This window comes from Sporosarcina limicola, from assembly GCF_014873855.1.
Classification (GTDB): Bacteria; Bacillota; Bacilli; order Bacillales_A; family Planococcaceae; genus Sporosarcina; species Sporosarcina limicola.
In genome coordinates, this window is sequence record NZ_JADBEL010000002.1 from 1 (window position 1) to 57671 (window position 57671).

At 41.6% G+C, this 57671-nt stretch carries 55 protein-coding genes and 1 pseudogene (1 of these 56 running past the window's edge); 13 read left to right on the top strand and 43 right to left on the bottom strand.

Features of this window, described 5'->3' with window-relative positions; genetic code table 11:
• Positions 1-199: 199 nt before the first annotated feature.
• From H4683_RS02100 to glmS, 5 genes are all read right to left on the bottom strand, one after another.
• Positions 200-892 carry a hypothetical protein gene (locus H4683_RS02100; RefSeq protein WP_192597183.1) on the bottom strand — a complete coding sequence of 231 codons (693 nt, stop codon included), beginning with the start codon at positions 890-892 and terminating at the stop codon, positions 200-202.
• A 582-nt stretch (positions 893-1474) separates the two neighbouring features.
• On the bottom strand, positions 1475-2320 hold the full coding sequence (locus tag H4683_RS02105; protein WP_192597184.1) for a DUF2785 domain-containing protein: 846 nt from the start codon (positions 2318-2320) through the stop codon (positions 1475-1477).
• A 357-nt stretch (positions 2321-2677) separates the two neighbouring features.
• Positions 2678-4693 carry a S9 family peptidase gene (locus H4683_RS02110; RefSeq protein WP_192597185.1) on the bottom strand — a complete coding sequence of 672 codons (2016 nt, stop codon included), beginning with the start codon at positions 4691-4693 and terminating at the stop codon, positions 2678-2680.
• Positions 4680-4922: a hypothetical protein gene (locus H4683_RS02115; RefSeq protein ID WP_192597475.1), complete on the bottom strand. Its 243-nt coding sequence runs from the start codon at positions 4920-4922 to the stop codon at positions 4680-4682. The genes H4683_RS02110 and H4683_RS02115 overlap by 14 nt, the downstream gene beginning before the upstream one ends.
• 182 nt (positions 4923-5104) lie before the next feature.
• The gene (gene glmS, locus H4683_RS02120; RefSeq protein ID WP_192597186.1) at positions 5105-6907 is read right to left on the bottom strand and encodes a glutamine--fructose-6-phosphate transaminase (isomerizing); all 1803 of its coding nucleotides are present in this window, start codon (positions 6905-6907) and stop codon (positions 5105-5107) included.
• Between the two features lie 69 nt (positions 6908-6976).
• On the opposite strand from glmS, the gene H4683_RS02125 reads away from it, so the two are divergent.
• A complete protein-coding gene (locus H4683_RS02125; RefSeq protein ID WP_192597187.1) occupies positions 6977-7183 on the top strand; it encodes a hypothetical protein in 207 nt (68 codons plus the stop codon).
• Positions 7184-7402: 219 nt separating this feature from the next.
• On the opposite strand, the gene H4683_RS02130 is transcribed toward H4683_RS02125, so the two are convergent.
• From H4683_RS02130 to H4683_RS02140, 3 genes are all read right to left on the bottom strand, one after another.
• A complete protein-coding gene (locus H4683_RS02130; protein WP_192597188.1) occupies positions 7403-7588 on the bottom strand; it encodes a hypothetical protein in 186 nt (61 codons plus the stop codon).
• Positions 7589-8312: 724 nt separating this feature from the next.
• A complete protein-coding gene (locus tag H4683_RS02135) occupies positions 8313-8471 on the bottom strand; it encodes a monothiol bacilliredoxin BrxC family protein (protein ID WP_192597452.1) in 159 nt (52 codons plus the stop codon).
• A gap of 24 nt (positions 8472-8495) precedes the next feature.
• On the bottom strand, positions 8496-9038 hold the full coding sequence (locus H4683_RS02140) for a hypothetical protein (protein ID WP_192597189.1): 543 nt from the start codon (positions 9036-9038) through the stop codon (positions 8496-8498).
• Between the two features lie 389 nt (positions 9039-9427).
• Between H4683_RS02140 and H4683_RS02145 the strand changes: the two genes are divergently transcribed.
• The 3 genes and pseudogenes from H4683_RS02145 to H4683_RS21215 form a co-directional block, all read left to right on the top strand.
• Entirely contained in the window at positions 9428-10885 is a 1458-nt protein-coding gene (locus H4683_RS02145; protein ID WP_192597190.1) for an aldehyde dehydrogenase family protein, read from the top strand.
• Between the two features lie 29 nt (positions 10886-10914).
• Positions 10915-11763 carry a methyl-accepting chemotaxis protein gene (locus H4683_RS02150; protein WP_192597453.1) on the top strand — a complete coding sequence of 283 codons (849 nt, stop codon included), beginning with the start codon at positions 10915-10917 and terminating at the stop codon, positions 11761-11763.
• 84 nt (positions 11764-11847) lie between these two features.
• A pseudogene (locus tag H4683_RS21215) lies at positions 11848-12048 on the top strand (peptidase M20); the annotation flags it as partial.
• 100 nt (positions 12049-12148) lie between these two features.
• Here the strand turns inward: H4683_RS21215 and H4683_RS02155 are convergent.
• Positions 12149-13831, bottom strand: a complete 1683-nt coding sequence (locus tag H4683_RS02155; protein ID WP_192597191.1) for a methyl-accepting chemotaxis protein — start codon at positions 13829-13831, stop codon at positions 12149-12151.
• Between the two features lie 286 nt (positions 13832-14117).
• Here H4683_RS02155 and H4683_RS02160 point away from each other — a divergent pair, with 286 nt between their 5' ends.
• From H4683_RS02160 to H4683_RS02175, 4 genes are all read left to right on the top strand, one after another.
• Positions 14118-16427 (top strand): 5'-nucleotidase C-terminal domain-containing protein, encoded by a 2310-nt coding sequence (locus tag H4683_RS02160; RefSeq protein WP_192597192.1) that lies wholly within the window; start codon positions 14118-14120, stop codon positions 16425-16427.
• A 261-nt stretch (positions 16428-16688) separates the two neighbouring features.
• Positions 16689-16937, top strand: a complete 249-nt coding sequence (locus H4683_RS02165; protein WP_192597193.1) for a hypothetical protein — start codon at positions 16689-16691, stop codon at positions 16935-16937.
• Positions 16934-17314, top strand: coding sequence for a pepsin/retropepsin-like aspartic protease family protein (locus tag H4683_RS02170; protein WP_192597194.1), 381 nt, complete (start codon positions 16934-16936; stop codon positions 17312-17314). The genes H4683_RS02165 and H4683_RS02170 overlap by 4 nt, the downstream gene beginning before the upstream one ends.
• Positions 17315-17397: 83 nt before the next feature.
• Positions 17398-17670, top strand: coding sequence for an alpha/beta-type small acid-soluble spore protein (locus H4683_RS02175; RefSeq protein ID WP_192597195.1), 273 nt, complete (start codon positions 17398-17400; stop codon positions 17668-17670).
• A gap of 155 nt (positions 17671-17825) precedes the next feature.
• Here the strand turns inward: H4683_RS02175 and H4683_RS02180 are convergent, their stop codons facing one another.
• A complete protein-coding gene (locus tag H4683_RS02180) occupies positions 17826-18077 on the bottom strand; it encodes a DUF3886 domain-containing protein (RefSeq protein WP_192597196.1) in 252 nt (83 codons plus the stop codon).
• Positions 18078-18096: 19 nt separating this feature from the next.
• On the bottom strand, positions 18097-19281 hold the full coding sequence (locus H4683_RS02185; protein WP_192597197.1) for an acetyl-CoA C-acetyltransferase: 1185 nt from the start codon (positions 19279-19281) through the stop codon (positions 18097-18099).
• 79 nt (positions 19282-19360) lie between these two features.
• Here H4683_RS02185 and H4683_RS02190 point away from each other — a divergent pair, with 79 nt between their 5' ends.
• The gene (locus tag H4683_RS02190) at positions 19361-20263 is read left to right on the top strand and encodes a hydroxymethylglutaryl-CoA lyase (protein ID WP_192597198.1); all 903 of its coding nucleotides are present in this window, start codon (positions 19361-19363) and stop codon (positions 20261-20263) included.
• A 24-nt stretch (positions 20264-20287) separates the two neighbouring features.
• Complete coding sequence (locus tag H4683_RS02195) at positions 20288-21214, top strand: alpha/beta fold hydrolase (protein ID WP_192597199.1); 927 nt, start codon at positions 20288-20290, stop codon at positions 21212-21214.
• 41 nt (positions 21215-21255) lie between these two features.
• On the opposite strand, the gene H4683_RS02200 is transcribed toward H4683_RS02195, so the two are convergent.
• Positions 21256-21501, bottom strand: coding sequence for a YneF family protein (locus H4683_RS02200; RefSeq protein ID WP_192597200.1), 246 nt, complete (start codon positions 21499-21501; stop codon positions 21256-21258).
• 158 nt (positions 21502-21659) lie between these two features.
• Here H4683_RS02200 and H4683_RS02205 point away from each other — a divergent pair, with 158 nt between their 5' ends.
• The gene (locus tag H4683_RS02205) at positions 21660-22022 is read left to right on the top strand and encodes a hypothetical protein (RefSeq protein WP_192597201.1); all 363 of its coding nucleotides are present in this window, start codon (positions 21660-21662) and stop codon (positions 22020-22022) included.
• A gap of 59 nt (positions 22023-22081) precedes the next feature.
• On the opposite strand, the gene sirA is transcribed toward H4683_RS02205, so the two are convergent.
• The 5 genes from sirA to H4683_RS02230 all read right to left on the bottom strand — a co-directional run bounded on the left by sirA (position 22082) and on the right by H4683_RS02230 (position 26080).
• Positions 22082-22531 (bottom strand): sporulation inhibitor of replication protein SirA, encoded by a 450-nt coding sequence (sirA, locus tag H4683_RS02210; protein WP_192597202.1) that lies wholly within the window; start codon positions 22529-22531, stop codon positions 22082-22084.
• Between the two features lie 168 nt (positions 22532-22699).
• Positions 22700-24706 (bottom strand): transketolase, encoded by a 2007-nt coding sequence (tkt, locus tag H4683_RS02215; protein WP_192597203.1) that lies wholly within the window; start codon positions 24704-24706, stop codon positions 22700-22702.
• Positions 24707-24799: 93 nt separating this feature from the next.
• On the bottom strand, positions 24800-25033 hold the full coding sequence (locus H4683_RS02220) for a DUF896 domain-containing protein (RefSeq protein ID WP_192597204.1): 234 nt from the start codon (positions 25031-25033) through the stop codon (positions 24800-24802).
• 67 nt (positions 25034-25100) lie between these two features.
• Positions 25101-25763, bottom strand: coding sequence for a YneB family resolvase-like protein (locus tag H4683_RS02225; RefSeq protein ID WP_192597205.1), 663 nt, complete (start codon positions 25761-25763; stop codon positions 25101-25103).
• A complete protein-coding gene (locus tag H4683_RS02230; protein WP_192597206.1) occupies positions 25760-26080 on the bottom strand; it encodes a hypothetical protein in 321 nt (106 codons plus the stop codon). The genes H4683_RS02225 and H4683_RS02230 overlap by 4 nt, the downstream gene beginning before the upstream one ends.
• A 203-nt stretch (positions 26081-26283) precedes the next feature.
• Between H4683_RS02230 and lexA the strand changes: the two genes are divergently transcribed.
• Positions 26284-26904 (top strand): transcriptional repressor LexA, encoded by a 621-nt coding sequence (gene lexA, locus H4683_RS02235; RefSeq protein ID WP_192597207.1) that lies wholly within the window; start codon positions 26284-26286, stop codon positions 26902-26904.
• Positions 26905-27525: 621 nt separating this feature from the next.
• Here lexA and H4683_RS02240 read toward each other — a convergent pair.
• The gene (locus tag H4683_RS02240) at positions 27526-28791 is read right to left on the bottom strand and encodes a methionine gamma-lyase family protein (protein WP_192597208.1); all 1266 of its coding nucleotides are present in this window, start codon (positions 28789-28791) and stop codon (positions 27526-27528) included.
• 143 nt (positions 28792-28934) lie between these two features.
• Between H4683_RS02240 and H4683_RS02245 the strand changes: the two genes are divergently transcribed.
• Entirely contained in the window at positions 28935-29558 is a 624-nt protein-coding gene (locus H4683_RS02245; RefSeq protein ID WP_192597209.1) for a trimeric intracellular cation channel family protein, read from the top strand.
• Between the two features lie 262 nt (positions 29559-29820).
• Here H4683_RS02245 and hfq read toward each other — a convergent pair whose 3' ends face one another.
• The 25 genes from hfq to H4683_RS02370 all read right to left on the bottom strand — a co-directional run.
• Positions 29821-30048, bottom strand: a complete 228-nt coding sequence (gene hfq / locus H4683_RS02250; RefSeq protein ID WP_192597210.1) for an RNA chaperone Hfq — start codon at positions 30046-30048, stop codon at positions 29821-29823.
• 45 nt (positions 30049-30093) lie between these two features.
• Positions 30094-31041: a tRNA (adenosine(37)-N6)-dimethylallyltransferase MiaA gene (miaA, locus tag H4683_RS02255; RefSeq protein WP_192597211.1), complete on the bottom strand. Its 948-nt coding sequence runs from the start codon at positions 31039-31041 to the stop codon at positions 30094-30096.
• Positions 31038-31955, bottom strand: coding sequence for an alpha/beta hydrolase (locus H4683_RS02260; RefSeq protein WP_338062377.1), 918 nt, complete (start codon positions 31953-31955; stop codon positions 31038-31040). The genes miaA and H4683_RS02260 overlap by 4 nt, the downstream gene beginning before the upstream one ends.
• Before the next feature lie 63 nt (positions 31956-32018).
• The gene (gene mutL, locus H4683_RS02265; protein WP_192597212.1) at positions 32019-33827 is read right to left on the bottom strand and encodes a DNA mismatch repair endonuclease MutL; all 1809 of its coding nucleotides are present in this window, start codon (positions 33825-33827) and stop codon (positions 32019-32021) included.
• Between the two features lie 5 nt (positions 33828-33832).
• Positions 33833-36400, bottom strand: a complete 2568-nt coding sequence (mutS, locus tag H4683_RS02270; RefSeq protein WP_192597213.1) for a DNA mismatch repair protein MutS — start codon at positions 36398-36400, stop codon at positions 33833-33835.
• A 106-nt stretch (positions 36401-36506) separates the two neighbouring features.
• Complete coding sequence (gene cotE, locus H4683_RS02275; RefSeq protein ID WP_420826535.1) at positions 36507-37202, bottom strand: outer spore coat protein CotE; 696 nt, start codon at positions 37200-37202, stop codon at positions 36507-36509.
• 6 nt (positions 37203-37208) lie between these two features.
• A complete protein-coding gene (locus tag H4683_RS02280) occupies positions 37209-37640 on the bottom strand; it encodes a YlbF/YmcA family competence regulator (RefSeq protein WP_192597214.1) in 432 nt (143 codons plus the stop codon).
• Positions 37640-39181, bottom strand: a complete 1542-nt coding sequence (gene miaB, locus H4683_RS02285; RefSeq protein WP_192597215.1) for a tRNA (N6-isopentenyl adenosine(37)-C2)-methylthiotransferase MiaB — start codon at positions 39179-39181, stop codon at positions 37640-37642. Before miaB ends, H4683_RS02280 begins: the two co-directional genes overlap by 1 nt.
• A gap of 248 nt (positions 39182-39429) precedes the next feature.
• Positions 39430-39696 carry a stage V sporulation protein S gene (locus H4683_RS02290; protein ID WP_192597216.1) on the bottom strand — a complete coding sequence of 89 codons (267 nt, stop codon included), beginning with the start codon at positions 39694-39696 and terminating at the stop codon, positions 39430-39432.
• Between the two features lie 86 nt (positions 39697-39782).
• Positions 39783-40580, bottom strand: coding sequence for a TIGR00282 family metallophosphoesterase (locus H4683_RS02295; RefSeq protein WP_192597217.1), 798 nt, complete (start codon positions 40578-40580; stop codon positions 39783-39785).
• 62 nt (positions 40581-40642) lie between these two features.
• On the bottom strand, positions 40643-42199 hold the full coding sequence (rny, locus tag H4683_RS02300; RefSeq protein WP_192597218.1) for a ribonuclease Y: 1557 nt from the start codon (positions 42197-42199) through the stop codon (positions 40643-40645).
• Between the two features lie 290 nt (positions 42200-42489).
• Positions 42490-43548: a recombinase RecA gene (gene recA / locus H4683_RS02305; protein ID WP_192597219.1), complete on the bottom strand. Its 1059-nt coding sequence runs from the start codon at positions 43546-43548 to the stop codon at positions 42490-42492.
• Positions 43549-43735: 187 nt separating this feature from the next.
• The gene (locus tag H4683_RS02310) at positions 43736-44977 is read right to left on the bottom strand and encodes a competence/damage-inducible protein A (RefSeq protein ID WP_192597220.1); all 1242 of its coding nucleotides are present in this window, start codon (positions 44975-44977) and stop codon (positions 43736-43738) included.
• Between the two features lie 14 nt (positions 44978-44991).
• Positions 44992-45570 (bottom strand): CDP-diacylglycerol--glycerol-3-phosphate 3-phosphatidyltransferase, encoded by a 579-nt coding sequence (gene pgsA, locus H4683_RS02315; protein WP_192597221.1) that lies wholly within the window; start codon positions 45568-45570, stop codon positions 44992-44994.
• 52 nt (positions 45571-45622) lie between these two features.
• Positions 45623-46489 (bottom strand): helix-turn-helix domain-containing protein, encoded by an 867-nt coding sequence (locus H4683_RS02320; protein ID WP_192597222.1) that lies wholly within the window; start codon positions 46487-46489, stop codon positions 45623-45625.
• 16 nt (positions 46490-46505) lie between these two features.
• Positions 46506-47303, bottom strand: a complete 798-nt coding sequence (locus H4683_RS02325) for a DUF3388 domain-containing protein (RefSeq protein ID WP_192597223.1) — start codon at positions 47301-47303, stop codon at positions 46506-46508.
• Positions 47304-47443: 140 nt separating this feature from the next.
• Positions 47444-48178 (bottom strand): elongation factor P 5-aminopentanone reductase, encoded by a 735-nt coding sequence (ymfI, locus tag H4683_RS02330; RefSeq protein WP_192597224.1) that lies wholly within the window; start codon positions 48176-48178, stop codon positions 47444-47446.
• On the bottom strand, positions 48175-49473 hold the full coding sequence (gene yfmH, locus H4683_RS02335) for an EF-P 5-aminopentanol modification-associated protein YfmH (protein WP_192597225.1): 1299 nt from the start codon (positions 49471-49473) through the stop codon (positions 48175-48177). The genes ymfI and yfmH overlap by 4 nt, the downstream gene beginning before the upstream one ends.
• A 1-nt stretch (position 49474) precedes the next feature.
• On the bottom strand, positions 49475-50749 hold the full coding sequence (yfmF, locus tag H4683_RS02340) for an EF-P 5-aminopentanol modification-associated protein YfmF (RefSeq protein ID WP_192597226.1): 1275 nt from the start codon (positions 50747-50749) through the stop codon (positions 49475-49477).
• Positions 50750-50888: 139 nt separating this feature from the next.
• Positions 50889-51848, bottom strand: coding sequence for an ABC transporter permease (locus H4683_RS02345; RefSeq protein ID WP_192597227.1), 960 nt, complete (start codon positions 51846-51848; stop codon positions 50889-50891).
• 1 nt (position 51849) lies between these two features.
• The gene (locus tag H4683_RS02350) at positions 51850-52896 is read right to left on the bottom strand and encodes an ABC transporter permease (RefSeq protein ID WP_192597228.1); all 1047 of its coding nucleotides are present in this window, start codon (positions 52894-52896) and stop codon (positions 51850-51852) included.
• A complete protein-coding gene (locus tag H4683_RS02355) occupies positions 52886-54460 on the bottom strand; it encodes an ABC transporter ATP-binding protein (RefSeq protein ID WP_192597229.1) in 1575 nt (524 codons plus the stop codon). The genes H4683_RS02350 and H4683_RS02355 overlap by 11 nt, the downstream gene beginning before the upstream one ends.
• 163 nt (positions 54461-54623) lie before the next feature.
• Positions 54624-55700 carry a BMP family lipoprotein gene (locus H4683_RS02360; protein ID WP_192597230.1) on the bottom strand — a complete coding sequence of 359 codons (1077 nt, stop codon included), beginning with the start codon at positions 55698-55700 and terminating at the stop codon, positions 54624-54626.
• A 47-nt stretch (positions 55701-55747) separates the two neighbouring features.
• Positions 55748-56476 (bottom strand): GntR family transcriptional regulator, encoded by a 729-nt coding sequence (locus tag H4683_RS02365; RefSeq protein WP_192597456.1) that lies wholly within the window; start codon positions 56474-56476, stop codon positions 55748-55750.
• Between the two features lie 158 nt (positions 56477-56634).
• Positions 56635-57671 carry the final stretch of a DNA translocase FtsK gene (locus H4683_RS02370; protein WP_192597231.1) on the bottom strand. The gene runs 1300 nt beyond the window's last position, so only the last 1037 of its 2337 coding nucleotides appear in the window; its start codon lies beyond the right edge, outside the window — the gene reads right to left on this strand; it ends in the stop codon at positions 56635-56637.

Here is a 57671-nt window from a genome sequence, read left to right on the forward strand (position 1 = left end):
CCGTGGAATGGCTAAGTGAGGTTGTCGATTTCCTATGTCGTTTGAGGGAATTCAGCGAAAGAGGTTTACCTATATTTGGTTAATCAACAGACGTGTAGTGATAATAAAGTTGTTTAATTTCAGAAGGCAAATTGTACATAGCTCCATTTTTTTATCACGTTTCTTTGAAATTAAGTTTGATTAAAAGGTGAAGAGTAGCTCATACTACAACATCAATTTTTTTAATGAAAAATTCATGTTCTTCATCTACACCTATGACCAATTGTTTAGCAAGTGTTATTTTCATTGGGAAAATTTCAGATTTCTTTTCCGAAAATAGCCATCTTCTACCTCTGCTAGTTAAAATAATGAACACGCCATTTTTATTTTCTTGCATGAAATTTAAAGAAGAATCAGTAATTGGATCATTATCACTTTCAATAATATTTATTTCTTTGAATTGCTCGACGACCCTTGGTGCATCTTTTACAATTAAACCAATTTCACTGATATTCAAAATATTATTTACTGAAAATGGCGATTCGCTAGTTGGATTTACATTATATCGAGCAATGAATTCTACTATATTTCCTGCTGGATCTTCAAAATAGCAAGCATGTGCAGGCCAAAATGAAAAATCGGCCTCGTCTTCTCCGTCTTCTACTAAAAGCGTTGTTTTCCCTTTCAACCATGCTTTTGCTTCTTGAAATTGATTGGATGGAATATTAAATGCAAAATGATAATATGGTTCCTCTACTACATTTTCATTAGTAAATTCTAAAATGCTTGTTCCTACTTGTATTTGAAAATTACTTGGACTTTCACCACATAGAGAAAAACCTAAATATTGCGTATAAAATTCTTTCATTATTTCTAATTTATCCGTTTGTAATGTAAGTAATTTTATTTCCATAAACAATATCCTCCTCATATATAAAGTTCTAGTAGAATCTCACATCATTAAAGTGACGTGATTCCTGCGAATTTTCAAACTGCTTTCTTGTAAATAATACTCTTTATTTGTGATTAAACAACTTTATTGTCTCTCAACACCACATGTAGCTTTAGATTAAAGATTGATCAAATTAATACTAATAGCCTTGATAAACAAGCAAGAAGAAAGAGCGTGTTTTGAAAAAAAATTAATCAAAACACGCTCTTAATATATTTTATTGAATCATTATTTCATAAAAAAATTTGATCATTTCTATGATATTTCCCCCATTAATTAAATACGATTCAAGCTTAGCAAAGTCAGTTTTACCGTAAATTAATTTGCTGTTTTTTATTGGTTCAATCTCTACTACCTAGTAATCAATGTTGTTCAAACCCTCAGCGGAATTTTTGTAAATCTGGAATACTTGCCTCTCCTTTTGTGCGTGGTGGGTGGTACTCCCATTTTACCAAAGGATGGTTTCTTTTTGTTTTTCTTGACATAAAAAGGGACAATCCTTCAGCCAATTTTCATAGCTTTTGGGACAGCCCCTCTACTCCTTTAACTGATAGAAAACCTGTTCAATTTTGCCTCAGTACCAAGCATGACAGTGTTAAGCTCATTCCCTCGGCTATCTTGTCCCCTTCTGAAATAGAGACTGCGTAAAAAATTCTTGCTGTTCACGCGAGCAATCACCTGACTGCGACTTCTCGGAAAATTGCAGCATTGCGCTAAGCCGCTAATCCAATCAGCGATTTCTTGATGTGGAAGTAACTCTTTGTCAATCATCGTATCCACGATGTTGACGAACCGCTCATCATCCTCATCGCTAAAAATGTGTCTACCATTATGAAGCATGCCAGAAATAGCGACAAGAACCTCAAGCAGCATTGCGACGCTGCTCTCCTCGCACAACACCAGCTCGACAAAAACATCCGCACCGTGAGACGCGCTGTGAGCCCAGCCTCCTACTGAAAGGTAACCCCGCAGATCTTTCTCCTCTTTATAATAACGGAGCATTGCATGCATTAATTGCTCAATTTCCGCTTGATTGAAAAATGGATTCTGTCTGTGGCGTTGCACAATCAAAGCGATAGGCAAGACAGAGAACGTCCTTGTAAAAACTGACTGATCATCCTCGCTGCCAATATTATAGAACAAATTGTTCTCATCAATCAGAACAGTTAAGAGGCTACGCAACTCTTCTCCACTGAACCTATTCTCTTCCTTAATCCACATATAAAACATCGGATAAATCAGGTGATCCCGTAATTCTGGCTGGGGATCGCCAATATATTGAAGTAACAAAAGTAAGAAATCTTGATGTTGCTCACCTTCGCGTAACTGATACTCATCCTTCTCAATTCTTTGCAAATCCAGCATCAATTTTGTCCTTGTATCGCTCATTTTCCCATCCCTCTCATCATTCGTTCACTCGCCCCGCCGAGATCAGGAGTCAGCGAAAATTCTGCTTATTCCTATTGCCATCCCTTGGATGCAATAAATTCAGACATCAATTTCATTGCACCACGGAATTTGTCAGGGTGAAGCCCAAATCCAACTCTGAAATGTCCAGGACGTTCAAACACTTCACCAGGAAGAACAGATACTTCCGTACTCGCAATCCAGTAGTTGCTAGAGTATTATACAGTGGAAATCCACATGGAAATCATAGAGCTACAATGACAGGCTAAATAAGAAAAAAGGCTTTCTTATGAAGACTGTTTCATCCTTATGTATTCTGTGAGGATATCCATTTATTAATCATAAAACCCTAAAATCTTGCATACTTTCTCCAAGAATATAGTGTGAAAACCACATCAAATTCTGCTTCATAATAGCCACATTAATTCCTGGCTGGTCAGAACTATAAGCCATTCCTTTAAATATAATTAATTCTGTATCAACTTTCATATCCCTTAATCCTTGATATAGCTCATATGCATTTGGAATTGGGACTCTTGCATCCTTTTCGCCATGTTGGATTAGAGTAGGAGTACAGGCTGATTTAATATATGTCATTGGTGATGTTTTAGTATATATCTCTGGATCATTCCATGGATTATTTCCTAAATACATCCTAATAAAGTAAGATATATCTGTATTTACATAATGGGTACTCCAATTAGTAATTCCACCTCCAACTGAAATAGCTTTAAATCTACTACTAAATGTAGAACAGAAAGCTGATATATATCCCCCGTTGCTCCATCCCATAACCCCTACTCTATCTTTATCTGCAATCCCTTTGTCAACTAGTTTATCCACTCCAGATATCACATCATCGTAGTTAGCAATTCCCAGTTTTCTATAGTTTGCTTTTAAGAATTCATTACCATAACCAGAACTTCCTCTGTAGTTTGGTTCTAAAACTATAAAGCCTTTTTCGATAAACTGTTCAATAGGATATTTCTCATTAAAATAGTCTAAAAATATTGGAAAGGATGCCCAAGCCGGACCACCATGGATTACTACTAATAAGGGATATTTTTTATTTGCGGCAAATTCTACTGGGGTTGATAAAACTCCCTCTATTTCAAGACCATCACTACTTTTCCATGAGATTATTTCCTTGTTACTTTTAAACTTTCCTTTGAAAAAGCTATTTACATTCGTTATTTTTTTATCGTCTAAATAGATTTCAAAGGTTTCATTTGTTATAGCCTTATTATACGATACATGATTTCCATCTTTTGTTATAGAAGCATCCTTTATAAAACTATCTACTTTTTCGCTTAACATTTCCACAGTGCCATTCTCAGATAGCAACCCAATAAGATAATTAGTTTTATTCTGCCATCTAATTAAAATCCCTTTAGCTGTCCATCGTATTGGAATAACCGTACTATCAAAATCTGTTAAAGGTTGAATTAGCTCTCCATTATTAATATCATATATCTCTAGTGTACTGTCTTCTATATGGGTCTTGTAGTAATCCTTCTCCCTTATGCTTGCTGAGTAACATATTTTGCTGCCTTCAGGAGAAAAGCAAACGCTCCCTCCCAACAACTTATCTATATTCATCTTTTGTAGCTCTCCAGCTTTAATATCTAGTATATATAGATCTCCATTAATATAATCTCCCATATTTGGGCTTGGTGTAGCCATAAATACAATCTTTTTCCCATCATTTGAAATATCAAATTCATGGATATGAAAATCCTTACCATCAGTTAGTTGATAAACAAAGCTATTTTCGTGTTCATCTTTATCCTTACCGGGACTATCAGAACTTTTCGGGTGTTCATATTTATCATTTTGCATCACTTTTTCTATTTCAATGTAATATAAACAATTATTCTGGTATTCCTTACCTATATGATGGAAATTTCCATATAGTTCCTTACGTTTCTTTATCGCCTCAGATTCTTTTGACTGTGCTACATAATAAAAACCCTTGCCAGTAGGCTCCCATTTAAATTTACTGACCCCTTCTTTCTCATCAGTAATTTGAACCCTACTAGAACCATCTATTGACTTAATAAAGATCTGATTTTTCTTATTATCCTCGTCACCAACTGGGCTAAGATATGCGATATCTCTAGGATTTGGAGACCATAATGGGTATGTACTATCTATATCCCTAGTTGTTAATGGGTAACATTGCCCCTTATCTTTTTCATATATCCATACATGATTCCCATATTTATTGTCTTTCCAGTTAGCTGTCTTCTTGACAAATGCTACGTTTTTACCATCATCACTTATGTTTGTACCTGATAAGGTTGGTAATGAAATAATCCCTTCTATACTTAGATATGTTTTTTTATTCATTTCCATTAATAAACCCCCTCGTTAACTCTCTTCCAACAAAGTTAGCAGGTACAGGATATTTCCCGTTTTCCTCATCAATATAAATATCTATTCCTCCATCCCCTTGAGTAACTGCTACTTTATGAACATCTGCATCAGGAAATTCACTAGAGTAGACATCGCAACAAACATCTTCAAATTTTTGACGGGCACCTTCTTTAAGGTTTTCCCATAACCACTCAAAATCTCTTTCCATAACATACAGCTCTTACTTTCAGAAAAACAGAAATAACCTCTTATGGATATAATATCCTAAGGGGTTATTTCTTATCAAACTTTATTACCTATTATCAATCTTTATTTAAAATTATGGAACTTTGTTATAAATTATCAATCTTTATTAAAAGACAACACCACAATTAATGTCCCCTACCTACCTCACTCAACCGTAACCGATTTAGCTAGATTACGTGGTTTATCCACGTCACAGTCTCTATGAAGTGCCGCATAATAACTAATCAATTGCAATGGAATAACAGCGACAAGTGGCGTGAGTAATGCGTGTACTTTTGGCAAGACAAAACGATCGCCCACTTCTGCCAACCCTTCCATTGAAATGATGCATGGGTTCGCTCCCCGTGCAACAACTTCTTTGACATTTCCGCGAATGTTGAGGCTTACCGCTTGTTGTGTAGCGAGTGCGAAAACAGGTGTGCCTTCTTCAATCAATGCAATGGTCCCGTGTTTTAATTCGCCGCCTGCAAAGCCCTCTGCTTGAATATATGAGATTTCTTTTACTTTAAGTGCACCTTCCAAGCTAACGTAGAAGTCTAGATTACGTCCGATGAAGAATGCATTTCGAGTGACTTCCAAGAACTCATGCGCAATCTGTTCCATTTCTTCTTTTGAATCCATTATGGTCTGGATGGCGTTTGCGGCAATGGCAAGTTCATTTTTCAAGTCGAAGTCCACTGTTTTCCCTTGTTCTTTTGCAGCCACATACGCAACAATGGCAAGAACCGCCACTTGTGCCGTGTAAGCTTTTGTCGAAGCCACTGCAATTTCTGGACCCGCATGCAATAATAATGTGTAATCCGCTTCGCGAGAAAGGGTGGATCCGGCAACGTTTGTCAGCGTGATTGTCGGATGGCCTAATGCTTTCACCTTCACTAATACTTGGCGGCTGTCCGCAGTTTCACCTGATTGTGTGATGAATAAAAATAACGGTTTTTCCGAAAGAAGTGGCATATTATAGCCGAATTCGCTTGAAATATGCACTTCAACCGGTATCCCCGCGATTTTTTCAATATACTGCTTACCAATGAGTCCGGCATGGTAGCTTGTGCCTGCCGCAATGATATACAGACGATCCGCTTCATTCAACGCTTTACAGATAGCTACATCAAGCGTAAGTTCACCTTTCTGATCCTCATATGCTTGGCTAATTTTACGAACAACCCCTGGCTGTTCGTACATTTCCTTCAGCATGTAATGTGGATAGGTGCCTTTCTCGATGTCATTCATATCAATTACTGAAGTGAAAGGCGCGCGTTCAATCTTCACGCCATCCAATGTCATGATTTCCATTGATTCTTTACGTATAACAACGACTTCTTGGTCATGGAGCTCCACGAATTGGTCGGTTACTTGTCGCATTGCCATGGCATCGGAAACAACAACATTAAAGTGTTCCCCCATACCTAAAAGTAACGGACTCTTATTTTTCGCAACGAAAATCGTATCCGCTTCATTGGCATCCAACATGGCAATCGCATAGGAACCATGAAGTAAGGATAATGTATGTCGGAAAGCTGCTTCTGTTGTCATTCCGTCTATTACAAATTTTTCAACAAGCTGCACGATGACTTCTGTATCTGTGTCAGAGTTCATCGAAACTGCCGGTAAATATTCTTTTTGTACCAAATGATAGTTCTCGATCACGCCATTATGCACAAGTGTAAAACGACCGGATGCACTTTGATGAGGGTGTGCATTCGTTCTATTCGGCACACCATGCGTAGCCCAGCGTGTATGACCAATCCCTGTTGACGCACAGACAGTTACATCCACTGCTGCACGAAGATCTGCAATACGACCTTTTTCTTTAACGATGGAAATGCCCTCTTCATTGCAAAGTGCGATTCCCGCCGAATCATAGCCACGATATTCTAACTTTTCAAGACCTTTTAACAGAATTTCTTTTGCATCTAACTCGCCAATATACCCTACTATTCCACACATATTTTTTCCTCCGATGTTTGCAAATTAAGCAATACTTAACTACACCCCCTCTAAAAGAGCGAAGTGTAGATGACTATTGCTTTAACAATTTTGCCTTTTTGCTTCTTTGTCCGTTCGATTGCTCAAACGATTTGCAAGCAAAAATATCAATCGGGCAATGTCGATCGGGAGGCATCCGCCGAAAACTTCGATACTCCTCCACCTCGTCTGCTGAAGATTAAATATATCCGATTTCTTCAGCGCTGGCGCTTTAACTGTTTTCCGATTTATGTTTAACGCGCAGGTTTCACTCCATTCACACGCGGTAACTCATTAGCAATTGCTATTCATGATTGCTAATGGTCGACACACTTATCATACTGACTTTACTATTTTCTTGTCAATAAATTAAGAAGATTAATTTAAAAAAGGACTACTCTAAAGTCGTTGAATTTACGACTTTAGAGTAGTCCTTACTTATAACTAGTTCCATATTGTATTGCTATCTAATAGCCTTCATACCTCAAACTTCGCCATACGTTTTTTTTCGTAAAAAATCATAAATGAAGAAATAGCAACTATACAGACGATTGAAGTAAGCCCCATTACGATACCCTCAACGTCTAGGCCTCCGTAATAAGAACCTGCTGTTATCCCTAAGACAACCCCTGAAACCAACGCCATCATCACAATTCGAATCAAAATCCTTCATCCTTTCCACATTTTAATCTATTGGTAAAACTTTTATTGAGCAGCTAGTAATTTTATGTGAATATAGTGCTGAGAAGTATTCTCATTTCAATAATACCCCATATGAGAATCTTTATCAACACAAAACGGATGATGGCAATGAAAATTAATTCGAGTCGTCCATATTAATTGATACGTAAGCGGCAAACAACTTCTTTATTATGAAGACTTATTGATAAACGGGGTACTTTCTTCAGTAGTTATTTTCCTAAATAATCCCGTATATACAAGTAAAATCCCAAACTTGAACATTCAAGAGAAAAACCAAGGTCATGACCTAAGTCACTGTTCTATCAAAACTTTTCTTACCTGCATTTTCTTAAAAGTGGTTACTCGCAGTTAGACAAAATCCTGAGAAATGATGAAACGATAGGCCGCTATGTAGCTGAATATGCACATACCTCATTTGAAGATTGGACTACGTTAAATCTGAAGGTAGAATGAGCGCTTCTTGAAGCTTCCGTAATGATTCCTTTATATAATGCAAAACGGCAAATTCCTTTCCCGGCGGATTTGATGACTATTAATTTAAAGTATTTTGGTTATGTTGATTTGGCTAAATTATGGGTGCGGACGACTATCGATTGACCTATGAAACCAGTTTCCAACACAACATGACAATGTGCTGAAAACTGATTTATGGAGTTGCTTTAAATTTCGACATTCAGCTTGGCGGCTAATCCAAGGCGTACTCTCCAATCGCATCAATCACTAGCGGCCTTTTGAATTGATAATGCGTCGTTTGCCATACACCTTTTCCATTCTTCAGGATCAGTAGCTGGGGTGATTCATGTTTCAGATTGCACAGAAAACTGAATAGGAAAAAACGTAAAATAGGCGGAAGCTATTTTACGCTTATTTATAATTTTATATCGAATAGGTGAGGCCTGCCCTTTACACTTTCGCTTGGTAGTTTGGTAGACTGTATACGATTTTTCTTATAATAGTCAGTTGCCTCTTTATTCACAGCTTCCAACAATAATTCGCCGTATTCTGCATCGCCCTTATCAATAATGGCTATGGCCGACGATTTTTCATTCGAAATAATCGTTTGCGCTTCTTCTCTTGTTTTCGCATTCCTGAGTCGTTGACCAATTTCCTGACGCTGTTTATTGACTTCTTCCGCTTTCCTTAACTTTTCAGGATTAATCGCTCTAATTTTTTCTTTTTCTTCCCCGGTAATAATTTCACCGCGAGCAATTTTCTTCGCTATTCGATCTACAATCATATCATCAAGCATTTTTTCTGCAATATAAGATGTAGCACTATTTGATGACGTTTCGTTCAATTGCTGATTGAGTGAAGAACCCATAAATCCCAGGTTTTTTTCCGATTCTTTTTTCTTATTTTGCATCAGATTTTGTAGTGAATCAACAAGAACTTGATTTCCAATGATTTTCACATTTCCAACCCCTTTCGTGGATTTCGTATTACTTTTACTATCGGCAAAAGAGTTCGCGAATTTAGTTTTATAAGTTTTTTATTCGTAATACAGCATTCTATTAATTGTTATATCCCTATTGATTTGATGTCTGAAAATTTAAAAGTAGTCGTGTAGACCTACTTTCATCCCCCATTAACGGGCAGTAAGACCCCCAATTCAAGGCTTAAGGGAACTCGAATAAGTGTAAATGGGAGATGAGGAAACTCCCCCTCTGATTGAGGTTTTACTTTACAAATTCCTTTTTATCAGAATATATGAACATGTTTAAAAACCCTAATAATACTTCCGAAGGGGTCGATAGTATATACGTACTTGTAAATACTATAATTAACACTAAGGGGAAAGATATGTTAACTATACAAAAATTGAGTAAACAGTACATAGAAGGTGTTTGGAGAAATGGGCAAAGTGACACACTTCTAACGAATACAAATCCATATAGTGGTGAAGTACTCGCCACTATTAATGTAGCGACTGTTCAAGATATCGACCAGGCATATAAAGCCTCTTTGTCTGCAAAAGAGCAATGGGACAAAATTAATCCCTATAAAAAACGCGATATTCTAGAGAACGCAGTAAACTACATTGAAAAGCACGAAGAAGAAATTACTGAAATTATCATAGATGAATTGGGAGCAACTAGACTGAAAGCAGCATTCGAAATAGGTCTCGTTAAAAATATGATAAAAGAAGCCGCAACATTCCCATTAAGAATGGAAGGGAAAATTCTACCGTCTATCGAAGATCATAAAGAGAACAGATTGTACCGTATTCCTGTAGGAGTCGTTGGGGTCATCAGTCCTTTTAATTTCCCATTCTTCTTATCGATGAAATCTGTAGCACCTGCTCTCGGTGCCGGAAATGGCGTTGTTTTGAAGCCACATGAAGAAACGCCAATTACTGGGGGAACTCTGATTGCTAAGATTTTCGAAGAAGCAGGTATTCCAAAAGGTCTTTTAAATGTTGTCATAACGGATATTAATGAAATAGGTGATTCTTTTGTCGAACATCCAATTCCAAGAATCATCTCTTTTACAGGTTCAACCAAAGTGGGAAGTCATATAGGACAAGTTGCAATCAAAAACTTTAAGAAGCCTATTTTGGAGTTAGGTGGAAACAGTGCGTTTATCATCATGGAAGATGCCGATATTGACTATGCGGTGAATGCAGCTACATTTAGTCGTTTCACCCACCAAGGACAAATATGTATGTCAGCCAATCGTATTCTTGTCCAAAGGTCTATTTACGACTTATTCAATGAAAGATATAAAAAGAAAGTGTCTTCACTAAAAGTCGGTGACCCAAGAGATCCTGAAACGATAATCGGACCTGTGATGAATGCCCGTCAAGCTTCTAACCTACAATCGCTTATTAACGATAGCATCAAACAAGGTGCTACTGCCATACTCAACGGAAATATTACATCCAATATGGTCAAACCGACTATTCTAGGAAATGTAACGCAAGAAATGTTAGTTGCTCAAGAAGAATTGTTTGGACCAGTTGTTTGCGTTATTCCATTTGAAACGGCAGAAGAGGCCATTGCGATTGCGAATAATACACGTTTTGGGTTGAGTGGAGCAATCCATACGTCTAATATTGAAGTTGGTGTTGAAATGGCTAAGAAAATTCATACAGGTATGATTCATGTGAATGACATTACAATTAATGACGAACCAATTGTAGCATTCGGTGGTGAAAATCAATCGGGTATCGGTCGTTTGAATGGACAATGGAGCCTAGACGAGTTTACAACGATGAAATGGATTTCCGTAAATTATGGTCAAAGAACATTTCCATACTAACATTCTAAGGAGTGAGCAAATTGGGTTATGTGGAAAAGGATTTAGAACTTGGTGAAGATATACTGGAAGCATTTCAAAGAGTGGCCCCTTATTTAAATAGATTAATTCAAGACGATATCACAATCGGAATATATGATACAAAAAAGTTATTACTAAATATTCCGGGTGAGACATTTGCATTGGATGTCCATACTGGTGATCCTCTTGCACCTGGGGATATCATCACGGATGCCCTTAGAGAAAACAGAGACAAAAGTGCAATGGTACCTAAAGAGCTGTTCGGATTCCCGCTGATAGCCCGTGCCATTCCGTTACACGACGAGAATGGCAAAGTTGTCGGGGGCGTCGGCGTTGGTACAAGTCTAAAAAAATCAAATGACTTATTTTTAGTTGCTGATAGCTTGTCAGCAATCTTTGAAGAAACTGCTGCTTCACTCGATGAAATAGCTGATTCCGTTTCAAAATTAGCCGACCAGGTTGCGGAAGCCTCTGGAATTTTAAATGAAGTTACTTCAGGAGCAGCTGAAATCGGGAAAATATCTTCTGTCGTCAGAGAAATTTCGGACCAAAGTAACCTTCTTGGATTAAACGCTGCCATTGAGGCGGCAAGAGCCGGTGACTACGGAAAAGGCTTCTCTGTCGTTGCACAAGAAATCCGAAAACTTGCTACCAATTCAAAAGAAAATGTCGGGCAAATTAATAATGTGACAAAATATATTTCTCAATCCGTTGAAAGATTGAATACAGCATTTTCAAGTATCAATGAGGTTACGACAAATCAAGCAGCTTCTATACAGGAAATTTCAGCCACTGTTCAAGAGATTAGTCGTAATGCACAAAACTTATCAGAATTAGCCGAAAACAATTTAAGAAATTAACAAACATAAAAAATTCAATACGTTAAAATTAGTTCCATAATATAGCTAACAGAATAAAACACCTGACCGCCAAATGACCTTACTATCTATACGATTCCATTTCAATCGATTTAGAAGCTGAATATCCCGTTCATTAATATGGGTGTCTACAGCTAAGATTGTCATAAATGGACCGAACGTGTTTATAAGCCCTACTCTTTCGGCGTGTTACAGCACCTAATCCAGGAAGCTACCGTTAAACTGTTGAACGAAGCTGTTGAAGAAAGGTGTCTGCAATCGGTCTAATGGATGATCGTAATGTGTAAGTTTCGAAAAAGAGACCTTTGCGAAAATCTGCAAAGGTCTCTCTTAATTATTTTCCCGATTTCATGCGCTGACTAACACATCAAAGTTCAAAGTGTTGAATGGCTGTTTGCAAATCTTCCGCTAAATGAGCTAGGGACTCACTCGCCGCAGAGATTTCCTCCATGGTTGCTAGTTGCTCTTCCGATGCTGCACTGCTTTCTTGCGATGCAAGCACACTCACTTCCGCAATGTTGCTCACTGTCGCAACTGAACTTGAAATCTTGTTGCTCAATGTAGACATGATCTCTATCGAACGATTTACTTCCACTGCATTTTTAGACACATTTCCAACCATCGATTCGATGACCGTGAAAATACGGGTCACCTCTTCCGCCTTCATTAATCCATCCTGCACGCGATCTGTTCCTCGCTGCATGGAACTGGCAACTTTTTGGATTTCAAGTTGTATTTCTTTTACCATATTGACGATTTCTTCAGCTGAGACACGCGATCCTTCTGCGAGCTTGCGAACTTCAGCCGCAACGACCGCGAATCCTTTTCCATGCTCGCCTGCACGTGCAGCTTCAATTGCCGCATTTAAGGCAAGTAAATTGGTTTGATTTGCAATTGTTGTAATCATGCCGACAATATCACCAATTTCTTTCGACTTTTCGTCCAAACTTTGTACAGATTTAGCTGTGAAGTCGACTGCACTCGTAATTGAGTGCATTTGTGTATTCACCGCTTCAATTGCAATAACCCCTTCACGTGTCTGCTCAAATGCTCCCCTTGATTGGCTATTCATTTGATCACTACTATATGCGATTGCTTGCATATTGTCTGCCATATTTTCAACTACAGCCGAAATTTCATTGACACTTTGGAGTTGATCATCCGCACCGTCTGCCGATTGTTGCGATAAGGTCGTGACCGATTCCGCTGCTGCTATACTTTCCTCAGCATTTGCTGACAATTGCTCCGAGCTTGCGGACACTTGTTGGCTAGAATCGAGTGCTTCACTTATGACATTCCTTAAGTTTACATGCATATTATTCAATCCCGTAGATAACATCGCAATTTCATCTTTTCCATGTATCTTCAGCCTATTCCCGTACAATTTTCCAGCCTCAATTTCTTGAACTCGATTGAGTACTTCTTTCAAGCGGTTTATCATCTGTCTACTAAAGAAATAGGCAATGACAATGGCGAAGAGACTACTCATTGCCATTAGAATGATACTCAAACGAAATGTATTCGAGTATACCCGTTGATTTTCATCCCTCATACCTTCTATAATCTTATTATTCAACTCAACAAGCTCAGTAAAATGGATCTGTGCATCTTCGAAAAAAACTTTTCCCGCTTTGATACCCTGTTCAACATCTTTCCAATTACCGTCTCTCATTAAATCCAAATTTTTATTGACACGCTCATCAAATAAAATCCATTTTTCTTTAAAAGTAGTAAACGAAGTCAACTCATCCTCACCTAACTCTGTTTCTCCAAACTTTTCAATCCACATCTGTATTTGTTGCAAATTTTCTTGCGTTTGATCAATTGATTTTGTATTTTCAAATGCTAAACCTGTTAACATTTGTACCCTGGTATTTTCGGAAAGCTGAGCGATGTTAATTAGATACAGAGCCGGTATTGCCCCCTCCTCATACATGAATTCCGAATTTTTATTCAACTGATTTGATTGAAACAGATTATATGTATTTAACAATACAAAAACCAAAATAACTACTGAAAATGATAGAACTAACTTCCCGAATATTTTCATACTAAATACCTCCATGTTATGTAATCTAGTTCATCATAGTCCTTAAGGTCCTATTCCGCCACTATTTATATTATTTTTTAAATGATTCTTTTTAACCCCTCCACAACTATGTCAACCAGAATCCTAGAGTCGCCAAAATTATCTCGTTCATCGGAGCAAACATAATTTTTTGAAATTTTATGATTAAATCAATGAAAGCACACAATTCTAGTGACTTGCTTGTGGCAATTTTAAGTGCTATATTCTTTAGGTATTTATAAAATTCTGAAGAGTGAAGGGAGAAATTATGAAGAAATGTATGCCCCTATTTTTAGCAATTCTACTGGTTTGTGGAACTGGAATCTTCTCTAATCAAACAATCGTAAATGCGGAGGAAAAAGAGGTTACTATAACACTACTAGCAACCTCAGATATCCATGGTCGTTTCATGCCGTGGGATTATGCAATTGACGGTCCCAATCTGAATGGAAGCTTAACGCAGTTGTATACGACTATCAAAAATATTCGCAAGGAAAATCCGAATACCATTTTGCTCGATAACGGAGATTTAATACAGGATAATTCTGCCGAGCTATTTAATGATCAACCACAATCTCCAATGATGGTTGCCATAAATGAAATGGGATTTGAGGCTTGGACATATGGAAATCATGAATTCAACTTTGGATTGGATGTATTGGACAAAGTCTCTAGTCAATATAAAGGGCCTAAACTTGCAGGAAATGTGTACAAAGAAAACGGTGAACGGTTTTTGCCTGCCTCTACAATAATTGAAAGAGACGGCGTCAAAATCGGAATTATCGGCATGGTTACGCCACTAATTGTAGAGTATGAAAAAGGAACAAATCATCTTGATGGATTAGTTGTTAAAAATCCGGTAGAGGAAACAAAAAAAGCAGTTAAAGAGTTGGAAGGTAAAGTGGATGTCATGATTGGCCTTATGCATATGGGTCTAGAAAATGAAAATAGCAACCCGGGAACAGGCGTTAAAGAAATTGCAAATGCTGTACCAGAACTGGCAGCCATTTTTGCAGGTCATAATCATGTACTTATCAAAAAAGAAGATGTCAATGGTGTTCTAATTACAGAACCAAATAAATATGGCACACATATTTCCCGAATTGATTTGACATTCACACGTCAAGGAACTCAGGTTGTGTTGAAGGATAAAGATGCGTCGGTTATTCCAGTAAAAGCTGAAGATGGAACAATTCTTGAATCGGATAGTGAGCTTGAAACACACTTAAAACCGTATCATGAGTTTGCACGTGCAGATGCTAATATTGTGGTAGCGCAGCTGAAAGAAACGGATCTTGTTCCTAAAAATGAAATGAACGGAATTCCTGCTATACATATTCAGGAAACACCTTTGTCAGACCTTTTCCATGAAGTAATGCTTCATTACAGCAAAGCAGATGTCGTGTCACATCAAATTGATAATGATAAAGCTTCATTGGCTATCGGCCCAATCATGAAAAAGGATATTGCTTATAATTATCAGTTTGCTGGTGGTGAAGTTTCGGTATATGAAGTAACTGGAAAAGACTTGAAAGACTATATGGAATGGTCTGCTGGCTACTTTAACAGTACCCGCCCAGGAGATGTAACGACAAGCTTTGATAAAACACGTCGCTCATCAAAATATAGTACAAACGACTATTTTGGCAACGTCAAATACGATATTGATTTGACTGAGCAAAAAGGGAACAGAATCAAAAATCTCCGCAAATTAGATGGGTCGCCCATCCAAAATGAAGATAAGCTGAAATTAGGCATGAATTCGTATAGAATGGATTTCCTTCTTTCAAAAGGACAGGCGTTAGAAGGACGGAAGTTTAACATGCTTTGGTCTTCAAAAGATGAAAGTGCGTATGGAGAAACAGGAGGAACTATCCGTAATTTGACGATTAAGTATTTAAAAGAAGAAATGAAAGGTGAATATAAACCGGTTATCCAAGACAATTGGAAAATTGTTGGTGTAGATACAAAATCACCAGCACGTTCAGCGGTTGTAGATCTGGTCAATAAAGGGATTTTAGAAATTCCTGCTACAGAGGACGGGAAATTCACAAATATTGCATCCATTAACGTAAATGATACAGTGACTAAACAAGAGATAAACGCCTTATCTTTGAAAGCCAAAGTAAGCGAAAGTCTATTTTCTGAAGTGAAAACGACAGGCGAATTTTATCAGAAGTTATCCCAAGTGTTAACTAACCCTGTGCCAGAAGATGATAAAGGTAAAGATAAACCAGTTGAGCCAGTTAAGCCGATTGAGCCAGTTGGGCCAGTTAAACCAGCGCCAGATGAGGTTAAACCTGCACCGAGCAAACCAGAACCAGGCAAGGATAAACCTGTCCTAGTTAAACCGAGTAAATCAACACCAGATAAGATTAAACCGGTAACAGTTAAAGGTGAAGTTACTGCACATCACTTAAATGTTCGTTTCCATCCTGCAAACGGTGGGAAAGTTTATGGAACAGTTCCCATGCATACGGAGTTGACGATTTTAGGCGTTGAAAAAGGCTTCTATAAAATTTCTTACAATGGCAAAATAGCTTATGTCTCTAGCAGATATGTAAAGGTTCAAAAATAACACGTATTTTCGTACTAGACTAGACTTGCTTTACGGTTACTACGACAAGTGTGAGAATTTAACAAAAAGAACTCCAGACTTTTCCTGGGGTTCTTTTTGTATTGTCTATAGGAAACTCATACCCGAAAGACCTAAGCGACTCAAGTCTAGAAATCACTATAATATCGATCCAATTAAATAGTTAATGCTCCTCGCCTTGATACTTTGACTGAATTTTCTCAAGTGGTATAATGATGAAAAGATTACGATGAGGTGAAAGCGATGAAATGGCAGGAAGTACGTGAAATTTTCCCTGATCAATATGTTTTGTTGTCAATTCTTGATTCACATTCCACTAAGAATAAAAAAATCGTCGATGAAGTCGCACTAATCCGTCCAATTGAAGGTGCCGAAGAAGCAACCAAGGCGTTGATGAATGCGGAAAAAAATACGATTGTATACCATACAAAGAATGAGCAAATCGTCGTTGAAATACGAAGACCTTCTGCGCTCCGAGGATCAATCAGATGAATCTATCGGACGAAAGCGGATTACTTTTCACTTCTATCGAGATTTCCTTTCGAGGTAAAACAAAAACGATTGATAGGGTTGTGGTTGATACGGGTGCCGTTCATTCAATTATCGTCGTTGACGAAGTTTCAGATATCGGCATTTTTTTTGAGCCAGGCGATACCCTTGTTAATCGTATTGGCATTGGCGGCGAAGAGTACTGTTTCTCAAAAGCGATTGACATGGTGTCACTCAGAAACAAAGATTTCCTAAATGTCGATATTGATTTTGGTAATTTGGATGGTTTTAATATCAACGGCTTGATTGGACTTGATTTGTTGAAAACCGGGGAATTTCTAATTGATTTGAAAAACTTGAAATTAACTACCGATTTTTGAGGTTTATTTCAGGTTCATCTTTTCATTTTACAGTTGTGATTTTCCGATTTCGGGAAACACTACTGCTTAAAGGAGGAGAGAAAATGGCGAGGAATAATAAAATTTTAGTGCCCGCTGCTCGACTAGCGTTGGATCAATTGAAAGCGGATGTTATGAAAGCGCAAGGATATGATGTAGATTCGTCTACACCTGATAATGTGAAATTCGAGATTGCGGAGGAACTTGGCATTCCACTTACTAAAGGGTATAACGGGAAGCTAACGGCGGAACAGGCAGGGAAAATTGGTGGTCCGATTGGTGGCAATATGGTGAAGGAAATGGTTCGGTTGGCACAAGAGCAGATGTTGAGGAAATGAATAAAACGCTGGACCATGATATTGTTGGGTCAGCGTTTTTGAATGGTTGACACTCTGAATGTCGTGAAACAACAAAAGCACCAGGATAGATCCGGTGCTTTTGTTTGTGTGTAGATAACTTTCAACTAAAATCCAATATCTGTTCGGCTTCCTCTTTAAAACTTCGATCCCACATCCCCAAACTCGTTAAGGAGTTCTTCGAAACTTTTATTCTTTTCACGTTCTTTGCGTTCACGTATAATCTGGGCTTGGCGCTCCTCTTCTTTTACATCTTCTGCAGCAGATAGTACTTTTTTAGCCGCTTTCAACTTTTCGAGAATGTCGTCTCCAAGTACGTCAGAAAGAGTTAGACCTTCATTTTCCACCTTTTTCGGACGTGGTTGTGGTTGTTTGCGTTTTTTCGCCACTATTTTCACCCTCCTTTATTTAGGGACGTTTAACGATTGTTGCGACGCCTTGTCCCCCACCGATGCACAGTGTTGCAAGACCCGTTTTCGCATCACGACGCTTCATTTCGTGAAGGAGTGAGACGAGGATCCGTGCTCCGCTTGCGCCAATTGGGTGGCCAAGAGCGATTGCTCCGCCGTTAACGTTCAATTTATCGTGATCGAACCCTAGCTCTTTGTCGACTGCAATTGCTTGTGCTGCGAATGCTTCGTTTGCTTCGATAAGATCGATGTCTGCGAGTTCTATTTTCGCTTTAGTCAACGCGTTTTTCACGGCTTGTACTGGCCCAAGGCCCATAACGGATGGGTCTACGCCTGCGCCTGCGTTCGCCACGATTGTTGCAAGTGGCGTAAGACCGAGTTCGTCCGCTTTCTCTTTCGACATAATGACAAATGCCGCCGCTCCGTCGTTGATGCCCGAAGCATTTCCTGCTGTTACGCTGCCGTCTTTTTTGAATGCGGGACGTAGTTTTCCAAGCTTATCAGCCGTCGTTCCAGCTTTGACGTATTCATCTGTATCGAACACGATTGGATCGCCTTTACGTTGCGGGATATCGATTGCGACAATCTCTTCTTTAAATGTACCTGCTTCGATTGCGGCGGCGGCTTTTTGCTGTGATTTTGCGGAGAACTCGTCTTGCTCCTCCCGTGTGATGGAATAGCGGTCACACAGATTTTCCGCTGTGATACCCATATGATAATTATTGAATGCACACCAAAGACCATCGGAAATCATGCTATCGACGATTTTCTGATCGCCCATTTTATAGCCTTCGCGCGCATTTTTCATAAGGAAAGGTGCTTGGCTCATATTCTCCATACCGCCTGCAACGATGATATCTGCGTCTCCTGCAACGATTGCTTGGCGTGCAAGGTGGACAGCTTTTAATCCGGAACCGCATACTTTGTTGATGGTTAACGCCGGAACCGTTTCAGGAAGGCCTGCTTTCATAGCCGCTTGTCGTGCCGGATTTTGACCTAACCCTGCTTGTAGTACATTCCCCATGATGACTTCGTCGACGCTTTCAGGAGCTACTCTAGCGCGCTTTAACGCTTCTTTAATAACTGTCGCTCCAAGATCCGTTGCCGGCACATCTTTCAATGAACCAAGAAATGACCCGATTGCAGAACGGACCGCACTTACGATGACTACTTCTGTTGACATTCCAATTCCCCCTTATTCCCTTTATTAACATTGCACAATTGTACATCCCTTCAGTACAATAGTATGTAGGAGGGATGTTATGTTCATTTTACCAAACAACGTAACGATAATCGAGGTTGGCCCACGTGATGGCCTGCAAAACGAAAAAGTGCATGTCGATGAACAGGATAAATTGGCGTTTATCGCAGCATTACAAAAAGCTGGCATTAGCGAAATGGAACTGACTTCGTTCGTATCACCAAAGTGGGTGCCGCAAATGGCGGATGCAAAAGAGATTGTGGGGAAATCAGCGCGCATCGGTAGGCAGTTTGTACTTGCTCCGAATGCGAAAGGTGCCGAGTTGGCATTGGAAGTGGGTGCGCGTAGTATTGCTGTTTTCGTGGGTGTCAGCAATTCATTCAACAAGAAAAATATTAACCGTTCGACGGATGAAAGCATGAATGCGCTTGAACCTGTCATCACGAAATTGAAAGAACATGGCATTTTTGTACGGGCTTGTATTTCGACTGCATTTTATTGTCCGTATGAAGGAAAGATAGAGCCTAAGGAGGTTGTTGCGTTATGCGAACGGTTCGTTGCAATGGGGGCGAATGAACTAAGTGTTGCGGATACGATTGGAATGGCCAATCCGAGGGAAAGCTATGATTTATTCAAGTTATTGAAGGAAAAACTTCCCGATGTGTTGATGACAGCGCATTTTCATGATACTCGAAAAATGGCGATGGCAAATATTTTCGCATCGCTACAGGCGGGTATCGATCGGTTCGATACATCTGCCGGAGGACTCGGGGGCTGTCCTTTTGCGCCAGGCGCTACAGGTAATGTTGCAACGGAGGATGTCGTCCATATGCTGGATACACTTGGCATCAAAACAGGTGTAGATGTTAAAAAAGTTTGTGAAGCTGTTGCACTTATTGCACCACATGTTTCACGTCCGATTGAAACGGGAATGTATAAATTATTCGTTAACAACCAACCTTAAGGATAATTGAAGGAGATGATGCGTGTGAAAAAGCGCGTCCTGTATATAACCGGTATTATTATGGGTGTTTTTACGGCATTGCTAACCATTTTCGGTTTTGCTGTAACAAATCGGCTGATGTTCATGAAGATGAAGGATTCGGATGTCATTCTGGAACGGGAAACGCTAGCCAAACGCTTTGACCAGAAATGGTATGAATCCGTGCGAAAAGAGGATAGTTGGATTGACTCCCCAAATGGCTATCGACTGCGGGCGGTCTTTTTAAAACCCCTGGACACGACAAGGACGGTCATTATTTGTCACGGTGTAACGGAAAGTAAAATCAATTCGATGAAATATGCACGATTGTTTGAGCGACTAGGATTCAATTCCGTTGTGTTCGATCATCGTCGACATGGGGATTCGGGTGGCAAGACGACAAGTTTCGGCTATTATGAAAAAATCGATTTGCAGACAATTGTTCATTCAGTTCGAGAACGGATTGGCGAAGTGGCATTGCTAGGAATCCACGGTGAATCAATGGGCGCGGCAACGACCCTATTGTATGCAGGTACATACGAAGACGAGGCAGATTTCCATATTGTAGATTGCCCATTCTCCGATTTTTCTGAGCAGATTTTACATATTATGCAAAATCGAACTCCCCTTCGTACATCGATGGCGCTCAGAGTAGCGAACCTTTTCCTTAAAATGAGAGATGGTTATACCTTAAATCGGATTTCACCTCGTGAAGTGGTCGGTAATATTACAAAGCCGGTGCTTTTCATCCACAGTTTGGAGGATGATTTCATTCCTCCTGCCATGTCGGAAGAATTATACGAGATGAAACAAGGGGATAAAATGCTGAAGTTGTTCGACAAAGGTGCGCATGCGAAGTCGTTCAATGAAAACCCTAAGGAATATGAGCAAACTGTAGAAGAATTTTTGAAAAATTTTAGATTTTCAAGCTAAGAAAACACCCATTCAATTTTGAATGGGTGTTTTCTTCAGTATTATTTCTTACTCACCTTTTTGGTGCTTTTTTCATTTGCTTTGCTCATTTGCGACATCATTTGATTGATTTTCTTTTGTGATGGTTTTTGTCCCATTTGCATCATCATCATACGTAACATATCTTCATTAATCGGTGGGTTATCCTTCAAATATTTCATCATATATTGACGTGCGATGAAAAATCCGAGGGCCACACCTGCTAATAGCGCGACGACGAGTAAAACGATCCACCATGGTGTGTTCATCCGCTATACCTCCTTCACTTCTGTAATTCGAGTTTACACTACCATGTAGGATTATACATCATAGGGGTAGGAAATGGCAATGACCCTAGTGGAAAAAGTAGAAATGTGGTATAATTAGGAAGGGGAAATAATCCTATTGGAAGGCGGTGTGACTATCATTGGAAAATAATTTTGATTTAATTCTGAATGAACTACGGGAAATACACGGTAGCATTCGGAAGTTGGACGAGCGTGTTGGCAAGTTGGACGAACGAGTAGGAAGCCTTGAATCTGGACAAAAAGAGCTATTTCAAATTACACGTGCAATTCTTGATTGCCAGGAAGAAGCGGATGCGAAGTTGGAAATCTTGTCAATGGATGTGCATCGACTGCATGGTGATGTTAAGGAACTAAAAGTACGATTTATTGACATTAGTAAGGATGTCGAATTCACTTATCTAAAGACATCGAAACATGAAATGGAAATCTACAAGATTAAGCAAGATCTTGACATGCGTGTCAGCGAAGATTCCGAAAGTTGACAAAAAAAGAGACCCATTTCGAACTATGAAGGGTCTTTTTTATATGGCTTTTTTCTCATTCAAAGAAAAACAGTTTCTTCCTCCATCCGAAGACCTGCATATTTTACCGGCTTCAACCATCCCCACTCTCCTTGACCTTCCATTACCGCAAAAAAGCGGTCATCAGATCCGGATAAGGCAACAAATAAATCGAGGTCCAACATTCTTGAGCCATCGCAAAATACATTTAGCGAATACGTCGACACTGAAATTAGAATGGTTCCTTTCACTGGATGCGTCAGCTTGTACTCACCGCTTCTGCACTCAATTGATGTGAATCGTTTCCCCAAATTTAGTATGATTGCTCTATCGATTGCTTCTTCATCGAGCCTGTCGCAGAGGTAATCAACTTCCCGCATATTTTCATTCCGTCGACTGTCTTCTTTCAATAAATCGAACAATAGTTTTTCACGTCCTATAATAAACGGCTGATACATTTTCTTCACTTTATAAATTCCGTATGATCGCATGATCGCCACCTCCTACTTGTAGCGTACACGCTTTCGTTTGAAAAGGTTGTCATATTACGGAATGGATTAGCACTATTATTGTCGGAAAGGTTCGATAATCTATTTTTTCAAAAAAGCTGTTCCAACAGCGGGAAAACCCCCAATGCATGGAACAGCTTTTTTGCTATTTTAGTTGTTGATCATTATTTTCACTTTTGCAATTACATTTTCCTCTGTGAATCCGAATTCTCTGATAACCGTGTCACCAGGCGCACTTGCACCAAATGTGTCGATGGCGATGATTGCTCCTTCATCACCAATGTATTTATGCCATCCGAAGGAAACTCCCATTTCAATGCCAAGACGTTTCTTAACCTCTTTTGGCAAGATGCTTTGTTTATACTTGTTGTCCTGCTGCTCGAATAGATCCCAAGAAGGCATTGAAACGACAGCTACATCGATTCCTTCAGCTAATAGTTTCGACTGAGCAGAAACTGCCAAACTTACTTCAGAACCGGTTGCAATTAAGATGGCATCCGCTTGGTCTTTGTTTGCAGGAGAAACGGTGTAAGCACCTTTTCTAACACCTTCCATCGCTAGTTCACCCGATTTCGCTAGGACCGGCAAGTTCTGACGGGATAGCACAAGCACTGTTGGCGAGTACTTAGATGATACTGCAATATTCCATGCGGCAGCCGTTTCGTTTGCATCTGCGGGACGAATGACCGATAGCCCTGGCATCGCACGCAGTGAAGCAAGATGTTCGACTGGTTCGTGTGTTGGACCATCCTCACCGACCGCTACACTGTCATGTGTGAATACGTATGTGACAGGTAAACCCATGAGGGAAGAGAGTCTGACTGCTGGACGGACATAATCACTAAATACAAAGAACGTTCCACCGAAGACATGTAATCCTCCGTGAAGCGCCATTCCGTTCAACGCAGTCCCCATTGCGAATTCACGTACGCCAAACCAGATGTTACGACCAGAATAATCCGTCGGTAGGAAATCACCGGATCCTTTGATGGTTGTTTTATTGGAACCTGCAAGGTCCGCGCTTCCACCGAAGAATGATGGCACTGTTTTTGCGATGGCATTGATGGCGTCCCCAGAAGCGGAGCGTGTTGCATGTGAAGTGCCTGCATCGTATGTTGGCAATGATTGCTCGAATCCTTCAGGTAGTTTACGGTCAATCGCATCATGTAGCTGCTTCGCAAGGTCTATGTGTTCCGCTTCGTATTTTGTGAAAAGCTCGTTCCATTGCTGTTCTTTTTGGACACCCATTTTTTCGGATGATTCTTTGAATGTCTCGTAGACACCTTCAGGAACGTGGAAATCCTCTTCAAATGTCCATTTGTAGTATTCTTTTGTCAGTTTCATCTCGTCTTCACCAAGTGGCATACCGTGTGCATCGGATTTCCCGGATCTGTTTGGTGAACCGTAGCCGATGACCGTTTTCACTTCAATGATTGTTGGGCCGCCCGTGTTGCCTTTCGCCTCTCCAATTGCTTTTGAAACGTCGGTGACATCATTGCCATCTTCGACACGGCTATAATTCCAGCCATATGATTCGAATCGTTTGCGGATATTTTCCGAGAATGACATATCCAGCTCACCATCGAGTGTAATATCATTGCTATCGTAGAGAACAATTAGTTTGTCCAATTGTAAATGGCCTGCGAGCGAAATTGCTTCAGCTGCGACACCTTCCATGAGATCACCGTCACCACATAGGGCATATGTATAATGATCGATGACGTTATATCCAGGTTTATTGTACGTTGCCGCGAGATGCTTTTCAGCCATCGCCATTCCGACTGCCATCCCTATTCCTTGGCCAAGTGGTCCTGTTGTCGCTTCCACGCCGGCTGTATGTCCATACTCAGGATGCCCTGGCGTTAAAGAGCCCCATTGTCTGAAGTTCTTGATTTCTTCCATCGGTAAGTCGTAGCCACCTAGGTGAAGCAAGCTGTAAAGGAGCATGGAGCCGTGCCCTGCTGAAAGGACGAAACGGTCACGATTAAACCATTGCGGGTTCGACGGATTATGGTGCATATGTTTTGTCCAAAGCGTATAGGCCATTGGTGCGGCGCCCATCGGTAATCCAGGGTGTCCGGAATTCGCTTTCTCGATTGCATCGATGGACAGTGTACGTATCGTGTTAATAGCAAGTTGGTCCATTTGTTCGGTCATTTGTGTACATCCTTTCCCGTTCTATCTATATTCTACATCTTCTAGTTTAGACAAATGCAACGACAAATACAATACGGGAGATGAATCTGTCGGTTAGTTTAGGTATTTTCCGTCATTTGCCCGCTTCACCTTTTCGGGTGTTACATCATTTCCCTCCAAGTCAATCACTTTAACATTTTCAATTGTATCGCGCATTGAAGATCGGAAGGTTTCAAGGTATTCCTTGCGAAGTTGTGTCTGCTCTTTCGCTTCTTCAATGGATAGGCCAGTTGTCTTCGATTTTTTTGATAGTTCGTTGATTCGTTTGATTTTATTTTCAGCTAGCATTTTTATTCCTCCATTTGAATTAAAGAATACTTAGAACGTATACAAAAAGAGAGGAAAGTGCAATCGATTAGCCTTCCTGTTCCATTTCATATTCTTTATATCGACGATGAACTGTCGCTTTGCTGATATCATGACCAAGTCCTTTTAGTACACCTGTGATTTCCTCGTAGGTTAGCCCTTTCTCCCTGAGAGATACGATTTCACTGATTGGCACCTCAATCCGTTCACGACCTTCACTATTGCCTCGATTTTTTAAGTTGTGTTCGGGTCTATAACCTTCTCTAACCGCACGTTTCATACCGCGTTTGATTTTCGCGTTATGCAATTTACGTTGATATTCTTCGACGATTGCTAAGATTTCCAGAAGCATCGTGTCCATTTCATTAAGAGCAATCCGACCACTATCATTTTTCGAATAAATTGCGGTACCTGTTTTAGCCAACAGATGCAGTACGGCCATCCGTGCATTACCCCGTCCGAGTCTGGTTTCATCCTGAATTAATACTGCATCGACTTTTTCATCTCGAATAAAATCGAGAAGACTAAGCAGACCTTCACGATCGATTTCAAAACCACTATGCTTGTCTTTGAACGTCCCCATGTTCTCAAGATTGAGTTCAGTTGCCAACTCTATCAACTCTTCCTCCTGTCTAATTAGGGATTTTTCCTGTGTATCTTTCTCAGTACTTACTCGACAATAAATGACGCATCGTTCAATACGGGTATTCATCGATTGCCACCCGCTATTTGTGTACCAAATCTATCATCTCTTAAACTACGATGGGTTACAGCTGGTAAGTGTAAATCTTCCCCATACTTAATAGAAGATGTCGATAAGTTGTTTAGCGTCATCACTTCTGTGGTCCATTGATGGGTAGGTGTATTATCCCCATGATTAGATGCGAGCCTCCAAAGGGGATTCCCTTCTGTCATAGTAATCTCTGTATATGTTTTTTCTTCCCCATACTTACTTACATCCATGATTGTAAATCCCGTAAATAAAATAATAGGAAAAAAAACATAGTTGTTATCTTTAATATAAGTCAACTTAACTCCCCTTTCGAATATTCGTCGAGAATGTTTGTTCTTATTATAGAAAATATTAAGTGTAATGTCAACACTTTATTCAAACGTGTGTTTGCAATTAATTGGAACAGCTGATATACTTTAATTATTGAAACGACTTGGATGTTGGTGGATGATTTCACGGCATTTGAATAAGACTAAATATATGCTCAGGGGTGAATGAATTGAAAAAGATTTCGAAGAGACAAGAAGACATTATGTCTTTCATCAAAGAAGAAGTGAAAAAAAAGGGGTACCCGCCATCCGTCAGGGAAATTGGGGAAGCTGTTGGTCTAGCCTCGAGCTCGACAGTACACGGCCATCTTGCACGTTTAGAAAGTAAAGGCTATATTAGACGGGATCCAACGAAACCGAGAGCAATTGAAGTACTTGATCCAGAAGGGTTGGAATCGTTGAAACCAGGCGTCATTCATGTGCCCCTTGTCGGAAAAGTGACAGCTGGCCTTCCGATTACGGCGGTTGAAAATATCGAGGAATATTTCCCATTACCGGAGTCATTTGGTACATCAGAGGACAAGTTGTTCATGCTTGAAATCGTCGGGAATAGTATGATTGAAGCTGGGATTTTGAACGGTGACTATGTTGTTGTCAAACAACAACATACTGCGAATAACGGGGAGATTGTTGTCGCGATGACGGAAGAGGATGAAGCAACTGTGAAACGTTTCTTCAAAGAGAAGGATTATTTCCGCCTTCAGCCTGAAAACTCTTCAATGGATCCAATCATTGTGGATAATGTATCGATTCTTGGAAAAGTTGTCGGTGTATACCGGATGATTCATTAATCGGATAGAGAAAGAGCTAACCTTCACGCTTCGGCGTAGGGTTAGCTCTTTTTTGTTGAGCTTCGGGATGGATTGCCATGACAGTTCGGGCGGGCCATTACAGTTTCCGCCATTGCCCTCACAGTTTCATGGATTGCCATGACAGTTCGGGCGAGCCATTACAGTTTCCGCCATTGCCCTCACAGTTTCATGGATTCCATGACAGTTCGGGCGAGCCATTACAGTTTCCGCGATTGCCATTACAGTTTCCGCGATTGCCATTACAGTTCGGGCGAGCCATTACAGTTTCCGCCATTGCCCTTACAGTTTCATGGATTGCCATGACAGTTCGGGCGAGCCATTACAGTTTCCGCCATTGCCCTTACAGTTTCATGGATTGCCATGACAATTCGGGCGAGCCATTACAGTTTCCGCGATTGCCCTCACAGTTTCATGGATTGCCATGACAGTTCGGGCGAGCCATTACAGTTTCCGCCATTGCCATTACAGTTTCATGGATTGCCATGACAGTTCGGGCGAGCCATTACAGTTTCCGCGATTGCCATTACAGTTTCATGGATTGCCATGACAGTTCGGGCGAGCCATTACAGTTTCACCTTTTGCCATGACAATCCTCACATTTTATTCTCCAATCAGTTTTTCACTGACGAGTTTGTCGATGGATGACAGTATAGCTGCTTTTACGTGCTCGTAGGTGAGCCCACCTTGTATGTAGGCGGTGAAGGGTGGTCTGATTGGACCATCGGCTGTCAGTTCGATGCTGGAGCCTTGGATGAATGTACCTGCTGCCATGATGACGTCATCCGTGTAGCCGGGCATGTAAGACGGCTCTGGAGCGTAGTGGGCATTGATGGGCGAGTTTGCCTGGATTGATCGACAAAAGGCAATCATCTGGTCGGCATTTTTGAAAGATACAGATTGAATTAAATCTGTTCTTTTTTCCGTGTAATGCGGCGTCGTGTCGAGTCCATAGCTTTCTAGGAGTGCGGCTGTGAATAGCGCACCCTTTACTGCCTGGCTCACAACGTGCGGCGCAATGAAAAAGCCTTGATACATTTCTAGTAACGTATCAAGCGATGCTCCCGCTTCTGCTCCGAGTCCTGGTGAAGTCATTCGGTAAGCACATTTTTCAACGAGATCAGCACGCCCTGCGATGTAGCCGCCTGTTCTTGCGAGTCCACCACCTGGATTTTTGATGAGCGAACCTGCCATCAGATCAGCGCCGACTTCAGTTGGTTCCTGTTCCTCGACGAATTCACCGTAACAATTGTCGACAAATACGACTAGTTCAGGATTAATCGCCTTTACTTTGCGAACAAATTCACCGATTTCATCCACTCGAAAGGATGGCCGATTGGAATATCCTTTTGACCGTTGAATTCCAATCATTTTCGTCTTGTTATGAATATTTTTGGTAACCTCATCAAAATTGACAGAACCGTCTTCATTCAAATCGATATGTTTGTAGGAGATTCCGTAGTCTTCTAGTGACCCCGTATCTTTGCCTTTGCCAGAGACGATTGAATCCAGTGTATCGTACGGTTTCCCGGTTATGTAGAGCAACTCATCACCCGGGCGAAGGATACCAAATAGGCTGATAGAAATCGCGTGGGTTCCAGAGATAATTTGATTGCGTACAACGCAGTCTTCCGCTCCAAAGACATTGGCATAGACTTGTTCCAAGACATCGCGGCCACTATCGTCGTAGCCATAGCCTGTCGATCCTGTCAGATGAAAGTCGCTCACCTTATTTTCGCGGAACGCAGCAAGCACTTTCCGTTGATTGTAAAAGGCTATTTTTTCAACGGCCTTAAAATACGGAGTAAGACTTTCCTCGATTGCTTCTGTTTTAATCAACAAGGCGTCATCTAGTTCGTTTAATCGCATTAGTATTCCTCATTCCATTAAATAGTCACTCCATTATCTTATCAGCCCCATTGGATTGGTCAACAATTTCAGATGTGAATACTATTGAATATGTATGGCAATCTGGTAGAATGCTTAAGGATCTATTGAATGGAGGAACTTCATTGGCTTGGGATGTTTTTAGTTTTATAGGCACGGCGGCTTTTGCCATTTCCGGAGCAATTGTGGCGATGGAAGAGGAGTATGACATTTTCGGCGTTTATATATTAGGGATGATCACTGCATTTGGTGGTGGAGCCATACGAAATGTGTTGATAGGCGTTCCGATTGACGTGTTGTGGAGTCAGGAGTTCCTGTTCCTTGTTGCTTCAATTTTAATAACGATTATCTTCTTTTTCTCAAAATATATTCTTTCACACTGGAATCGATGGGGTTCCTATTTTGATGCAATTGGTTTAGCCGCTTTCTCGATTCAAGGCGCAATGCTTGCGATTCAACTCGAGATGTCGCTTTTTGCAGTAATCGTTGCGGCGGTTTTGACGGGGGCAGGTGGCGGTGTGATTCGAGATCTGCTTGCGGGTAGAAGACCGCTTATTTTTAAAGAAGAAATTTATGCAGTATGGGCAGCGATAGCGGGCCTTATCGTCGGATTAGAATTTTTTAATTATGATTTCACTCTGTATATACTTCTTATCCTGACGGCTGGCATGCGTATTCTATCGCTTGTATTTCATTGGAAACTTCCGAGAGGGAAAATTCAAGTTCTAAAAAAAGTGGGACTGGAGTAAGATTCCAGTTCCACTTTTCCTTATTGTCCAGCTACAGCACCTAGCCCCTCGAGTCGCTTCAACCTTGAAAACAATGGAAAAGCGCCATTGTTTCAAGTCTTCCAGCGCTTGTCGGGGCTGGATAGGTGCCTCCGCTTTTCCTTATTGTCTAGCTCCAGCACCTAGCCCCTCGAGTCGCTTCGGCCTTGAAAACAATGGAAAAGTGCCATTGTTTCAAGTCCTCCAGCGCTTGTCGGGACTGAACAGGCGCTTCCGCTTTTCTTTATTCCAGTTCGTCTTTCAATAACACTGGTTTTGATGGGACGTATGTGGAAATCGCATGTTTGTAAATCAGTTGCTGTTTTCCTTCCGTTTCGAGCAAGACAGTATAATTATCATACGATTTGATAAGCCCTTTTAACTGGAACCCGTTTAGTAAGAATACTGTTACAAATGTATTGTTCTTTCGTAGTGCGTTCAAAAATGTCTCTTGCATGTTTCCTTGTGCCATACGTCGAATCCTCCTGTTGTCCTGTATTTATTTCTACTACTTCACTTACTCTATTCGCCTAATCTTTTCAAAATCCTTCAAAATTGTCAAAATTCCCTTTAAACTTTTTTTTGTACCAGTTGCTGCATCGAGCCAGGCAATCTCAAGTTTGTTGCGGAAGTAGGTCATTTGCCGCTTTGCATAGTTCCTCGTGTTTTTCTTGATCAAATCTACAGTCTCATCAAGTGATAATCCACCTTCAATAAATTGATGAAGTTCCCTGTAGCCGATCGCTTGTACAGACTGTACACTGCGAATCCCTTCATCCCATAATGTTTGGGCTTCTTCGAGCAAACCGTTTTCCATCATCCTATCTACACGCTGATGGATCCGTTCGTAAAGGACATCCCGTTCCAGTTGGAGACCGACAATAAGATAATCATAAAGTGGGGCGTGTCCTGCTCCATCTTCATGGTCGTCTTTTGTCCGTCCGGTCACTTCGATGATTTCAAGTGCACGGACGAGCCTGCGGTGATTATTCGGATGGATTTTTTCAGCGCTCTTAGGGTCAATCGCAACCAGCTTTTCGTATAAATGGTCAGCGCCTCTCTCCTCTAGTTCACGTTCAAGCCGCCCTCTTACTTCAATGTCTGCCGCTTGCTCCGTAAAACGAAAATCGAATAGAACCGATTGAATGTACAGCCCTGTTCCTCCGACAATGATTGGTATTTTTCCTCTGTCACGGATAGCTTGAATCCAGTTGCGTACCTCTGTTTGATATTCAGCGACAGAAAAAGATTCGGTAGGTTCTTTGACATCAAATAAATGATGCGGAATTCCATCCATTTCCTCTGCTGTTATTTTCGCTGTCCCGATATCAAGCCCTTTGTATACTTGCATTGAATCGCCATTAATAATTTCTCCACCGATTGCTTTGGCAAGTTGTACACTCAACGCCGTCTTCCCCGATGCGGTAGGACCCACAATAGCGATGACTTCTGGATAGTGTTTCATTTCTTTTTTTCAATCCAGTCAGTGACGGTTTCGAAAACATACCGGCTGTTCTTTTCATGGAGCATTTCATGTCTACCGCCTTCGAATAATTTGACTGTCACATCTACAATACCCGCCCTATCATAGTGTTTGGCAACATTCCAAACCCCTTTCCCATTATCACCTACCGGGTCTTCGCTCCCTGAAAAAAGAAGGATTGGAAGGTTTTTCGGGATTTTATTTATTTCCTCTTGCGAATGAATTTTTCCCAGTCCCTCAAACAGATCGGCGAAAAATCGGGTTGTCGGGACAATCCCACAAGCTGGGTCATTGATATATTTTTCAACAGCTTCCGTTTTAGTCGATAACCAGTCGAAAGGTGTTTTCGGGTTTTGGACTGATTTATTGAAACCACCGAAGACGAGTTTGTTCAAGAAGTGATCGGGTTGATTGAAGCCATTTTTCTTTCCTAAAAGATAGGCAGCTACCTGGCCTGCGATTCGTGATGCACCAGGGTCTCCACCTGTGCCCGAGAATATTGCAAGATCGACTTCTTCTCCGTGCAGTTGGACATACCTTCGCGCAACAAATGAACCCATACTGTGACCGAATAGGACGAATTGTGGAGATGGATGATGCGCTCGGACGTATGAAATGACTTCATAGACGTCTTGAACAACCCGGTCAAATCCCAATTTATCGGCAAAATGCCCTTTTAATCCGTTCAATTCAGCGGTTTCACCATGCCCGCGATGATCATGCCCCGAAACGATATAGCCTTTTAAAACTAAATACTGCGCAAACGCTTCATACCTGCCAATATGTTCAGACATGCCATGGAGAAGGTGAATATGTCCAATTGGCTCTACATCGGGTATAACAATGAACCCCTGGATAGAAAAACCGTCTGTCATTTCCAAAACTATTTTTTCCACTAACGTTCGCCGCCCTTTCCTTCCGCCTATGCGTGATCACTAAGTTGTTATATGATTCTACTCTTACATAATGCGCTTGAACATTTTTTCAATTTCATAGGTTGTGAAGTGGATGAGCACGGGTCTACCGTGGGGACAGGTGAATGGATTTTCAGATTCCGCCAAATCATTTAGCAATCTCTCCATATCTGCAAGTGTTAAATGATGATTTGCCTTGATGGAACGTTTACAGCTCATCATAATTGCCGCTTCTTCTCGTATTTTCCCGATGTCGACTTTACGTGTCTTTAATACTTGCTCGATGATATCTTCTATAATCACAGCCTCTTCCCCTGCCGGGAACCAAGAAGGGTATTCTTTCACTGCATAGGAAGAGGGGCCAAATTCTTCTAAGTATATCCCAACATCTTGCAATAGATCCATGCTTTCTTCAATTTTCACTTTATCATCTGCCGCATAATTGAACATAAGTGGGATAAGTAATAACTGCCGTTCCTCATTATTCGATTCACCCAATTTATCCCTAAAAAATTCATATTTTATGCGTTCTTGTGCTGCGTGCTGGTCAATCATATAAAAACCGTCCTCATTTTGTGCAACGATGTAGGTTCCATGAACTTGTCCAACAGGAATGAGGTCTGGGAATGCTTTTGCAGGTGCGGATGATGCTACTTCTGGCAATAACATGGGTGTTTCATTAACCGTCCATGGTCTTTCCACTATTTCTCTTTCTTCTTGACGTGCACTATATTCGGGCTGTTCGTTTACTTGTAACGGTTTTTCTGGTCTTCCATTTGATCGTTGCGCTCCAAATTCGTTCCATATGTTGACTTGCTCGGATTGGTTTTTCTTGGCTGGTTCTTTTTTAATAGCATCTGGTACAATGATACTTTTTCGAATGGCTTTCTGGATTGATTCTTTGAGCAGTGTCAACAGCTCGCCTTCCTTGCTCATACGGATTTGCTGTTTTGAAGGATGTACGTTGACATCTGTCAGGAACGGATCCCCTTCGACGTTAACGATGGCGATTGGGAAACGTCCGATTGGCAAGTAAGTGTGGAGCGCATTGATGATTACATGATTCACAGCATGACTTTTTACCCATCTACCATTGACGATTAACGTCATATAGCTCTTCGAAGCACGTGTCATTTCGGGTAATGTGATATATCCCTGCACAGTGTAGTCCGCGTTTGCACCTGAAAACGGCACCATTTTCCGGGCGACAGCAATGCCATAGATATCTGATAAGACACGCTGTTGGTCTCCACTTCCCGATGTCTGCAAGATTAGCTGACTGTAGTGAGTTAGTTTAAAGGCAATCGACGGATGGCTAAGCGCAAGTCGATTAACAAGGTCGATTGTTTGGCCAAGTTCTGTCTGGATTGTTTTCATATATTTTAGCCGAGCTGGTGTGTTAAAAAATAGCTGGGATACGGTGATGTCTGTTCCTTTACGAAATGCCGCGTTGTCATGTTTGGTGAGGCGACCTCCGTCGATATGAACTTCTGTTCCATCGGTTTCTCCATTGGACGTCCACATTGTGATTTTGGATACGGATGCGATACTCGCAAGTGCTTCTCCGCGGAAGCCTAGTGTCCGGATCCGGAAAAGGTCATGTTCGTTCATGATTTTACTGGTGGCATGCCGTTCGAATGCTTGAACGGCATCTTTTCTTGACATGCCTTTCCCATTATCTGTTACACGAATGGTCATGAGTCCAGCTTCTTCGAGTGCGATTTCGATGACGGTACTGTCCGCATCAATCGCATTTTCAACAAGCTCTTTCACGATTGAAGCGGGACGTTCTACGACTTCTCCCGCGGCAATTTTATTGGATAATGTGTCATCCATTACTTTGATGATGTCCATTGGTCTCACCCTTTCGATGTAGTGAGCTTCTCTTTTAGTTCAAATACATATTGTAATGCCTGAAGCGGAGTTATATTAAGAACATCTATTTCATTAAGTTTATCGACTACTTGTCGTTCTTCCGATGTTAAGGGGTTCTTTTCTTCCTGATGTAGATCGAAGAATGTTAACTGTTGCGGTTCATCTTTCTGGGCACTCATTGTTTCTTTACTTTCAAATGATGCGAGCAATGTTTTGGCACGATTGAGAAGCGACTCAGGAAGACCTGCGAGATCCGCAACGTAAATTCCGTAACTTTTATCTGCCGCGCCCGCCATCACTTTATGGAGGAATACAACTTTTCCTTCCTGTTCCATCGCTGCAACATGGACATTTTCTAACCCGTTCAGTTCTCTATCAAGCTGGGTCAATTCATGGTAATGCGTAGAAAACAGCGTGTTTGCCCCGATTTCATCATGAATATATTCCATCATGGCTTGTGCAAGTGCCATGCCATCATACGTCGACGTGCCGCGCCCAATTTCATCAAAAAGGAGAAGACTTTGTGCTGTTGCATTTGCAATTGCGTGTTGAGATTCCATCATTTCCATCATGAATGTACTTTGCCCCGAAGCGAGATCATCCGCCGCCCCAATCCTTGTGAAAATTTGGTCGGTGATAGGAAGTGACGCCTGTTCACAAGGGACGTAACAACCGATTTGTGCCATGACAACAATCAGTGCGACTTGCCGCATATACGTACTTTTCCCAGACATATTGGGCCCAGTAATCAGCAACATATTCGCCTGTTCCGTTAACTTACAGCTGTTCGGTACATAAAGGGAGTGATCCATCATCTTCTCGACGACGGGATGGCGTCCGTTCTTAATTTCTAATGCCTTTCCGTCGTGGAATTCCGGCTTCACATAGTTCCGTTTTTCTGACACTGCTGCGAATGAAAGAAGGACATCCAACTCGCTCAAGACACTTGCAAGCTGTTGGAGTTGTCGAATATGTGTTTTCATGGCATCCCGCACTGTACTGAATAGAACATATTCGAGGTCTTGCCCTTCTGCTTCCGCGTTCAAGATGAGATCTTCTTTCTCTTTCAGCTCAGGGGTTATGTACCGTTCTGCATTTGCGAGTGTTTGTTTTCGTTCATAGCGTTCTAAATCTGCAAGATGAATATTGGATTTCGTGATTTCTATAAAATAACCAAATATTCGATTATACCCTATTTTTAAAGATTTAATGCCTGTTCGGCTGCGTTCTTCACCCTCAAGTTCAGCAAGCCACGCCTTGCCATTTTTAGAGGCATCCCGATATTGGTCAAGTTTTGCGTCATAACCGTCTTTGATGATGCCTCCTTCTTTGACCGAAAGTGGTGGGTTTTCAGCTATAGCGTTTTCGAGAGTCTGTAATACGTCCTCACATACGTCAATTCGTTCTGCAAACTGACTTAGGAGGGTCCGTTCCGATTCTTGGAGTGCTTTTTTGATGTCTGGGATACGACGAAGAGAATTCCGTAGTTGAGCAAGATCTCTTCCACTTGCACTCCCCATTGAAATTCGTCCGGCAAGCCGTTCCAAGTCATACACTTCTTTTAAACTCGTTTTTAGTTCATCTCGCAGGAAAAAGGCTTCAATAAATGCTGTTACTGCATTCAGTCTATTGTCAATCATTGTTTTTTCCGCAAGCGGCTGATGAATCCACATCTTCAATTTCCTTGCGCCCATCGCCGTGACGGTTTCATCGAGAAGCCAGTAAAGTGAGCCTTCCTTAGTCCCATTCCGAATCGATTGGATGAGTTCCAGATTACGCATCGAATTGGCATCGATGGAAAGCTTCGCCTGTTTCTGTATGAATTCGAACGGCCGGATATGGTCGAGCGCCGTTTTCTGTGTCCTTTTCACATAGGATACGAGCATGTTGCACGCCTCTGCTACTGCGGTTGGAATGTCGCTGATTAAGTCCGTTGCACCGGCGTGTTCTTCACTATATTCAATCGATAATACGATATTGCGTTTCGCCATGCTGTCACTTAATGCGATATGTAGTCTTTCACCAACAACGACTTCCTTCATCCCAAGCGCTTCCATCTCTGCGATTAGGGTCCGTTCATCTCCCTCGACACGCTCTACCTTTCCTTCACCGGTTGCAAGGTCTAGATACGCTAGCGCATAGCTGTCTCCGTCTATGATGTCTGCTGAACCGATGAAGTGATTTGTGTTTGCATCGATTGTCTTCCCTTCCGTCATCGTACCAGGTGTAATGATCTTAACGACTTCCCTTTTGACGATGCCTTTCGCAACTTTTGGGTCCTCGGTCTGTTCGCAGATTGCTACTTTATATCCTTTACTTACGAGTGTTTCGATATAGCCTGCGGCAGAATGATGAGGCACGCCACACATTGGTATGCGGTCACGACTTCCTGCATCGCGACTCGTCAAGGTAATTTCAAGAATTTGAGATGCTTCCGTTGCATCTGTGAAAAAAAGTTCATAGAAATCGCCTAGCCTGAAAAAGAGGAACGCATCCTCATGCCGTGCTTTTACTTGTAAATATTGCTGAATCATAGGTGTATGTGTTGTCATTATCTACCCTCGCTACAAAATCTATTTTGTTCATTATAACACGTATCCTAAAAGCATTAATCTATATTGAAACCGAAGAAAAAAAGCCGGAATTGTTTTCCGGCTTTCAAAATGATGTAGATTCTCTTCCTTTATTGGTTTCATGTCCACGTTCATGTCCACGTTCATGGGCATGACTGTGTTCATGGTTATGTTCGCGGTTCTGGCCTTGTTCATGGGAGGAAGATTCGTCACGGAAAGACCATTCCTCCTCGAACTTTTGTGGATGAATACTAATACAGACTTTCGTTTCCCCCACAATTTCTGCACAGAGCTCACGTTCAACTGTAATCTTAAATTTGTTTCCACATTCCGAAATGACGGCTTCTGTGCAATTTGGATGTTGGATCACTTCTACAAGTACCTCTTCGTGTCTCGATGTCGGTTCGTCGCGATAGTGTAAACGAATTTTGTCTTTATACGGAACTGACTCTGTAAAGACAGACGTTTTTGAATGATCTTGATGAGAATACCAAACGTTAACATCAAATTTCCCAGTTACCTCGATGAATTTGCCACATCTCTTTGCCTGATGCGTATGGTTGATGACCCAGCAACCAAGTATGCTTGTCGGGCAATTTGGCGGCTTCAGCGTGACAGTCTGTTCAGTTCGTTTCTTCCCTTTAGCAATAACCGCCTTCGTTACGATCTGACGTAAATTTTTCAGTTCGTCTCCTCCTCCATTCGCTTCAATCCATCTTATGCGAAGAGAGCCCAGAGAGTGAAAAAAATCGGTGGGGAATTTATTTCCACCGATTGTCAGTACCGATTATAATTTGTTATATGTTGTATTTTTCACATAGGAACCAGTTTCTCCGCGCTGCACATTGCCACCTGTCGACATAATGATTTCATCTGTAACGCTATTTGCAATCGTGTTAGAGACGAGTTGAAGAAGGTCATTCACTTCGAATTGGGATTGCTTAAATTCCTGTACTATTGGAACCGCATCAATCTCATTCTGGATTTTTTCAATCTTGCCTTCAATTATTTTTAACGCTTTCTCTTTTCCATACTGCTGGAAGTTGACAGCTTGTTTTTGTAATGATTTCAAGCTCGCAATGTTTTCTCGGACTTTCTGATTTTCATTAATTTGTTCTTCTGCGCGTTTGAAAAACTCAACTTCTTCCGTATTGGCAATCATGTTCGCGACTTCACGTGCTTTTGCGATAATATCATCTTTTGTATAGAGCTTTTCCATTACAACATCACCTTTTCCTTTTCTACGACGCCGATGAATTCACCATCGAGCGACCATGTTTTGGCCTCTGTTATTTTTATGTTGACAAGTTTACCAACAACGGATTGTGGCGCTTTGAAGTTGACAAGTTTGTTTTTCTCCGTATAGCCCGCAAGCACTTTCGAATTTTTCTTACTCTCCCCCTCAACGAGCACTTCAACAATGGTGCCTTTATAAGGTTTCATCGCTTCAGCTGACATATCGTTGACAAGCTTATTCAGCCGTTGCAACCGTTCTTTCTTTACTTCCATCGGAATGTTATCCACCATTTTAGCCGCAGGTGTGCCTTCACGAGGTGAATAAATGTACGTATAAGCGATGTCGAAACCGACTTCTTTATATAAAGTTATGGTCTCCTCAAATTGCTCATCCGTTTCATTCGGGAATCCCACAATAATATCCGTTGTTAAGGTGACGTTCGGAATTGCCACTCTTATTTTCCGGACGAGCTCAAGATAATGCTCCCGTGTATATTTCCGTGCCATGATTTTTAAAGTATCGCTGGAACCTGATTGAACCGGAAGATGGATATGGTCAACAAGATTGCCGCCTTTCGCCAACACTTCGATTAGATGATCATCAAAATCACGTGGATGACTCGTCGTGAAACGTATTCTCGGAATATCAATTTTCCGTAAATCGTCCATCAAATCACCGAAACGGTAGTCGTTATCTTCAAAGTCTTTGCCATACGCATTGACGTTTTGACCAAGCAATGTAACTTCCTTATAACCTTGTGACGCTAAGTGACGCACTTCCTGAATGATATCCTCGGGGCGTCTACTTCGCTCTTTACCGCGTGTGTATGGGACGATGCAATACGTACAGAACTTGTCGCAGCCATACATGATATTGACCCATGCTTTGATATTACCATGACGAACTTTCGGAAGGTTTTCGATGATATCGCCTTCCTTCGACCATACTTCGATAACCATTTCTTTTGATAAATATGCCTCATGTAAAATATGGGGCAATCTGTGAATATTATGGGTCCCGAAAATCATGTCAACTTGATCGTACGTCTTCAATATTTTATTGACTACGGATTCTTCCTGCGACATACACCCGCATACCCCAATCAATATATCGGGATTTCGCTGTTTAAGCGGTTTTAAATGACCAAGTTCCCCAAAGACTTTGTTTTCTGCGTTCTCTCTGATGGCACAAGTATTCAATAAAATGACATTTGCATCTTCAACTGTGTCGGTTGGTTCATAGCCCAAACCTGCAAAAATTCCCGCCATAACTTCCGTATCATGTTCGTTCATCTGGCAACCATAGGTACGTATGTAAAACTTCCGGCCCTTCCCCATTCCTTGGAATCGTTCGTCGATTTCAAAATCATTGTGATAGGTAATCTCTTCCTTACCGCGTTTTTTTGCTTCTTTCAATGATGGAGCTGTATAGACAGTCTGAAAGTATTGACTATAGTCCTTTTCCGCCGATTTTTCCAGACTCGGTTTTACAAGTTCTGTATCCAGGCGCTGTTCTTCATTCATTTTACGAATCTCCTTTCATACAATCTCTCGAGATTTAAGCATATCTAATTTCATTATACTGAATTGAGGACTGGCTGTACAAGGAGAGGTTGCTTTGTCAGTTGATTGTCACATATGAAGGTTGTTTTTCTTGATAAAGTTAATCTTCAATCAGTGGGAATCTTACTGCCCGTTATTGCGGGATAAAACAATAAAAGACCACGGGAAGTCGCATCCCCGTGATCTTGGCTTTACTTTATATCCTTTGGTCAGCGTGTTCGTTTTTCAACAAGCAGTTTCAATGCTGTACGTCCTTCACCGTTGATTTCAATATCGGTGAAGGCAGGTGCACAAATGAGATCTCCACCACTTGGTGCAACGAAACCTCGTGCAATCGCGATTGCTTTCACTGCTTGGTTCAGTGCTCCTGCCCCTACCGCCTGCATTTCTGCGTAGCCTTGGTCCCGGATGACTGCGACGAGTGCACCTGCAACAGAATTCGGATTCGAGCGAGATGATACTTTCAATGGATTCACCATGATTCCTCCTTATTTTCCGATGTCTATGGAACGGATATCTCCATAAACTATCCTATGAAATGGAGGCAGTGTTTAGACACGGATTATCCTTTGAATGGTCGATCATCATTGATGGTGATTCGCTCAACTTTCAGCGCTTTACCTGTCTGGTCATCAAGAACCGCAAATAGGCCGTTCAACTGTGCCCGCCCATTTTTCGGAACTTCAAAACGAACAGGCAAATTTGTGCGAAAACGATAGAGGACATCCTCTTTCTTCATACCTAATATTTCATCATACGGGCCCGTCATACCCGCGTCCGTCAAATAACCTGTTCCCCCTGGCAATATACGTTCATCTGCCGTCTGGACGTGCGTGTGCGTTCCTACAACGACAGAAGCCTTCCCATCGAGATGCCAGCCCATCGCAATTTTTTCGCTTGTTGCCTCAGCGTGAAAATCAACAAAAACGAGCGGAGAAAGTTCTTTAGCCTTTGCGACAAGCTCATCCGCCTTTTCAAACGGATCGCCATGGGGTGGTAAAAATGTTCGGCCATGCAAATTAATGATGGATAACGTAACACCATTGCGCGACACAGTCGTCATACCTTTTCCTGGTGCTTCATCTGAAAAGTTTGCAGGACGAATTAAATAGTCCGTTTCATCGATAAAATCATAAATTTCTTTTTGATCCCATGTATGGTTACCCATTGTGACGACGTCCACACCTGCTCGAAGAAGTTCATCAAAAATCGTTTTCGTGATTCCTCTACCTGCAGCAGCATTTTCTCCGTTTGCGATGATGACGTCTGGATTATATTTTCTTTTCAAGCGGGGTAAATAATCAAACACCATATCCCGTCCTGGTGATCCTACAATATCGCCAATAAATAAAACTTTCATTTCCAAACCTCTTTCAATAGAAAAAAGCTCCCGGACCGAAGTGCACGGAAGCCTCCTTTTCTTTATTTTGCGTATTCGACCGCCCGTGTTTCACGGATGACAGTTACTTTGATATGTCCCGGGTAGTTGAGTTCTTCTTCAATCCGTTTCCGAATATCCCTAGCTAAGCGATGTGCTGTAATGTCATCGATTTGATCAGGACGAACAATAATCCGTACTTCACGACCTGCTTGGATTGCGAATGATTTTTCTACACCATCGTATGATTCCGCAATCTCTTCAAGTTTCTGCAACCTGCGAATATAGTTTTCAAGTGTTTCACTACGTGCGCCCGGTCTTGCAGCTGATAGTGCATCTGCTGCTGCGACAAGTACTGCAATTGTCGATGTCGCTTCTGTATCCCCGTGATGGGATGCGATACTATTGATGACAACCGGGTGTTCTTTGTATTTCGTTGCTAATTCTACTCCGATTTCAACATGACTTCCTTCAACTTCATGATCAATCGCTTTTCCGATATCATGAAGGAGTCCAGAGCGTCTTGCAAGCGCGACATCTTCGCCTAATTCAGCTGCTAATAACCCTGTAAGGTAAGCCACTTCTATAGAATGCTTCAGCACGTTTTGGCCATAGCTTGTACGGAAATGCAGTCGTCCAATGATTTTTATAAGATCCGGATGTAGATTGTGGATTCCAATATCAAACGTCGTTTGTTCTCCTTTTTCCCGAATTAGCTCATCCACTTCACGTCTTGACTTATCGACCATTTCTTCGATACGTGCGGGATGAATTCGTCCGTCTTGCACAAGTTTCTCAAGTGCCAGACGTGCCGTTTCCCGACGTACCGGGTCAAAGCCAGAAAGAATAACAGCTTCCGGCGTATCATCGATAATCAAATCAATACCTGTCAACGTTTCGAGGGTCCGGATGTTACGTCCTTCACGGCCGATGATGCGACCTTTCATTTCGTCATTTGGTAAGTTTACTACAGATACTGTTGTTTCAGCTACATGGTCTGCTGCGAAACGTTGGATTGCAAGAGAAAGGATATCACGTGATTTTTTATCTGCTTCTTCTTTCGCCTGTTGTTCCGCTTCTTTCGTCATGACAGCGATATCTGTCGCAAGTTCTTTCTCTACTTCACTGAGGATGAGTCTTTTGGCTTCGTCCCGTGTCAGTGAAGATACTCTTGCAAGTTCCGTCTGTTGAACGGCAACAAGTTCTTCTGCTTTGCGTTCCATCTGTTCAATATGCAGTTGTCTTCCGGTAAGCGCTTCTTCCTTGCGCTCCAGACCAGCTTCTCTTTTGTTGAGAGCATCTTCTTTGCGGTCAAGATTTTCTTCTCGTTGCAAAAGGCGATTCTCCTGCTTTTGCAGTTCCGCCCTTCGTTCACGAACCTCCGACTCCGCTTCAATTCTCAGTTTGTGAGTTTCATCTTTCGCTTCCAGCAGTGCCTCTTTTTTCATAGCCTCTACTTCACGCTTCGCCTCTTCGACGATTTGTTCAGCAGAATTTTTAGCACCCGTCACTTTTGAATCGTTCACTTTCCTATTAACAAAATAGCTAACACCCGCACCGATGAGCAGACCAAGCAAAGCAGAGATGATTATTTCTAACATACTGGTCACCTCCTCTTGCTATTCTTTTTCATTTTCAATTGGTTCGTATATCGAAGTTCAACATACTGCAAAATCATTTCATGGGTGTGAAATTATACAATTCTAATTGTATCGATGTGAAAATGACATGTCAAGGAAACGAAAGTATGAATAGTGGTTTATATTTGCTGATTTGTGCTAATAAATTCCTTAGATTTCATCGCATCACTGTACTTTTAGAATTCCCACTAGACTTTAAGCATCAAAAAGCCGATTGCGCACCAAACAGTGGGCGAATCGGCTTTTGGTTCTTATTCTTTGTCGAGAAGCAAATCTAACTCCTCTTCGTCATCTCCGGCATGGGCGGCAATGACATAATTTGAAGCTGCCAGTCCATATGAATCTCGGATTTTGTTAGCAATTTCTGCTCGCATATCCGTATTCTCTTTAAGGAATTGCTTCGAATTCTCACGACCTTGTCCAAGTCGTTCTCCTTCGTATGAATACCATGATCCACTTTTTTGGACAACTTCTGCATCCACACCAAGATCGATGATTTCCCCTTCTCTAGAAATCCCTTCTCCGTACATAATATCGACTTCTGCCGTTCGGAATGGAGGTGCAACTTTGTTTTTCACGACACGGATACGCGTCTTGTTTCCTACAATATCATTGCCCGACTTGATGGCTTCGCCGCGTCGAATGTCTAAACGGACAGACGAGTAGAACTTTAACGCACGTCCACCTGGCGTTACTTCAGGGTTCCCGAACATGACACCAACTTTTTCACGGATTTGGTTAATAAACACAGCGATTGTGTTCGATTTATTGATAGCCCCTGAAAGTTTTCGTAATGCTTGTGACATGAGACGAGCTTGCAATCCGACGTGTGAATCACCCATCTCCCCTTCAATTTCCGCTTTTGGCACAAGTGCAGCAACGGAGTCGATTACTACGATATCGACTGCACCACTTCTTACAAGTGCCTCAGCAATTTCGAGTGCTTGTTCCCCAGTATCAGGCTGTGAAAGAAGTAATTCATCAATATCCACACCTAATTTTTGGGCATAAACCGGATCGAGCGCGTGCTCAGCATCTATAAACGCAGCTTGCCCCCCAGATGCTTGTACTTCTGCGATGGCATGCAGCGCGACTGTCGTTTTACCTGAACTTTCAGGACCAAAAATTTCAATAACACGTCCCCTTGGATACCCGCCTATACCGAGTGCAGCATCGAGTGCGAGAGAACCTGTTGAAGATGTGGAGATATTCCTGTCCGTTTTTTCTCCAAGCTTCATAACAGAACCTTTACCAAATTGCTTTTCAATCTGTTTTAACGCCATTTCTAAGGCGGCTTTACGATCGCTCAAAAAATTTCCTCCTCTAAATCATATTCAATTTTTCTTACTATCTCTACTATACTCCTTTAATACGAAATACTCAATCGAAAAGCGAACGCTCATTCGAGTTATTTTCATAGAAAGAAATCTTAAGTGAGAATTAGGTGGGACTTTTAATTTTTAATTGAAAAAACGGGGGTAAAATTCAATTTTGACCCTATCTTTCAGTCAAGTGTTTAATGAGATAGAAGAGGGCAAATCGAGCCGCTCTGAGACGATTCACATTTCTTGAGCCGGAAAGAAGTAATTTATACGTTTCAGGTTCCATATCTTTCATAGCGATTCCGATCCAAACAGTTCCCGAAGGTTTTCCGTCGTGGGGATCAGGTCCAGCAGCGCCTGTTAGTCCAACTCCGATATCCGTGCCGAACTTCCGTTTGACATTCGCAGCAAGAGCGGCAGCACATTCTGCACTCACAACACCAAATTCATCCAATAAATCTGTGTCTATACCGAGTTGTTCCGTTTTCGTTCTTTCATTGTAAACGACGACTCCACCTTCAAGGGATGAACTGATACCCGATTCTCCGGCTAGTTCAGCCATGAAAAGACCCGCAGTCAGACTTTCCGCTGCGGAAATCGTCCAACCCTTTCCAATTAAAAGATCTGCTGCTTTTGAAGCTAATGTATCCTCATCCGTGCCAAATATATACTCCCCTACGATGGAACGAATTTCCTCCTCTACAGGAGCAATAAGCTTTAACGCTTCGTCAATAGATTCCGCTTTTGCAGTCAACCGTAATGTTACTGCATCCGATGTCGCTAACGGTGCAACCGTTGGATTCGTCTGTCTCTCCAAAATCGGTTGGATGCGGTATTCGAGCTCGGCCTCCCCAATACCGTAAAACTTCAAAACCCGCGAAGTAATCACTTCTATTTTACCCAGCACACCTAATAAGTAAGGTATCGCCTCATCAATGAACATCGGTTCCATTTCATGGGGCGGACCAGGCAGTAGAACGTAGCGTACGCCATCTTTCTCCACTGCCATTCCTGGTGCCATCCCTTTACGGTTGGGCAGGACTGTGGCGCCTTTGAAGACGAGTGCTTGTTTTTTGTTATTTTCTGTCATTTCACGTCCGCTTCGTTCAAAGTATTGCTGAATATAAAGAAGCGCCTCGTCATCACTCACTAGCGTTGTACCTAGATGTTTCACAATCGTCTCTTTTGTCATGTCATCCTTCGTCGGCCCAAGACCACCTGTAAAAATTAGTACATCCGCACGTTTCTTCGCGATTTCTAGCACTTCATCCAGTCGAGCTGGATTGTCTCCGACGACTGTCTGATAATGGACATCGATGCCATTTTCCGCAAGTTTAGCTGAAATGAATTTTGCATTTGTATTCGTGATTTGACCTAGCAATAATTCAGAACCAACAGCAATGATTTCAGCTTTCATAACTCAACATCCCCTTACATGGAATCCAGAAGTACACGTCTATTTTTATAGAAATAATCGAAACCTGACCAAATCGTGAAGACAAGTGCAATGTAAAGCATAATCAAACCGAATGGCAGACCTAGCGTACTGAAGAAAATATTGTTCAAAAGCAGTGAAGTGATAGCCATAATCTGTGCCACCATTTTTATTTTCCCTAGTTGAGCTGCCGCTACGACTTCTCCCCCACCTGCAAGAATTAGTCTAAGTCCTGTAACCGCAAATTCACGGCTAATGATGATAATGACAATCCAAGATGGGGCTGATCCGAGTTCTACTAGAATGATGAGCGCTGCAGAAACAAGTAATTTGTCTGCAAGCGGGTCAAGGAATTTCCCCATATTCGTCACGAGTCCATTTTTTCTGGCGATATAGCCGTCCAGCCAATCCGTTACGGAAGCGATAATGAATAACAATCCACCGATTAAATGTTCCACTGACATATTAGCCCCAGCGACCGTCACCCTACCCAAACCAAAATCAACGAGCATGAAAACCATGAAAATAGGGATAAGTAGAACACGTGAAATCGTAATCTTGTTTGGTAAATTCATAACATCCATCAATCCTTTCAAAGAAAATAGTCATCTTAAAAGATGACTATTGCTATTTTCTGTATTCAATCACGATGTTTTGCGGGACAGTATCCTGCGGTGGCACTCCATATTCAAGTAGCTCGCCGTTTACATAGATTTCAGTGTTCTTAGGACGTCCAACACGAATTCTGACATAATCCGTTTCCGTTACGTCAAATTCAACTGATTCCCCTGTTTTCATGATGTCCGCTTTCGGTGTCATCCATTCTTTGTTTGTTTGGTCCTTTACACCAATCCAAGAATTTCCGTTTAACCGAATTTTAAGCTGAAACGCTTCTGCTTTCGTAAGTGCATACGTTGACGTTTCTCCATTTACACTTTCAAAAGTTAAAAACTGTTGCGGCTTTTCTGGTTCTGGTTCTGGTTCAGACTCCGGTTTTAGTTCTTTATCTTTATCCACTTTACTAGGAGTCGGTTGCTGCTTTTCAACCTGCGTAACATTTGGTCCCGTCTCTCCTTTTTTCAAAAGTCCCCTCGATGCATGATTATAGTAAAGAAACCAGACAACAGTAAAAATCACAATGATGCACAGTGCAACAATGATTTTCGGCATCATTTCATTCAGCTTATTGTTACTTTTCAACCCTCTTCTCCGTGTCAACGGAGAAGAGGAAATCTGACCCGTTTCCTGCTTCTGTTGAATTGTAGAAGACGTTTCCTTATACAAAGATAGCATTTCATCGGCATCAAGCCCCACCGCTTCCGCATATTGCTTGATGAAGGCACGGACGTAGAAAGAGCCCGGCATCATGCTATAATCTTCATTTTCGATACCGGAAAGATATCTTTTTTGTATTTTCGTGATTGACTGTAAATCTTCCAACGTGAAACCTTTAGCCGTTCTCGCCTCTTTTAGACGACCACCTAATCCGGTCATCAAATACACCTACCTATCAAAAGTTGAATAAACCCGATCCACCCGTTGCCCCCTGGTCGGACATCATATGGTTTTTCTCCATTATTTCATATGTAATTTCCTGATCTGGATCGGTTCTTAATTCTATAATATAATCAAAGTCTTCAATATTGTATTCGGAATGTTGCACAAACATATCCGGATGTTCCACCACTTTTATGGATGGCATGCGCATCATTTCTCTTACGAGTTGTAAATGTCGTTCATCTTCTGCCCTACGCGTTACAATTCCGTCCAAGATAAAGATATTACCCTCGGAAAATTCATCACCCATCAAATTACTCCGAACCGTCTGTTTAATCATTGTCGATGAAAGGAAAATCCATTTTTTGTTCGCACAAACACTCGCGGCAACAACCGATTCCGTTTTACCGACACGCGGCATACCCCGTATACCTATTAACTTATGACCATCTTGCTTGAATAACTCCGCCATAAAATCGACAAGAATCCCAAGTTCACTACGAAGAAAACGAAATGTTTTCCTTTCATCCACATCACGCTGAATATAACGACCGTGGCGAACCGCGAGGATGTCACGTAATTTCGGCTCACGAATTTTTTTCACCTGAATCATTTCCATTGTCGATGCAATTTGTTCAAAACGTTTAATCTGATCGTCGTCTTCGGTGCGTAATAACATTCCACGATGTCCGCCATCTACGCCATTAATCGTTACGATATTCACGCGTAACATCCCTAGCAGCGATGAAATATCGCCAAGAAGACCGGGACGGTTCACTTGAATCTCATATTCAAGATACCATTCACCCATCTGACACACCCCTTTTGTCCCTTAATGAAGACGCATATCTATATAAGACGCACAAAATGCAACTTAGTTCTATAATAACGGATTCAACACATTAAGAAAAGGAAAATATACAAAGAGCTTTCAGTACCTTGATCTTAAAATTAAATATACCAGCCGCCGTTCACTTTCATGATTTCACCAGTTATATAATCCGACTTTTCACTTAAAAGGAAATTAACCACTTCAGCGACATGCTTAGGTTTTCCGAAAGTCATAAGTGGGATTTCATCTATAACCATTTGTTGTTCATCAACCGGAATTTCGTGATTCATGCGTGTTTCAATCCACCCTGGAGCGACCGCATTGACACGTATCCCTGAATAGGCTGCTTCCTTTGCGTACGCCTTGACAAATGCGTGTTGTGCCCCTTTTACAGCTGAATACATTACTTCTCCCGCAGCACCTGTATTTCCCCAGATTGACCCTATCATGACGACATACGATTTTTCAAAATTACGTAGTTGGGAAGAGACGAGGCTAATAAATCTTGCCGGGTTTTGAACATGGACTTTCCATAAGGCATCCATGTCATCGGCAGTCGTATCGGTCAAAAGCTTAAGCATCGATTGACCATTTGCTACGACAACTGCACGTAACTGACGAACTTGTCCAGCAAGCGCGTCCGCACCGTCAACTGAGTTGAAGTTGGCATGGACCGTTTTGAATTGTGCATTTGGGTATGCTTCGGATAATTCTAGTTGTAAACGCTCTACTTGTATATAATTTTCATGGAAATGAAGGTAAAGCGACCAGCCCGAAGCCGCTAGACTCCGGCTAATCGCCTCTCCAATTCCTCCGGATGCACCCAGAACGATACAGTACTGACGGTCCATCATTGCACTTTTTCTGCCGGATGAACTGTGAAAACAGTATGACTGCTTTCATCCGAAAATGTTTGGAATGCATCTTTCAAATTTTCGACAGTCAATTTTTCAAGTGTTGGAACGACATCAAACAAGTTCATGCCATTAAATGCAAAACGTGTAAACTGATTGGCGATGAAATCAGGAGAATTCAATGAACGCATGAATTGTCCGATTTTCTTCTTCCTCCTTCTATCCAGTTCAACGTCCGTAATCGGCCATGACTCAGAAGCGTCATGCATCGTTTTACGGATTGCTATGTCTAGCTTCTCCGGTTGGTCAGTATCAGAACCGACCATCGCAAATCCGAACCCTTGTTCAAGGGTAAAGTCATAGGAGAACGACTCATCGATAAGACCTTCATTGTAAGCCGCTGTATAGAATGGAGAGGTTCTACCAAACAGGATATCGAGAACAAGGCCTGATGAAAGCTCTTGAATAAGCATTTCTTCTCCTTCTACGTCTGTTTTATTGCATTTCATACCAATATTCACTTTCGGCTTAGTTATATCCATGGCCAGCGTCCGCTTACTTATCGCAATCGTATTCACTTCCGACGGGAAGCTACGGATGATATCTGCCGGTTCTTCAAATGTTTTCGAATCTTGATTCTTCTTGATGAATGCCATCATTTCTTTAGGATCAACTGCTCCGACAACAAACAATACCATATTGGATGGATGATAAAACGTTCCATAACATTCATACAAATGTTCGGCCGTAATGTCCTGAATCGTTTCAACCGTACCTGCAATATCAATCTTCACAGGGTGTTCATGAAACATATTTTCGATTGTGCCGAAATAAAGACGCCAATCAGGTTGGTCATCATACATCGTTATTTCCTGGGCAATTATTCCCTTTTCCTTTTCAACCGTTTTCTTAGTGAAATACGGTTCCTGTACGAAATCGAGGAGAATTTCCGTATTGTCATACAGCTTATCCGTTGCGGAAAACAAATACGCAGTGCGAGTAAATGACGTGTATGCATTTGCTGCTGCACCATTTACACTGAACTTCTGAAACACGTCTCCATCCTCTTTTTCAAAAAGCTTATGTTCAAGAAAATGAGCGATACCATCCGGAACCGTTACTTCCTCTGTTTGCCCACGTGGGATGAACGTACGGTCAATTGAACCGTATTTAGTCGTGAACGTCACGAACGTCTTTGAAAATCCGCGTTTTGGTAAAATATAGACATCAAGTCCGTTAGAGAGTTTTTCGTTATATAATGTTTCCTGTAAATTTTCAAAATGGATTTTTTTCATTTTACTTTGACTCCCTTCCGGATAACAGATAGACGATTTCCAACATAATTTCAGACGCCATTGCTTGAACGTCCTTTTTTGTCACTGCTTCCCATCCAAAAATCAGTGTGTCCGCTGTGAAATGTTCATCCAACTCTTTGTATTGATCGAACACTTCAATTTGCCCCCGTGCAGAGTCAAACGCGCTTTTAATGCCATTTGCGAGTAATGCTTTCGTCTGTTCAAGCTCAAGATCCGTGATATCGCCTTGCTGAAGCGCAAGAAGTTGCGCATTGATAAGACTGACAGCTTTTTCTTCAAGCTCCGCGTCGATGCCCGCTGTTACATAGAGCAATCCATAGTGGGAAGAATAGGAACTCGATGCATAGTAAGCCATGCTCTCTTTTTCGCGAACATTCATAAACAACTTACTATGTGCAAAGCCACCAAAAATACCGTTTGCTACTTGCATTTTCATGTAATCAGGATGATCAAACGCAATTGGTGTGCTGAAACCTAGATGCAGTTTCCCTTGTTTCATTTCCTGCTTTTCCATCACATGGCGGACTTCCACTGGCTGCTCTGTCACAGTTTGTCTGACTGTAGGACGTGCGTGCACCGTACGACCATTGAATGCAAACAGGGATTTAACTTTTTCTACCATGACATCTTCGTCAATATCACCGACGATGTAAATGTCGATTTCATCTTCACGCAACATATTTTCGTAAGTAGCTAAAAGTGCTTCAGAGGTAAGTGCTTCGATATCCTCTTCCTTGCCATATGTCGATGTCGATACTGGACTATCCGGCCGTAATAGCTCGAGCATTCGTTTTTGTGCATAACGCGCCTTATCATCGTATACGGAACGGATTCGTTCTTTTACAGAACGCTTTTCTCGATTAACAATCGCTTCATCAAACTGTCCATCCACTAAATTCGGTTCAAAGATGACAGATTGCATTAAGCTAATCACTTCATCAAGCACGCCACCTTCTGCCAAATATTCATCATTCACACATTCAGCGTTCAGTGAAACGATATGTGTATCGCCTCGTTTAGCTACATCCATGTACAACACGGTCCCGTATAATTCGTCTAACTTATTACGGAACTCGGTTTCAGTCTGATATTTCCCGTTCGAATCTTGAAGGACATTAGCAAGAACCGTTCGTGCTGCCGCTTTCTTTTCATCTAAAGTCGATTTCCATTTCACCGAGAAATTGACGGTTTTGAATTGGTCCGACTTTCGGATATATAGTGTGACGCCTTGTTGAAGCTCAACTTTTTTAAACATACAAACACCTCTGTTTTCGTTAATATGTGGAAACCTTACTTTACTATACATTTCAAATGGTGAACTAGGCAATTTATTGCTTTCAAAAACAAAAAACTGCCTAAAAAGTCCCCTACAGACTCCTTAGACAGCTACAATTTTACCGATTTCCTTTAATATAGGGTTGACCATTTGCTTTCGGCGCATTTGCTCTACCGATGAATCCTGCAAGTGCAAGAATCGTTAATACGTAAGGTAGGATATGCAAATAGACCGCTGGAACATTCTTCATAAAATCAATACCTGACGAACTGATGGCAAGTGCCTGTGCAAATCCGAAGAACAGCGCCGCACCCATCGCACCTATCGGATGCCATTTCCCAAAGATCATCGCAGCGAGCGCCATGAAGCCTTGACCGTTGATGGTCGCATGACCGAAATCTCCTGCCATCGTCTGTGCATATACTGCGCCACCGATACCCGCAAGACCACCAGAAATGATAACTGCGATGTAGCGGATTTTCGTAACATTTATGCCCATTGTATCTGCAGCCATCGGATGTTCTCCGACTGCACGTAAACGGAGGCCGAATGGCGTTTTATAAATGATGAACCACGCAAGGATGGCAACACCGATTGCCAATATCGACGAGCCGTAAATCCCTTTAAATAACAGAGGTCCAAGGAACGGGATATCTTTTAAAATAGGTATATTGAGAACCGGAATGCTTCTCTCGATAAATTCCGTCTGTCCTTTGCCGAAAATCATTTTAACTAAAAATAAAGCGATCGCAATACCAAGCATATTGATAGCAACACCTGATACAACTTGGTCCGCGCGGAATGAAATTGATGCAACTGCGTGCAGAATGGAAAATAGGCCCGATACAATCATAGCCACAAGAATAGACACCCATGGAGTCCAAGCACCAAATGTACTTGCAAAGGATAGATTGAACAGAATACCACTGAAGGCACCCATAACCATGAGTCCTTCTAGACCAATGTTAACAACACCTGAACGTTCAGAGAACACGCCGCCGATTGCAGTGAATATAAGCGGGGCAGCGTAAGCAATCATCATTGGTACGATAAAGTAGAGTACTTCTAGGAATGTCATATCACTTCGCCCCCTTTTTCTTATTCATGCGTTGGAGTCCGACGCGAATGATGTAGCCAGATGCAACAAAGAAAATGATAAGTGCAATGACAATAGAGACAATTTCAATTGGAATACCCGCAGCATTCGGCATATTACCTGCTCCGTATTTCAACGAACCGAATAGCGACGCTCCAAAAATGACGCCGAGCGGGGTATTTGCACCTAATAATGCAACTGCGATACCGTCGAAACCGATTCCAGTGAAACCAGCAAGGGTAGCCATATATCCGAATGTTCCGAGCGCTTCCATCGCGCCGCCAAGACCGGCGAATGCACCTGAAATGACCATTGACAACACAATATTCTTATTGACATTCATACCTGCGTATTGAGATGCATGATCATTAAATCCCACTGATTTTAGTTCAAATCCAGTTTTCGTTTTTTCAAGGATGAACCACATGACCACTACCATCGCTAGCGCAACGAGAATTCCATAATGCAATGTTGAGAAATCCGTAAGATTCGCCAAGAATTCGGATCTAAGCGATGCCGTCTCTTTAATTGGGTCCGTTTTATAATTTCCACCGGATACTGTCTTGATAAGTGCGTTCACCGAATGTAGCGCAATATAGTTCATCATAATGGTAACGATAACTTCGTGCACACCGAATTTTGCTTTCAATAGTCCAGGGACAAGTCCCCATAACGCTCCCGCCGCTGCCGCAGCAAGTAATGCGAATGGTATGTGGATAATAGCAGGGAGTTCAAAAGTCACCCCGACGTAAGCAGCTGCGAACCAACCTACGATTAGTTGTCCTTCGACACCAATATTGAACAAGCCTGTACGGAATGCAAAGGCTACTGCAAGACCAGCTAAAATATAGGGACTTATTTGCCTAATCGTCTCACCAATTGCATAGGAATCCTCGAAAACTCCATTCCATAAGGCGATATAGCCATTAATCGGGTTATATCCACTGAACAGCATGACAACCGCTCCGACAAGGAGACCTAGAATGATTGAAATGATCGGAACTAGTAAATTGATAACTCTATTTGACATCGCGATCATCACCTTCTTTCAAAACTACGTCATTAGTAGCCGCACCAACAAACTCTTCTTTCTCTTGACCTGCCATGAGAAGTCCAAGTTGTTGTTCCGTTGTTTCAGTTGGAGAAACGGTATCTACAATTTTACCATCGTAGATGACTGCAATCCGATCAGAGATATTCATCACTTCATCCAATTCATATGAAATGAGTAGTACAGCCTTGCCGTTATCCCGTTGCTCAATTAGTTTCTTATGGATGAACTCAATGGCACCAACATCAAGTCCACGTGTCGGAAGTGCTGCAATGAGTAAGTCTGGATTGCGATCCACTTCACGTCCGATAATAAGTTTCTGTTGGTTTCCGCCTGACAACGCACGGGCAGGTTCGTGTTCTCCTTGCGTCCGAACGTCATATGTCTGAATGATCTTATTGGCTTTTTCCGCAACAATCTTGTAGTTCATGATGCCCTTATTTGAATAGGGTTTTTGATAATACGATTGTAAAGCGGCATTATAGCCCACTGAAAAATCCAGAACAAGGCCGTGTTTATGGCGATCCTGTGGAATATGACCAAGACCTGATTCCGTTATTTCTCGGGGATGTTTTCCGGTTATATCTTTCGAATTAAGTTTAATTTTCCCACTTTTCACTTTACGTAAGCCAGTAATTGCTTCAATAAGCTCAGATTGACCATTCCCATCAATTCCTGCAATCCCGACGATTTCCCCTTTCCTTACGGAGAGGTTTAGGCCTTTCACTTTTTCGATGCCTCGGTAATCTTCAACCACGAGGTTTTCGATATGTAAAATTTCTTCCGTTGGATGCGAAGGGCCTTTTTCTGTCTTGAATGTCACTTGCCGCCCAACCATCAGTGTCGCTAGTTTCTCTGGATTCGTTTCAACCGTGATGACCGTACCGATTCCTTTCCCTTTACGAATGACGGTCACACGATCAGAAACATCCATGATTTCTTGAAGTTTATGTGTAATTAGGATAATCGATTTCCCTTCCGTAATGAGCTTCCGCATGATACCGATTAGTTCTTCGATTTCTTGTGGTGTTAAGGAAGCTGTTGGTTCATCGAAAATAAGAATTTCAGCCCCACGATAAAGCGTTTTCAAAATTTCCACGCGTTGTTGCATCCCAACTGAAATATCCTCTATCTTCGCATAAGGATCGACATCCAATCCATACAGTTTCGAAATTTCCGCAACTTTCTTAGCGGAATCTTTGATGTTAAGCATACCCCTCTTTTTCGGTTCATTGCCCAATATAATATTCTCTGTTACTGTCAAATTTTCAACAAGCATGAAATGTTGATGTACCATTCCGATTCCGAGATTGTTTGCCACGTTCGGATCCGTGATGTCAGTCTTTTTGCCACGGACACGAATTTCTCCGCCTTCTGGTTGATAAAGCCCGAACAGGACGTTCATCAATGTCGATTTCCCCGCACCATTTTCCCCCAATAACGCATGAATCTCCCCTTTTTCTAATTGAAGGGTAATATTATCGTTAGCGACAAAATTGCCGAATTCTTTTCTAATATTCAGCATTTCAATGACATATTCCAATGAATTCACATCCTCGCAAGTAGGTTTCTATAATTTGTATTTAAATTAACACAAAGAAAATTTCCATCGATGAAAAATATTTTTCTATTAATTTAAATCGTACTTTTATTAAATCAAATCATAAAGGCCGGAAAATAACCGGCCTTTATGATTCTTTTTATACTTATTTTTTCTTAGCAGGGAATTCTGGTACAACAATTTCGCCAGCTGCAATTTTCTTAGAATAATCATCGATTTCTGCAAGGATATCGTCCGGGATTACACCATGTGAATCTGCAAGTGCGATTCCATCTTCGGCAATTCCGTATGTTGTTGTTTTTCCGCCTGGGAATTTATCATCGTTTGCAAGGTCAGAAACGTTTTCAACTGCAATATCAACACGTTTCAACATCGATGTCATCGTGATATTGTTATTGTCGATTTTACCTTCAGCGTACTGGTCTGAGTCAACACCGATTACCCATACATAAGCATTTGGATCTGCTTTTTTACGTTCTTTTGCTTCTGAGAAAACACCGTTACCCGTACCGCCCGCAGCGTGGAAAATGATATCTACGCCAGAACTATACATACGGTTAGCTGCTGCTTTTCCAAGTTCTGCTTTATTGAATGCTTCTGTATACTGTATATCCACTTTAATATCAGGATTCACTGCTGCTACACCCGCAATGAAACCTGCTTCGAAACGCTCAATAACTGGCAGTGTCATCCCACCGACAAAACCAATTTTATTGGATTTCGTCATACGTGCTGCCGCAACACCTGCAAGGAAAGAACCTTCTTGTTCTTTAAACATGATACTTGCAACATTTGGACTTTCCACTACTGCATCAACAATCGCAAACTTTGTATCCGGTTTTTGTTCTGCTACTTCTTTAACCGAAGATTCCATCATATGACCAATTCCGAATACGAGGTCAAAATCACGACGCACAAGTTTGTTTAAGTTTGGGTTATAGTCTGCTTCACCAACTGACTCTAGGTAATCATAACCACCGTCAGCTTTTTCTAAATTATTCTTTTTACCGTATTTCTCGACGCCAGCCCAAGCTGATTGGTTGAATGACTTGTCATCAACTCCACCAATATCAGTTACCATTGCTACAGAAAATGCTGCTTTATCTTTACCACTCGTAGATGGCGTACCTTTTTCTTTGCCTTTATCCGCTCCGCAAGCACCAAGAATTGTACCTGCCGCAAGAACCAATGATAAAGCAAGACCCAATTTACGTTTACTCATTGTTGAAACCCCCCATTTTTCTAATATTAGTAGGACGGATTAACGTCTTATACCCTTTTTCGTACAACATGAAAATTGAATTTATCAGCCCTAAAATAATCTTTCGAGTAGAGGACCATTTCGCCTTCTTCACTGTAGTGGTGCTGCTGGAGAACAAGGAGTGGAACTTCGACACCACATCTCAGGATAGACGAAGCCTCATCATCATACCCGACAGGCTCGATATGAGCTACGGCTTGTACAATTCGTTTTGAACCTGATTTTTCAATAGCATCGAATATGGAGTTATCCAATAACTCTTCCGTACCAGCTGATAGATTTTTTGAAAGAACATGATCGATACAATAGACGACTGGCGTACCGTCCGCGGTCCTTACTCTCTTAATTGTAACAAGACTGTCATTTCTACTACAATCAAACTTGGCAATCTCTTCTTCACGTGGATTCGTTTCGGAAACATCCATGAAAATCGTACCTGGCTCCATACCCGCATCACGAATCATAGAGGAAATACTGGATAAATGTTCAATACCAGACGAAAATAGTGGTTTTGGATTGACGAACGTCCCAACACCATGCTTCCGTACGATGACTTTTTCCTCTTCAAGTACCCGAAGTGCTTCACGAAGTGTTGCGCGGCTAACGCCTAGCGTACGAGCAAGCTCAAATTCTGAAGGGAACCTTTCGTTTTCCTTGAAAACACCTGTTTCGATGTCCCGTTTCAAATGTTCAATCACCTGTACGTAAAGATGTCTTTGATCCGCCTTTACCATCATTCCATCCCCTCTCGAAGAGGTCAGACCTCTGATGTTAAACGTCACTACTAATCATCCATACTATATCACTTTCAACACATAAAATAAACAACTCTTCTAAAAAAAAAATATGAATACGTTTTTTAACATGATTAAATGTACCTGTTTCTTCCTCTTATTTAAGATTGCCTATCCCCTTCATCCCTACTAATAAGCACTTGTCGTGGTTTGCTGCCTTCGGGCGGTCCAACGACACCACGCATCTCCATCTGATCGACGATACGTGCAGCCCTAGAATAGCCGACCCTGAAACGTCGCTGCAACATGGAGACGGAGGCGGTCTGTATTTCTGTTACAAGTTGGACTGCCTCATCATACAATTCGTCCGTCTCCTCATGAGCCGGTATCACTTCAATATCCGTGGGAATCATTTCCTCTTGGTACTGCGCTTTTTGCTGTTCGATGACAAAATCGACAATTGCTTCGACTTCACTATCTGATACAAATGCCCCTTGGATTCTTACGGGTTTTGAAACACCGGCAGGAAGAAATAGCATATCTCCCCTTCCAAGCAGTTTCTCCGCCCCTCCTCCATCCAAAATCGTTCTTGAATCAATTGCCGAAGACACTGCGAATGCAATTCTCGATGGAATATTCGCTTTAATAATCCCTGTAATAACATCAACACTCGGCCGCTGTGTAGCGATAATCAGATGGATACCAGAAGCCCGTGCCATTTGCGCAAGTCTTGTGATGGAATCCTCAACATCACTGGATGCGACCATCATGAGATCCGCAAGCTCGTCCACAATAACAACGATATAGGGCATACGAGGATGTTTTTCATCATTGGCCTCATTCCACTCGTCAATATGTTCATTGTAACCTTCAATATTCCGTGTACCTGTATGGGAAAATAATTCATAGCGTCTTTCCATTTCGGAAACGACTTTCTTAAGCGCTTGGGATGCCTTTCTTGGATCTGTGACGACAGGTGCAAGAAGATGCGGAACACCATTGTATACATTCAGTTCCACCATTTTCGGGTCAATCATCATCATTTTTACTTCATGCGGTTTCGCCCGCATCAGAATGCTCACGATAATCCCGTTGATGCACACACTTTTACCACTACCTGTCGATCCCGCGATGAGGACGTGTGGCATTTTATTCAATTCCGTTAGCATTGCTTGGCCTGTCACATCACGCCCGAGTG

Excerpts from the sequence above, each read along its gene's own strand:
- H4683_RS02220 (WP_192597204.1), bottom strand. The coding sequence starts at position 25,033 with ATGCTAGCTGAAAATAAAATCAAACGAATCAACGAACTATCAAAAAAA.
- H4683_RS02190 (WP_192597198.1), top strand. The coding sequence starts at position 19,361 with ATGTTCATTTTACCAAACAACGTAACGATAATCGAGGTTGGCCCACGT.
- H4683_RS02155 (WP_192597191.1), bottom strand. The coding sequence starts at position 13,831 with ATGAAAATATTCGGGAAGTTAGTTCTATCATTTTCAGTAGTTATTTTG.
- H4683_RS02225 (WP_192597205.1), bottom strand. The coding sequence starts at position 25,763 with ATGAATACCCGTATTGAACGATGCGTCATTTATTGTCGAGTAAGTACT.
- miaB (WP_192597215.1), bottom strand. The coding sequence starts at position 39,181 with ATGAATGAAGAACAGCGCCTGGATACAGAACTTGTAAAACCGAGTCTG.
- H4683_RS02345 (WP_192597227.1), bottom strand. The coding sequence starts at position 51,848 with ATGACATTCCTAGAAGTACTCTACTTTATCGTACCAATGATGATTGCT.
- H4683_RS02240 (WP_192597208.1), bottom strand. The coding sequence starts at position 28,791 with ATGCGATTAAACGAACTAGATGACGCCTTGTTGATTAAAACAGAAGCA.
- pgsA (WP_192597221.1), bottom strand. The coding sequence starts at position 45,570 with ATGAATTTACCAAACAAGATTACGATTTCACGTGTTCTACTTATCCCT.
- H4683_RS02350 (WP_192597228.1), bottom strand. The coding sequence starts at position 52,896 with ATGTCAAATAGAGTTATCAATTTACTAGTTCCGATCATTTCAATCATT.
- H4683_RS02325 (WP_192597223.1), bottom strand. The coding sequence starts at position 47,303 with ATGGGTGAATGGTATCTTGAATATGAGATTCAAGTGAACCGTCCCGGT.
- tkt (WP_192597203.1), bottom strand. The coding sequence starts at position 24,706 with ATGACCGAACAAATGGACCAACTTGCTATTAACACGATACGTACACTG.
- mutS (WP_192597213.1), bottom strand. The coding sequence starts at position 36,400 with ATGACAACACATACACCTATGATTCAGCAATATTTACAAGTAAAAGCA.
- mutL (WP_192597212.1), bottom strand. The coding sequence starts at position 33,827 with ATGGACATCATCAAAGTAATGGATGACACATTATCCAATAAAATTGCC.
- H4683_RS02295 (WP_192597217.1), bottom strand. The coding sequence starts at position 40,580 with ATGAAAGTTTTATTTATTGGCGATATTGTAGGATCACCAGGACGGGAT.
- ymfI (WP_192597224.1), bottom strand. The coding sequence starts at position 48,178 with ATGATGGACCGTCAGTACTGTATCGTTCTGGGTGCATCCGGAGGAATT.
- H4683_RS02360 (WP_192597230.1), bottom strand. The coding sequence starts at position 55,700 with ATGAGTAAACGTAAATTGGGTCTTGCTTTATCATTGGTTCTTGCGGCA.
- H4683_RS02200 (WP_192597200.1), bottom strand. The coding sequence starts at position 21,501 with ATGAACACACCATGGTGGATCGTTTTACTCGTCGTCGCGCTATTAGCA.
- H4683_RS02365 (WP_192597456.1), bottom strand. The coding sequence starts at position 56,476 with ATGATGGTAAAGGCGGATCAAAGACATCTTTACGTACAGGTGATTGAA.
- glmS (WP_192597186.1), bottom strand. The coding sequence starts at position 6,907 with ATGTGTGGAATAGTAGGGTATATTGGCGAGTTAGATGCAAAAGAAATT.
- H4683_RS02110 (WP_192597185.1), bottom strand. The coding sequence starts at position 4,693 with ATGGAAATGAATAAAAAAACATATCTAAGTATAGAAGGGATTATTTCA.
- yfmF (WP_192597226.1), bottom strand. The coding sequence starts at position 50,749 with ATGTTTAAAAAAGTTGAGCTTCAACAAGGCGTCACACTATATATCCGA.
- H4683_RS02310 (WP_192597220.1), bottom strand. The coding sequence starts at position 44,977 with ATGAAAGCTGAAATCATTGCTGTTGGTTCTGAATTATTGCTAGGTCAA.
- H4683_RS02115 (WP_192597475.1), bottom strand. The coding sequence starts at position 4,922 with ATGGAAAGAGATTTTGAGTGGTTATGGGAAAACCTTAAAGAAGGTGCC.
- H4683_RS02165 (WP_192597193.1), top strand. The coding sequence starts at position 16,689 with ATGAAATGGCAGGAAGTACGTGAAATTTTCCCTGATCAATATGTTTTG.
- sirA (WP_192597202.1), bottom strand. The coding sequence starts at position 22,531 with ATGCGATCATACGGAATTTATAAAGTGAAGAAAATGTATCAGCCGTTT.
- miaA (WP_192597211.1), bottom strand. The coding sequence starts at position 31,041 with ATGAAACACTATCCAGAAGTCATCGCTATTGTGGGTCCTACCGCATCG.
- H4683_RS02105 (WP_192597184.1), bottom strand. The coding sequence starts at position 2,320 with ATGAGCGATACAAGGACAAAATTGATGCTGGATTTGCAAAGAATTGAG.
- rny (WP_192597218.1), bottom strand. The coding sequence starts at position 42,199 with ATGTTAGAAATAATCATCTCTGCTTTGCTTGGTCTGCTCATCGGTGCG.
- hfq (WP_192597210.1), bottom strand. The coding sequence starts at position 30,048 with ATGGCACAAGGAAACATGCAAGAGACATTTTTGAACGCACTACGAAAG.
- H4683_RS02125 (WP_192597187.1), top strand. The coding sequence starts at position 6,977 with ATGACTATTGCTTTAACAATTTTGCCTTTTTGCTTCTTTGTCCGTTCG.
- H4683_RS02160 (WP_192597192.1), top strand. The coding sequence starts at position 14,118 with ATGAAGAAATGTATGCCCCTATTTTTAGCAATTCTACTGGTTTGTGGA.
- H4683_RS02185 (WP_192597197.1), bottom strand. The coding sequence starts at position 19,281 with ATGTCAACAGAAGTAGTCATCGTAAGTGCGGTCCGTTCTGCAATCGGG.
- H4683_RS02170 (WP_192597194.1), top strand. The coding sequence starts at position 16,934 with ATGAATCTATCGGACGAAAGCGGATTACTTTTCACTTCTATCGAGATT.
- yfmH (WP_192597225.1), bottom strand. The coding sequence starts at position 49,473 with ATGAAAAAAATCCATTTTGAAAATTTACAGGAAACATTATATAACGAA.
- H4683_RS02175 (WP_192597195.1), top strand. The coding sequence starts at position 17,398 with ATGGCGAGGAATAATAAAATTTTAGTGCCCGCTGCTCGACTAGCGTTG.
- H4683_RS02145 (WP_192597190.1), top strand. The coding sequence starts at position 9,428 with ATGTTAACTATACAAAAATTGAGTAAACAGTACATAGAAGGTGTTTGG.
- H4683_RS02100 (WP_192597183.1), bottom strand. The coding sequence starts at position 892 with ATGGAAATAAAATTACTTACATTACAAACGGATAAATTAGAAATAATG.
- H4683_RS02320 (WP_192597222.1), bottom strand. The coding sequence starts at position 46,489 with ATGACCGGATTAGGTGGTCGTCTAAAAGAGGCGAGAACGGCTAAAGGT.
- H4683_RS02280 (WP_192597214.1), bottom strand. The coding sequence starts at position 37,640 with ATGGAAAAGCTCTATACAAAAGATGATATTATCGCAAAAGCACGTGAA.